Source organism: Nocardioides mangrovi (genome assembly GCF_020073815.1).
GTDB lineage: Bacteria > Actinomycetota > Actinomycetes > Propionibacteriales > Nocardioidaceae > Nocardioides > Nocardioides mangrovi.
In genome coordinates, this window is sequence record NZ_JAIQZJ010000009.1 from 166,963 (window position 1) to 221,394 (window position 54,432).

Consider the following 54,432-nt stretch of genomic DNA (forward strand, 5'->3'; position numbering starts at 1 on the left):
CCAGTGTTTGACCGCTTTTGATGATGAGGGCGCGTACGACGCGTCGATACGTTCCGCACGTCGACGACGCTTCTCGGACGGCGCCGCAACCCACGCACCACCGTCTCTCCAGGGGATCCCCATGCACGTCCCACGTCGTCTCGCCGTCCTCCTCGCCCTCCTGCTGGCCGCGGTCCTGCTCCCGGCTCTCACGGGCGGGGTCAAGGCCACCGCCGCCGATGCGCCGCGCCTCGGCGCGACCGCCGAGACCGCGGCCGGCTCGTGCTGGGAGATCAAGCAGGCGCAGGCGTCCTCGACCGACGGTGCCTACTGGCTGCTGACCCCGGCGATGGCCGAGCCGCAGCAGTTCTACTGCGACATGACCACCGACGGCGGCGGGTGGGTGCTCGTCGGACAGGGTCGCGAGGGCTGGACCATCGACTACGACGGCAAGGGCGACGCGTCGGCGCTGCTGACGCCGAGCACGCTCCCGCTCACCACCACCGTCCAGCTGCCCAGCGGCACGGTCCGCGCGCTGATGGGCGGTGCCCGGGTCGACGCGCTCGCCGACGGCGTGCGCATCCGGCGCGCTGCCAACGCGACCGGGAGCAGCTGGCAGGAGGTGCGGGTCAAGTACTCCAAGTGGCCGCAGTGGACCTGGACCTTCGGCGCCGAGAACCCGGTCGCCAGCTGGACGATCGGCTCCAGCTCCGGCACGGGTGGCACGTCGGCGTCCTTCGGCTCCGGCAACGGCACCAGCCTCGTCTACAACACGACCGTCCAGGCGAACACCTACAAGCGTGGCTTCGGCTACGGGTCCTCGACCGCCGGCACCGCCAGCGACACGACGTACCTCTGGTCGGCGACCAACGCGGGCTACGCCCTGCCCGAGGCGCAGGTCTGGATCCGCCCGAAGGTGCTCTCCAACTCCGGCTTCACCGCGATCCCCGACGGCGGCCTGTCGGGCTACGCCCAGCAGAGCCTGCCGAGCTCGAAGGCCCTCGCCTCGCCGTGGGGCGTCTCCGGGCTGGCTGCCGACAGCAGCACCGAGGGCAACGTCGAGGTGCAGGCGTTCACCCAGTCCGGCAACACCATGTTCGTCGGCGGCAACTTCCAGTACGTCCAGCAGGACGCCGCCGGCACCGGCCAGGTCAACCAGCCGTTCCTCGCCGCCTTCGACGTGAGCACGGGCCAGTGGATCTCGACCTTCCGGCCCACCCTCAACCAGCAGGTCCACGACCTGGCCACGCTCCCGAACGGCGACGTCGTCGCCGGCGGCGAGTTCACCCAGGTCAACGGGCAGGCGGTGACGGGCCTCGTCGCGCTCAACCCCAGCACCGGCGCGATCGACACCTCCTGGAACGTCACCGTGCAGGACCGCCTGGCCAACGACACGTTCCGCGTCAACGGGCTCGACGTCGCCGACGGCTACCTCTACGTCGCCGGCGCGGTCACCCACTTCGCGGGGGGCAGCAAGCCCAACGCGTTCATCTACTCCCGCGGCCTGGCCCGCGTGTCGACGACCGACGGCACGCCCGACTCGACCTGGAAGCCGACCCTCAACGGCACCGCCACCGACGTCTCGATCTCGCCCGACAACGCCACGGCGTACGTCAGCGGCTACTTCACGACCTCGAACGGCGTCGCCTCCCTCAAGGCCGCCGCGCTGTCGACGGCGGCCGGGGCGACCGCGCGGGCCTGGAGCCCGTCGTGGAGCAACAGCAACAACAACTACCAGCGCACCGTCGACGCGGTCGGCAGCAAGGTGTGGGTCGGCGGCTCGGAGCACTCGCTCTTCCAGTTCGACCCCACGACGCTGAACCGCACGATGGGCGACATCGCCAAGCCGCACGGTGACATCCAGGCCATCGGCCACCTCGGCAACGCGGTCTTCGCCGGCTGCCACTGCGACGACTGGGAGTACGCCAACGCCTACACCTGGTCGAACCTCGGCTCGACGTGGACCGGCGCCAACGCCCTGCGCTGGCTGGGCGCCTGGGACGCGACCACGGGCGAGCGGCTCCCGTCGTTCACGCCCAACCTCGAGATGCGCCAGGGCACCGGCATCTGGGCGATCCAGCCCGACAGCACGGGCGTCCTCTGGGCCGGGGGCGACGTCGTCGCCGCCGCCACGAACTCGCAGGCGGCGGCCTTCGCAGGCGGCTTCGTCCGCTTCCCGCAGAACGACTCGACGGCGCCCACCCAGCCGTCCAACCTGACACTGACCAGCTCGACGTCGTCGACCGCCACGCTGTCGTGGTCCGGGTCGTCCGACGCCGGCGGCGGCGTCCGGTACGTCGTGCTGCGCGACGACCGGCCGATCGCCGCGACCACCGGCAACCTCACCTCGATCACCGTGCCGCTCGGGGGCTCCAACCGCTTCTTCGTCCGCGCGATCGACAAGGCGGGCAACTACTCGGCGACCACGTCGGTGCTCGCCGTGGCCGGGGCCCACCTGCCCCCGACCGCGTCGTTCACGAACACGACGTCCTACTCCACCGTCCAGGTCGACGGCTCCGCGTCGACGGCCACGGACGGGACGATCACCGACTACCTCTGGGACTTCGGTGACAGCTCGGGTGCTCGCGGCGCGATCGCCGAGCACACGTACGCCGCGGCCGGGACCTACATCGTCAAGCTGACGGTCACCGACTCGACCGGCGCGACCGGCACGACCTCGCAGACGGTCACCGTCGCGAGCGCGGCCGCGCCCTCGCCGACCGATCCCTACGGCAAGCTCGTCTACTCGCTGTCCCCGTCGGTCTACTACCGGCTCGGCGAGACCAGCGGGAGCACCGCCAAGGACTCCGGCCCCGAGGGCCGCACCGGCACCTACGTCGGCAACGTCACGAAGGGCGTGGCCGGCGTGCTCGCCGGCTCGACCGACACCGCCGTGAGCACCACCAACGCGACCGGGTTCGTGACGTCGCCGAAGCTGACAGCCGCCCCGTCGACCTTCTCGCTGGCGGTGTGGTTCAAGTCGACCTCGACCTCGGGTGGTCGCCTGATCGGCTACAGCAGCTCCAACACCGGCTCGTCGAGCAACTACGACCGGCATCTCTTCCTGCGCAACGACGGGACCGTCGTCTTCGGCGCCTACACCGGCGTCGAGAACCGGGTCACGAGCACCACCGCCATCAACAACGGGCAGTGGCACCTGGCCGTCGGCACCCTCTCGCCGACCGACGGGATGAAGCTCTACATCGACGGTGCGCTGGCCGGTACCAACCCCAACACCTCGGCCCAGAACTTCGTCGGCTACTGGCGCGTGGGCGGCGACAACGTCTGGTCGGGCGCCAGCACCGGCAACCTCACCGGGACGCTCGACGAGGCCGCCGTCTTCCCGACGGTCCTCACCGCCGCCCAGGTGGCCTCGCTCTACTCGACCCGCTCGACGGTGGCGCCGGCGAACGCCGCTCCGACGGCCGCCTTCAGCTCGTCGGTCTCCAACCTGACCGCCCAGCTCGACGGCTCGGGCTCGACCGACAGCGACGGCCAGGTGAAGACCTGGAGCTGGGACTTCGGCGACGGCACCACGGGCTCGGGCCAGCTGGTCAACCACACCTACACCCAGGCAAAGACCTACACGGTGAAGCTGACCGTCACCGACGACGGCGGCGCGACCTCGACGATCTCGCACGACATCACGACGACCTCACCGCCGGTCGACAGCACGGTGATCGCCAGCAAGTCGGTCTGGAGCTACAAGTACGACGCGACCGCGCCGCCGACCGACTGGGCGGCGAAGGACTTCGACGCCTCCGCGTGGAGCACCGGCGCCGGTGTCCTGGGCTTCGGCTCCACCCCGCTCGGCACCAACCTCGACACCTTCGCCACGACCTCCGACCGACCGCTCGCGGCCTACTTCCGTCGTGACTTCCAGGTGTCGGACCGCACCAAGGTCACCAGGCTCGTGCTCACGACGGTCGCCGACGACGGGGTCGTGGTCTACGTCAACGGCACCGAGGTCGGCCGCTCGAACATGCCGACCGGCACGGTCACGAACAAGACGTACGCGTCCTCGGCCCGGCGCACGTCGGTGGCCAACAGCGCACCGTTCGTCATCGAGGTCCCGACGAGCCTGCTCGTCGACGGCCGCAACGTGGTGGCGGCCGAGACCCACCTCAACTACCGGGGCACCGCGGATGCCAGCTTCGACCTCTCGGCGGTGCTGACCGCTTCCCCCTGACTCACCCTTTCGGGGGATATTCGTCCTGATACGTGTGACTCCGTGCACAGGTGGGTAGACATGCTGTGACAGGGGGATCGACTCGGCGTGACCCATCCGCACTCCGGTGCGCCCGTGGCACCCATGGGGATGTCGTGCCCGGTCGCGCCTGCTCACCGTTCGGGGGAACGGCGTGTCACAGTCACGCATCACGATCATGGACCGTCACGGACTCTTCGTGGAGGTCGTCGGCCACGTACTCGAACGCCGGGGCTATCGCGCCCGGGCGATCGCGGTCGGGGCCAGGAGCGCAGCGGCGCAGGTGCGCCGCGTGGAGGAGACCCGACCCGACGTCGTCGTGCTCGGCGTCGACTTCGGGATCGGCAGTGAGGACGGCGACGCGGTCCTCAGCGAGCTCGTCGACCGCGGCCATCCGGTGATCGCCGTCATCGACGGCGACGACCCGGTCGAGCAGGGCGCCGCGTTCGCGGCCGGCGCCCACGCCGTGGTGTCGAAGTCGCGGCCGCTGGCCGACCTGCTGGAGGTCGTCGACGCCGCCGCCGCCGAGGAGCCCGAGCAGCTGTCCTGCTCGGAGCGCGCGCGGCTGGTCGCGATCTACCGGGACGCGCGCGACCGGCACCACGCCGCCCACCGCCGGTTCGCGAGCCTGTCCCGCAAGGAGCAGGAGATCCTGCGGCAGCTGATGGCCGGCCGCACGGTCCGCGAGATCGCCTCTCGGTCGGTGGTCTCCGAGCACACCGTGCGCACCCAGGTGAAGTCGCTGCTCGGCAAGCTCGACGTCAGCAGCCAGATCCAGGCGGTCGCCCTCGCGCGGCGCAGCGGCTGGGGAGCGTCCCCCCGCCACCGGGCGGGCTAGCGGGGGCGTGTCCCGAGTCGGGGTCAGGCGCCGTCGATCTCCAGGAACGGCCGGGCCAGGTCGCCGTTCAGCTGGTCGGTCGCCGACTTGATCACCTCTCCGGTCTGCGAGACCTTGCCGCCCACCGACAGCGGGATGCTGGGCTCGACCGGTGTGACGTCACCGGTCGGCCCGACGCCGATCCGGGTCGTGCGGTCGTTGGGGTCGTCGAGGGGCCACGAGGTCACCGTCACCTCGGCGCCGTCCCGGCGGCACTCCATGTGGTACCAGATACCCGGGATGACGGCGGTGGACGAGCGGATCGTCACGATCCCGTCGACCCCCTGGACGACGCACGCGGGTCGGCCGAGGTCGAGCTCCGCCTTGTAGAGCGTCGGCTCGCTGTAGATCCCTCGCTGGACGAGGTTGTCGCCGTTGTCCTCCGTGCGGCCCTCCGAGCGGGCGTCGATCTTGAAGTCGGTGCCCCACGTGAAGGCCGCCGTGCCGGGGTTGAGCTCGTCGTCGTCCCCCTTGTTGGTCACCACCACCACCGCGCGTGGGTAGGTCCCGGTCGCGCGGTACGGCGGGAAGGCGATCGCGCGTGCGCCGTCCGGTCCCGCGGACGCGGCGACCGAGCCGCCGTCCAGCGCGGCCACCCGGACCTCGACCGCCGCGGTGCCCGCCTGCGCAGGCCGGCCGTGGTCGTCCTCGAGCAGGACGGTCCGGCCGGTGTGCGGCCTCGCGCTGGGCGACGCCGTCACCGGGGTCGAGGCGGCGTGCGTGTCCTCGTCGTCGCTGAGGTCGCAGCCGGCCAGCAGCAGGACGGCCACGGAGAGGCCGGCGAGCGTCGGCACGCCCACCGCCCGGCGTGCGCGCGTGCGCGCACGGCTGAGACCAGTTCCCCCGATCATGAGGCGACCGTAGTGACGGCTCCCGCGCCGTGGCCGGGACCCCGCCCCATATACCGCTTCTAGGGCATGCCGCGCGTCCGAGCGTCGTGCGACCGTCTCAACACGAGGAGAACCGCGGCCCGGCAGGGTGCGCCGGGCCGCGGCTCCTTCCTCCCTCGGTAGAGGAACGACCTACTGCTGGACCTCGGCGCGGAACGCCGCGAGCGACTTGGGCTGGCTCCCGTCGGTGATCACGAAGTCGTTGGTCGTGTCGTTGCCGTCGACCCGGTTGAAGTAGACGGCGAACGACGCGCCCTGCTGGCGGAGGTAGTCCATCGCGTTGGTGATGAAGGTGGCGTTCGCGGAGTCGCCCAGCGAGGCGTCCGTGCCCCACTCGGTCAGGCCCCAGGGCTTGAGCGACCCATCGGCGTTCTTCATCCAGGACTTGGACTTCAGCGACGAGATCTTCGACCCCCACAGGCTCTGCGGGGTGTCGCTGGCGGAGTCGTGCCGCCACCGGTAGGGGTCGAAGGTCGCCATCTGGATCAGCGACGGCTCGAGGAGGCTCGCATAGGTGTCCTCGTTCGCGCCGGATCCGCCGTACCAGTACGTGCGCACGACGTCGGGGGCCGCCGTGCGCACGTAGCCCATCACCTTGTTCCAGGCGGCCGCCGAGTCCTGCGTCGTCGGCTTCTGGCTGGAGCCGTACGCCGAGTAGGCGTACTTGTCCTGGTTGATCTTGATCTGCGCCTCGTGCTCGTCCGCGAAGTAGACGTGGGTGCCGTTGTCGGCCTTCGCGGCGTAGTCGCTCAGCGTCTTCAGGCCCGCGACGAACTCCTTGAAGTAGGCCTGCACGTCCGAGCCCCACGCGGCGATCTGGGCGCGCGTGAACGGGCCGTTCTTGTAGCCCAGGGTGATCACGGGGCTGATGCCGTGGTCGATCTGCGCCTCGTGCCGGCTGATGTTCGGCGTCGTCACCTGGTCGGCGTTGAGGTACGTCGTCTCCACGGCCGGGTAGGTCGCGAAGTCGGACTTGAACGACTCGTAGGAGAAGGACCCGCTGTACATGCCGATGCCCATCGTGCCGCTCGGGGTCGGCTGGGTCGTCTGGGTCGGCGACGTCGTCGGTGTCGGGGTGCGCGTCGGCGTCGGCGTCGGGGTCGGCGTCGGGGTGCGGGTCGGCGTCGGGGTGGGCGACGTCGTCGGCGCCGTGCTGCTCGGGATCGGCAGGGTCGGCAGGGTGACGCCCGGGATCGTCGGCCAGTCGTCCGGCGCGAGCGGGATGCGGTAGATCGCACGGTTCCGGCTGCTGCTCACCAGCAGCGTGCGTCCCCGGCGGTCGACGCTGACGCCGGTCGGGTCGGCCTCGTCCGGCAGGGCGCGCGAGCTGGGGTCGGCCCCGGGTGCGGCGTAGAGATAGGTGGTGTCGTCGTCGACGAGCACCAGCCCGTCGCCGCGGGTGCCGAAGGTCCCGCCGGAGATGCCGGCCGGGATCTTGGCGACCTTCTCGACCCGGTTGACGGTCGTGCTCGACAGCTTCTCCGGAGCCACGTAGAGCTTGCCGTGGTGGTCGCGGTCGGTCGCGAGGTACACGCGGCCCGACCTCGGCTGGACGAGGAGCGACTGGACACCCTTCTCGCGACTCGGGATCCGCAGCTTGTAGCGGGTCGCCCGTGCGGAGGTCTGCGCGAGATCGCTGGGCTCGGAGATCGAGAAGACGGGCACGACGGTCGCGTGCTTCCAGACCCGGGCCACCCCGGCGATCCAGAGCGTGTGCCCCGGCCCGGCGGAGATGTCCTGCCACCCGCCGGTGACGTCGCCGGTGATGTCGACGTGGGCGACGGTCGCGCCGCTGGTGTCGACCGCGAGGATCGCGCCGCCGTCGGCGGCGTTGGCCGCCGACGTGCCGACGGTCCACATCGCGTCGCGGTCGTAGGTGCTGCGGGCGACGCCGGCCAGCACGGAGATCCGGTTGTCCTTGACGACGGTGCTCGCCCAGGCGCGGTCACCGGAGCCGCCGAGGTGGACGGCGCCGACGACGATGCCGGTGACGACCAGGGTGACGGCGAGGACGGCGGGCAGGCCGCGGCTGCGGAGGGTGGGCCGCGGAGCGCGCTCGGCGCGGCGGTGGCCGGCGTGCGCGCCGGGGGCTGCGGGGCCGGGGTCCCCGGCCCGGTGCTGGGGGGTGCTCATCGCATCGCCTTTCGCCAGACGCGGATCTCCGGGTTCTCCCGGAGCTCGAAGTCGCCGTTGCGGGTCGACTGGTAGTAGGTCACGAACACGGCGTGGTGCTGGCGGGCGTAGGTGTGCACCTTGTCGAGCCAGCGCGCCCGGCCGGAGCCGTCGGTGTCGCCGGGGACCCGGACCGACCCGGTCTCCGCGATCGCGAACGGGCGATGGGACTTCTTCGACGCCCGGACGACCGGGGAGAAGAGGTGGCGCGGCGCGACGTACTCACGCGCGTCGCCGAGCGCACCGTTGTAGGGGTCCCAGGCGTAGACGGAGACGAAGCGGCGTCCGGGGTCGACCTGCTGCCACGTCGGCGTGGCGGCGCTGTTGGCGGTCCAGCCCATGAGGACCAGCGTCGGGTAGAGGTTGTCGCGGCAGAAGGAGCCCGCGATCCGGGCGACGTGCCGCCAGGCGCGGACGTACTGCCGCTCGGTGAACTGGCCGGCGCGGATCTCGTCCTCGGGCTCGTGCCAGTAGTTCCAGAAGATGGGGGTACGGCGCGGCGCGGTGCGGAAGTACTGCCGGAGGTCGCGGTCGTAGCGGCCGCTGAGCACGTCCTGCGGCGTGACCCGGATCGAGGTGACGACCCACCGGCTGCCGTACCACCGCTTCTTCTCCGACCACGGGGTGCGGGTCGGCATCGTGTCGTCCCAGGTGCGGACGACCGGCACCCGGGTGCCGAAGCGTCGCTCCTCGGTGGTGAGGTCGTCCTTCATGGAGCCGCCGCCGTTGCTGCCGAGGCTGACGCCGAAGCGGGTGGCGGTGCGGTGCCAGCGCGGCGCGATCGGGCAGCCGGCGGCCCGGTCGGCGGTGCGGCCGGAGGTGCGGCTGGAGGTGGGGTCGGAGGTGCGGTCGGTGACCGCTCGGGTCGGGCTGGGCGCCGAGGCCGCGTGGCCCCCGGAGGTGAGTCCGAGGAGACCGACCGGCAACAGGGCAGCCAGGAGCAGGGCGGTGGTGCGCATGCTGGAGGAGTCCTTTCGGGGGTATCGACCGACAGCGGACCCCCGAACGCTCATCGGCCTGGCAAACTCAGGGCGTTTATGCGCCATCGGCCGGGTCGCAAACCTGATTTCGGACGGAACTGAGACACCCAGGCACGGTTTTCCCCAGTTTTGACGAGGTTGGGCGCGGTTCGGGGTGTTATCTGGACGCGGCGCCCGGGCCGGGGTGTCGGCGGGCGTCCGTAGACTGGCCGACCTCACCCCCCGTCACCTGTTGACCGGGGGCGTTCGTGCTGTCCAGACCCCTCGGAGCCACCCGTGCACCTCTCCGGCCTCGCCGCCGCCGTCCTCGCCGACCCCACCCTCGACGAGGCGATGGCCGACGCCCGTGGCGGCCGGCTGCCGGCGCTCGACCTCACCGGTCCCGAGGCGCTGCGGCCCTACGTCGTCGCCGGCCTCGTCGGCGCGGGCCGGACCGTGCTCGCAGTGACCGCCACCTCCCGTGAGGCCGAGGACCTGGTCGCCGCGCTCGGCGACGTCCTCGACCCGGCCGGGATCGCCTACTACCCGAGCTGGGAGACGCTGCCCCACGAGCGGCTGAGCCCCCGCAGCGACACGGTCGGCCGCCGCCTCGCGGTGCTGCGCCGGCTGCGCCACCCCGGCGACGACGTGTCCAACGGCCCGCTCCAGGTGGTCGTCGCGCCGGTCCGCTCCGTGCTCCAGCCCCAGGTGCAGGGCCTGGCCGACCTCGAGCCGGTCGAGCTCGCGCCCGGCGACACCGCGCCGCTCGAGGACGTCGTACGCCGGCTCAGCGGCGCGGCCTACTCCCGGGTCGACCTGGTCGAGAAGCGCGGCGAGTTCGCGGTCCGGGGCGGCATCGTCGACGTCTTCCCGCCGACCGAGGAGCACCCCCTGCGCGTGGAGTTCTGGGGTGACGACGTCGAGGAGATCCGCTCCTTCTCCGTCGCCGACCAGCGCACCCTGGAGAAGGTCGAGCGCCTCTGGGCGCCGCCCTGCCGCGAGCTGCTGCTCACCGACGAGGTCCGCGAGCGGGCCGCCGAGCTCGGTCGGCAGCACCCGCAGCTGCTCGAGCTCACCGACAAGATCGCCGCCGGCATCGCCGTGGAGGGCATGGAGTCGCTCTCGCCGGTGCTCGTCGACGAGATGGAGCTGCTCGTCGACCTGATGCCCGACGACACCCACGTCCTCGTGCTCGACCCCGAGCGGGCGCGCACCCGCGCCCACGACCTGGTCGCGACCAGCGAGGAGTTCCTGGGCGCCAGCTGGGCGGCGGCCGCGGGCGGCGGCACGGCGCCGATCGACCTCGGCGCGGCCTCCTACCGCGAGATCGCGGACGTCCGGGCGCACGCCCTCGCCCAGGGCAAGCCCTGGTGGACGGTCAGCCCCTTCGGCATCGAGTCCGACGACGTGACCGACGTCGACGCCGTGCGCAGTCGAGCCCTACCCGCCCATCCGGCCGACGCCTACCGGGGTGAGATGGAGCGCGCGATCGCCGACATCGCCCGCTGGCGTGGCGACGGCTACCGCGTCGTCGTCATCCACGCCGGCCACGGCCCGGCCGAGCGGATGCGCGAGGTGCTGGCCGAGCACGACGTGCCCGCCCGCGTCGCCGAGGACCTCCAGGAGGTCTCCGACCTCTCCACCGACGTCGTCACCATCACCTGCGGCGCCGCCGCCCAGGGGTTCGTCGACGACGCCAACCGACTGGCGGTGCTCACCGGCGAGGACCTCTCCGGCCAGCGGGCCTCCACCCGCGACATGCGGCGGATGCCGGCCCGCCGCAAGAAGCAGATCGACCCCCTCGAGCTGAGCGCCGGCGACTACGTCGTCCACGAGCAGCACGGCGTCGGCCGCTTCGTGGAGATGAAGCAGCGCGAGGTCGGGGGAGCGGTGCGCGAGTACCTCGTCCTCGAGTACGGCGCCTCCAAGCGCGGCGGTCCGCCGGACCGGCTCTACGTCCCGGCCGACGCGCTCGACCAGGTGACCCGCTACGTCGGCGGCGAGCAGCCCAGCCTCGACCGGCTCGGTGGCTCCGACTGGACCAAGCGCAAGGCGAAGGCCCGCAAGGCGGTCCGCGAGATCGCCGCCGAGCTGATCAAGCTCTACGCCGCGCGGCAGGCCACGCAGGGCTACGCCTTCGGCCCGGACACCCCCTGGCAGCGCGAGCTCGAGGACGCCTTCCCCTTCCAGGAGACCCCCGACCAGCTGAGCACGGTCGACGAGGTCAAGGGCGACATGATGCGCACCGTGCCGATGGACCGGCTGGTCTGCGGCGACGTCGGCTACGGCAAGACCGAGATCGCGGTGCGCGCGGCGTTCAAGGCGGTCCAGGACGGCAAGCAGGTCGCCGTCCTGGTGCCGACCACGCTGCTGGTCACCCAGCACCTCAGCACGTTCTCCGAGCGGATGAGCGGCTTCCCGGTCGTGCTCAAGGGGCTCAGCCGCTTCCAGACCGACGCCGAGGCCCGTGAGGTGATGGCGGGCATGGCCGACGGGTCCATCGACATCGTCGTCGGCACCCACCGGCTGCTCAACCCCGACGTCCGGTTCAAGGACCTCGGGCTGATCATCGTCGACGAGGAGCAGCGCTTCGGCGTCGAGCACAAGGAGCAGATGAAGCGGCTGCGCACCAGCGTCGACGTGCTGTCGATGAGCGCGACCCCGATCCCGCGCACGCTCGAGATGGCGATCACCGGCATCCGCGAGATGTCCACGATCACCACCCCGCCGGAGGAGCGCCACCCGGTGCTCACCTACGTCGGCGGCTACGAGGACCGCCAAGTGATCGCCGCGGTACGCCGCGAGCTGCTGCGCGAGGGCCAGGTCTTCTACATCCACAACCGGGTCAACTCGATCGAGAAGGCCGCGCAGCGGATCCAGGAGCTGGTGCCCGAGGCACGGGTCGCGACCGCGCACGGCCAGATGAACGAGCGCCAGCTCGAGCAGGTGATGCTCGACTTCTGGGAGAAGCGCTTCGACGTGCTGGTCTGCACGACCCTGGTCGAGTCGGGCCTCGACGTGTCCAACGCCAACACGATGATCATCGAGCGCGCCGACACCCTCGGGCTCTCGCAGCTCCACCAGCTCCGCGGCCGGGTGGGCCGCTCGCGCGAGCGGGCCTACGCCTACTTCCTCTACCCCTCGGAGAAGCCGCTGACCGAGACGGCGCACGAGCGGCTCGCGACGCTGGCCCAGCACTCCGACCTCGGGGGTGGCATGGCGATCGCGATGAAGGACCTCGAGATCCGCGGTGCCGGCAACCTGCTCGGCGGCGAGCAGTCGGGCCACATCGCCGACGTGGGCTTCGACCTCTACGTGCGGCTGGTCGGCGAGGCCGTGCACGAGTTCAAGGGCGAGGGCGAGCCGGAGCTCAACGAGGTGCGCATCGAGCTCCCCGTCGACGCCCACCTGCCGCACGGCTACATCCCGAGCGAGCGGCTCCGGCTGGAGATGTACAAGCGGCTCGCCGAGGTCCGCTCCGACGACGACGTCGACCTGATCAACGAGGAGCTCCTCGACCGCTACGGCGAGCCGCCGGTCGAGGTCGTCTCGCTGCTGCTGGTCGCGCGGTTCCGGGCCCGGGCCCGCCAGGCCGGCATCGGCGAGGTCACGATCGCGGGCAAGAACGTCCGCTTCGCGCCGGTCGACCTGCCCGACTCGCGGGTGGTCCGGCTCAACCGGCTCTACCCCAAGTCCATCGTCAAGGCGCCCGTCAGCACCATCCTGGTGCCGCGCCCGCAGACCGCGGTCATCGGAGGTCGCCCGCTCGATGGGATCGCCCTGCTTGAATGGGCGCGGCAGGTGATCGACTCCGTCATCGACCCCCAGGAGAGCAAGTGACGCGCGTACCCGCATCGATCGGCCTCGCCGTGGCCGCCCTCGTGCTGCTGACCGGCTGCGGCTCGGTGCCCGACTTCAGCCCGGGCGTCGCCGCCCGGGTCGGGGACCAGACCGTGTCCGACGCGCAGGTGCGCGACGTCGCGTCCGTCTACTGCCCCGCGGTCGCGCCGCAGCTCCAGGGGCAGCCGGTGCCGCTCAGCCAGGTCAACGCGCGCGTCGCCGGCAGTCTGACCCTCCGGTCGGCGGCCGAGCAGTTCGCCGACGACGAGGGCGTGACCGCCGATGCGTCGTACCAGAAGACGATCGACCAGGCCGACAAGGGCGGGCAGTTCAAGGGCCTGACCGACGACCAGAAGGACGCCGTGATCGAGGTCGGCGGGGCCGAGCTCTACGCCGCCGCGGTCGCGAAGTCGGTCGGCTCGGACGGCGAGAAGCTCTTCGACCAGTGGCTCACCGACCACGACGTCGAGATCAACCCGCGCTACGGCGTCGCGCTCGGCGACGGCAAGGCCTCGCTCACCGACACCAGCCTGTCCTACGCGGTCAGCGACACCGCGACCAAGGCCGGCGCCGACAGCCCCGACGCCACCTACGTCGGGGCCCTGCCGGCGACACAGCGCTGCGGCTGATCCGCGACCGATGACGACCCCGGCCTCGGGTGAGCCCCTGCTCGAGTTCCTCGAGGTGATGCGCCGGCTGCGCGCCGAGTGCAGCTGGAAGGCCGGCCAGACCCACCGCTCGCTGGCCCGCTACCTCCTCGAGGAGACCCACGAGACCCTCGAGGCGATCGACACCGGCGACGGCGAGCTGCTGCGCGAGGAGCTCGGCGACCTGCTGCTCCAGGTCTACTTCCACGCCGTGATCGCGGAGGAGGCCGGCGAGTTCACGCTCGACGACGTCGCCGCCGACATCACCGCCAAGATGCACCGCCGCAACCCGCACGTCTTCGCCCCGGAGGGTGGGCAGCGAGCCGAGGCCGGCACGCCCGCCGAGATCAACGAGGTCTGGGAGTCGATCAAGGCGCAGGAGAAGCGACGTACCTCCGTCACCGAGGGGCTGCCGGACACGCTGCCCGCGCTGCTCTACGCCGACAAGGTCGTCGACCGGCTGGAGCGCGCGGGCGCGGACGTGGAGCCCGACGACTCGCTGGGGGGCCGGCTGCTGGCGCTGGTACGCGAGGCCCGCGCCGAGGGCGTCGACCCGGAGCAAACGCTCCGCGATGCGGTACGTCGCCTCCACAGGGAGGCCGAGGGCGATTAGGGTCGCCGCGTGGCTCGGGTATTGATCGTCGAGGACGACGCCGACGTACGTGACTGGATCGCGCACTGCATGCTCACCGACGGGCACGAGCTGCGGGGAGTGCAGTCCGCCGCTGCGCTCCGCGCGCTGCGCGCCGACGAGCCGGACTACCGGCCCGACGTGGTGCTCATGGACTACGCGCTCCCCGACACCGACGGCGTCGACCTCTACGGCGAGATCTCCGAGGTGTGGCCGGGCCTGCCCGCCGTCTTCGTGACCGTCCAGTGGACCGGCGAGGTGATCGAGCGGATCGAGCGCACCGGCGCCGAGCGCGTCGCCAAGCCCTTCGACCCCGACGACCTGCGGGCCGCCGCCCGGCGGGCCCTCGGCGCCTGAGGAGGCGGCCGGTGACTCGGGTCCGGCTGCTCGACCAGGCGGGGTTCGCCGCGTTCTTCGTCCTCGCCGCGGTGCTCGGGCGGCAGACCGTCCCCGGCGACGGCGGCCTCGCTCTCGCCTGGCCCGCCGCCGGCGTCGCGGCCGCGTGGTTCGCGGCGACCGGCTGGCAGCGGCTGCTGGTCGCCGACGCCCTGGTGATGTTCGTCTGCGCCTGGGCGGTCAACGACCTGACCGGTGCTCCCAGCCGACTCGCCCTCGGGCTGGCGGTGGGGACGGTCGTGCAGGTCGTCGTGTTCGGGGTGCTGCTGAGCCGGTGGTGCCCCGCCATGTGGGGGTTCGGGGACGAGCCGCCGCCGGGCGTCCAGGGACAGCGCGACCTGGGGCTGTTGATGGCGGCGTCGCTCCTGTCCGCGGTCGCGGCCGCGCTGACCGGTCCGACCACGATCCTGTTCCTGACCGACGGCAGCTGGGTCGCGCTCGTGACCTGGGTGCTGCGCAACGCCGTCGCCGTGCTCGCGATCTTCCCGTTGTCCCTCCTCGCCCGCAACGCTGCGCGGGCGCGCGAGGCGGAGGGCCTGGCCGGGATCGGCCGCGGCGGGTTCATCGAGGCGGGCTTCCTCGGCCTGGTGACGATCGTGGCGGCGTGGCTGGTCTTCGTCGTGAACGACGAGCTGCCCGTGCCCTTCCTGCTGCTCGGCACCTGCGTGTGGGCGGGCGCCCGCTTCAGCTCGTGGGTCGCCGACATCCACGCGCTGCTCGTGGCGGCGGCCGTCGTGCTCTTCACGCTGCTCGGTGAGGGGCCTTTCTCGACGATCGACGACGTCGACACCCGCCAGATCGTCGTGCAGTCCTACATCGTGGTCGTGGTGAGCATCAACCTGGTCCTGTCCGTGGCACGGCGGGAGGGTCTACGGCTCAACCGGCGGATCGCCCGCGCCGAGGTCGAGCAGCGCAACCAGGCCACGATGCTGCGCACCATCCTCGACACCATGGCCGACGGCGTCAGCGTCCTCGGCGCCGACGGCCGGCTCGTGCTCCGCAACCCCGCCGCCGCCCACCTGGTCGGCGAGACGCGCACCGACGACCAGGGCCGGGTCGAGAGCTCGTCGTACGGCATCTTCCACGTCGACGGCCGTGAGATCGCGCCCGGCGAGGGTCCGATCGCACGAGCGATGACGGGCGAGGTCGGGGAGCCGCTCGACGTCTTCGTCCGCAACGCTGCCGCTCCCGACGGCCGGGTCCTCGCGGTCACCGCCCGGCCGGTGCCGGACAGCGACCCGCCGCTGGTGGTGTCGGTCTACCACGACGTCACGTCCGACCGTCGTGAGCGCGACGAGCTGGCCTCCTTCGCCGGCGTGGTCGCCCACGACCTCCTCAACCCGCTGACGGTCGTCGAGGGCTGGTCGGAGGCGCTGCTGGAGGAGGCCCGGGCCGGCGTCGCCGTACCCCCCGACATGCAGGCCGACCAGCTCGAGCGGATCGTGCGTGCCGCCCAGCGCATGCAGCACCTCATCAGCGACCTGCTCGCCTACACGACCGCCCGCGACCTCAGGATCAACCCCGTCCGCGTCGACCTGCGCGCCGTCGCCGCGGACGTCGCCCGCGCCCGGGTGGACGCCGCCCGCGTCCAGGACGCCGAGCCGCCGCAGATCGTCGTCCCGCCCGCCCTGCCGGCCGTCCTCGCCGAGCCGGTGCTGCTGCGCCAGGTGATCGACAACCTGGTCGGCAACGCGGTCAAGTACGTCGCGCCCGGAACCGTCCCGGAGATCGTCGTCGCCGCGACGGTGCTGGCCGAGGGCAACGGGCAGCCGATGGTGCTGATCGAGGTCAGCGACAACGGCATCGGCATTCCCGAGGACCAGCAGTCCCGGGTCTTCGACACCTTCCACCGCGCGCACGCCGACAGCGGCTACCGCGGCACCGGCCTCGGTCTCTCCATCGTCAAGCGGATCGCCGAGCGCCACGAGGGCACCGCCTGGGCCGCCACCAACGCGGCCACCGGCGGCACCACCATGAGCGTCACCTTCCCGGCTGCCGACCGGGACTGATCGTGGGCCGCCGGTCGCACTAGGCTGCTGGCATGGCATCCATCGAAGCTGTCGGCGCCCGCGAGATCCTCGACTCGCGCGGCAACCCCACTGTCGAGGTCGAGGTGCTCCTCGACGACGGCGCGTTCGCCCGGGCCATGGTGCCCAGCGGCGCCTCCACCGGTGCGTTCGAGGCCGTGGAGCTGCGCGACGGCGGCGACCGCTACGGCGGCAAGGGCGTCGAGAAGGCCGTCCAGGGCGTCATCGAGAAGATCGCGCCGGCGGTCGAGGGCATCGACGCCGACGACCAGCGGCTCGTCGACCAGGTGATGCTCGACCTCGACGGCACCCCCAACAAGGCCGAGCTCGGCGCCAACGCGATCCTCGGCGTCTCGCTCGCCGTCGCGCGCGCGGCCGCCGACTCCGCCGGCCTCCCGCTCTACCGCTACGTCGGCGGACCCAACGCCCACCTGCTGCCGGTGCCGATGATGAACATCCTCAACGGCGGCGCCCACGCCGACTCCAACGTCGACGTCCAGGAGTTCATGATCGCGCCGATCGGCGCCCCGACCTTCCGCGAGGCGCTGCGCTCGGGCGCGGAGGTCTACCACGCGCTCAAGTCCGTGCTGAAGAAGAAGGGCCTCTCGACCGGCCTCGGTGACGAGGGTGGCTTCGCCCCCGACCTCGAGAGCAACCGCGCCGCGCTCGACCTCATCGCCGAGGCCGTCTCCGCCGCCGGCCTCACCCTCGGCAAGGACATCGCGCTGGCGATGGACGTCGCCGCGTCGGAGTTCTTCACCGACGGCGCCTACCGCTTCGAGGGCGGCACCAAGTCGGCCGAGGAGATGACCGCCTACTACGCCGACCTGGTCGCGTCGTACCCCATCGTCTCGATCGAGGACCCGCTCGACGAGGACGACTGGGACGGCTGGAAGGCCATCACCGACCAGCTCGGCACCAAGACCCAGCTCGTCGGCGACGACCTCTTCGTCACCAACGTCGAGCGGCTCCAGCGCGGCATCACCGGCGGCCAGGCCAACGCGCTGCTGGTGAAGGTCAACCAGATCGGCTCGCTGACCGAGACCCTCGACTCCGTCGAGCTCGCGCACCGCAACGGCTTCCGCTGCATGATGAGCCACCGCTCGGGCGAGACCGAGGACACCACGATCGCCGACCTGGCCGTCGCCACCAACTGCGGCCAGATCAAGACCGGTGCCCCGGCCCGCTCCGACCGGGTCGCGAAGTACAACCAGCTGCTGCGGATCGAGGACGAGCTCGGAGATGCGGCGCGCTACTCCGGCGCGTCGGCGTTCCCTCGCTACGGTGCCTGAGCGACCCTAGGAGGCATGCCCGCCGAGCCCCGTCGTACCCCGTCGCGCGGGCCGCGACCCCGCGGCCGCTCCGGACCCCGGCGGGAGTCGTCCACGTCATCGTCGGCCCGGTTGCCGCGGATCACCGCGGCGCCGGGCGGCGGGGCGGCCGCTGTCCCGCGGCGGTCGCGGGTCACCGGCCGCGCGGTGGTGCTCGTCCTCGTGCTGGCGCTGCTGACGATCTCCTACGCGTCGTCGATGAAGGCCTACCTCCAGCAGCGGGCGCACATCACCGACCTCCAGGACCAGATCGCCCTGCGCGAGGCGAAGATCAGCGACCTCGAGCGGGAGAAGCGGCGCTGGCAGGACCCGGCGTACGTCCGGGCCCAGGCGCGCGAGCTCAACTACGTGATGCCGGGGGAGACGTCGTACGTCGTGCTCGACGAGGACGGCAAGGCCCTCGACCAGCAGAGCACCCTGAGCGACCCCGACACGGTGATCGCGCCGAAGCAGCCGACCGCCTGGTGGAGCACCGCGTGGAAGTCGGTCGAGCTGGCCGGCAACCCGCCCAAGCCGGACCCGGAACCGGCCACCAAGCTCGACAAGATCGGCAACTGAGATGATCGGCGGGTGATCGAGCCCGCCGACGTCTCCGCCATCGAGGCCCAGCTCGGCCGCGAGCCGCGCGCGATCCACGAGATCGGGCACCGCTGCCCGTGCGGCAACCCCGACGTGGTCACGACCGAGCCGCGGCTGCCCAACGGCACGCCCTTCCCGACCACCTTCTACCTGACCTGCCCGCGGGCGGCGTCCCGGATCGGCACCCTCGAGGGCTCCGGCCTGATGAAGGAGATGCAGGACCGGCTGGCGGACGACCCGGAGCTGGCCGCGGCCTACCGGCGCGCGCACGAGCGCTACCTGGCCTACCGCGCCGGCCTCGGCCACGTCGAGGAGATCGAGGGCATCTCCGCCGGCGGCATGCCCGACCGGGTCAAGTGCCTGCACGTCCTCGCCGGCCAGTCGCTGGCGATGGGTCGCGGGGTCAACCCGCTCGGCGACGAGGTGCTCGACCTGCTCGGGTCCTGGTGGGAGTCCGGGCCCTGCGTATGACCTCGCGTGTAGCCGCGATCGACTGCGGCACCAACACGATCAAGCTGCTGATCGGGGCGCTGCCGGACGTGGACGTCCGGGAGATGCGGATGGTCCGGCTCGGCCAGGACCTCGACCGCACCGGGCGGATCGCCGACGAGGCGATGACGCGAGCGTTCGCCGCGATCGACGAGTACGCCGAGCTGATCCGGTCCTACGGGGTCCCGCCCGAGCGGGTGCGCTTCGTCGCGACGTCCGCGACCCGCGACGCGGCCAACGCCGACGTCTTCGTCGCCGGGGTCCGTGAGCGCCTGGGTGTCGAGCCCGAGGTCGTCGCCGGCGCCGTCGAGGCGGCGCTGTCCTTCGACGGGGCGGTGCGGGGGCTGCGCACCCCGCCGGCGACGCCGGTGCTGGTGATCGACATCGGTGGCGGCTCCACCGAGCTGATCCTCGGCTCGACCGCCCCCGAGTCCGCCGACTCCATGGACATCGGGTCGGTCCGGATGACCGAGCGTCACCTGCACTCCGACCCGCCCACGGCGGCCGAGGTCGCGGCCTGCGTCGCCGACATCGATGCCCACCTCGACGCCTGCCCGGTCGACCCCGCCCGTGCGGCCACGGTGGTCGGCGTCGCCGGCACGGTCACCCAGCTGGCCGCCGTCGCGCTCGACCTGCCGGCCTACTCCCGCGAGGCCGTCGACCAGCTCGAGCTCCCGGTCGCCGAGGTGCTCGCGACCGTCGACCGCCTCGTCGCGATGACCGTCGCCGAGCGCCGTGCGCTGCCGTCGATGCACCCGGGGCGCGCGGACGTGATCGCCGCCGGGGTGCTGATCCTGGCGCAGGTGCTGCGCCGGTCCGGGGCCGCGACGATGGTCGTCTCCGAGGCCGACATCCTCGACGGGGCGGCCTGGTCGGTCTCGGCCGGCTGGACCCCAGGCACGTGACCCGTCCGGTCGCGCGCTCCGCGGCGCAGGTACGCCGTCTCGCCGGCGGCGTCGACCTCGACGAGCTCGACGCGCGGATCTGCGAGTGCCGCGCCTGCCCGCGTCTCGTGCGCTGGCGCGAGGACGTCGCCCGGACCAAGCGCGCGGCGTACGCCGACGAGACCTACTGGGGCCGTCCCGTCCCCGGTTGGGGAGCGGCCGCTCCGCGGATCCTGGTCGTGGGGCTCGCCCCGGCCGCCCACGGGGCCAACCGCACCGGCCGGGTCTTCACCGGCGACCGCAGCGGCGACTGGCTCTTCGCGTCGATGCACCGGGTCGGCCTCGCCAACCAGCCGACCAGCACCCACCTCGGCGACGGCCTCGAGCTCCCCGAGACCCGCATCGTCGCCGCGGTCCGCTGCGCCCCGCCCGCCAACAAGCCGACGGTCGCCGAGCGCGACACCTGCGCGCCCTGGCTGGAGCGCGAGCTCGTGCTGGTCCAGGACTCGCTGCGCGTCGTGGTCGCGCTCGGCCGCTTCGGCTGGGACGCGACCCTGCGGACCTGGGCGCATCTGGGTTGGTCGAACGTCCGTTCAACCGCCGGATTCGGTCACGGCGCCGAGACCACCCTGCCCACCCCGTCCGGCGAGGTGACGCTCCTCGGCTCCTTCCACCCCAGCCAGCAGAACACCTTCACCGGCCGACTCACCGAGCAGATGACGGACGACGTCCTCGCCCGCGCCGCCGCGCTTGGAAGAATGCCCTGAGCGATCGATGCGGCCCCCGTATCCCAATCGGCAGAGGAAGCCGTCTTAAAAGCGGCTCAGTCTGGGTTCGAATCCCAGCGGGGGCACCACATCGGCACCCCGCTGACCAGCGGAAACGCACGGCTCGTCCGTAGGGAAGCGTCCGGCTGCAGCCGTTCGGCGCTACTCGGGCGCTACGTCAACGGGTGCAACCCCGACCGGGCTACCTCGGGCTACCCCGGGTTACTGTGATCCCAGCGCCAACGCGGTGTCGGTGGACGGTGATGAACTTCGCCGTACGACGCGCGGCGGGCCTTCCCCAACCTGGCTAGTGCGCGGGTTGTAGTGTGCGTCTGACGTCCAGACGTCTAACGAGGGAGAGGGTCATGGCCAATCGACCGGGCGAGGTACGCGACGCCATCATCGAGTTCATGACGGGGCATCGCGGGGATGCGCACGTCCAAGACATCACCGAAGCCGTTAACAAGAAGTTGGGGCGCGACGTGCCAGGCTCGTCGGTGCGCTCCTACCTGAACCTCAACACTCCTGGCACCTTTGCCCGCACCGCACGCGGTCGCTACAAGCTTGCATCGAAGCGATGAGCAAGGCTCCACCCAAGCCCGCCTTCACTCACGGCAATGCATCACTGTTCAAGGGCAACTGTCTGGACTGGCTGATGGCGCAGCCGGAGAAGAGCATCCACGGCGTGGTGACAGACCCACCGTATGGCCTGCTGGAATACACCAAGGAGCAGCAAGTCAAGCTCCGCAACGGCAAGGGCGGCGTCTGGCGCATCCCGCCGTCGTACGACGGTCATAAGCGCGCACCGCTGCCCCGCTTCACGACACTGACACATGCGCAGGTAGAGGAACTCAGCGTCTTCTTCGGCCTGTGGGCACGTGCTCTGCACCCGGCACTCGTGCCCGGCGCGCACGTGCTGATTGCATGCAACCCTCTTCTGTCGTATCTGATCGCGGGCGCGGTGGCCGAAGAAGGGTTTGAGCGCCGAGGCGAGATCGCTCGGTTGGTCATGACAATGCGTGGCGGCGACCGTCCCAAGAACGCTCACGACGAGTTTCCCGACGTGTCCGTCATGCCGCGCTCGCAGTGGGAGCCGTGGCTCCTGTTCCGCAAGCCGCTGGAAGGCCGGGTGCAGGACAACCTGCGCAAGTGGGGCACAGGTGGCCTCCGGAGGCCGTCCGACGAGCAGCCGTTTGGCGACGTGATCAAGTCCGCCCCCACCCGTCCCAACGAGCGAGCGCTGGCGAACCACCCGAGCCTCAAGCCACAGGCGTTCCTGCGAAAGGTTGTGCGCGCGATCCTGCCGCTGGGGGAGGGGGTCGTGCTGGATCCGTTCGCCGGGTCGGGCTCGACGCTTGCAGCGGCCGAGGCGGTCGGCTACCGCAGCGTTGGGGTAGAACTCGATCCTGAGTACATCAAGATCGCTAAGGCGGGCATCCCCAAGCTTGCGTCACTGACCGTCAAGGAGTGAGTTGGAAGACTCCGGGCTTCACTCTCTCGACCTGCCCAGTCTTGACCAGGTTAGTGATGCCAGTACCGACCCGCCCCTTGATGTCGTCGGATTCAAGGCCGTGCTCAGCGGCCAGCCAGTCGATCACGTCTTGCTTCTTGACCTCGTCGTCCGGATGGGTCGTGAAGTAGGCGAGGACCGCCTCATCCCGAGACTCCGCCCAGGATTCGAGCTTGGCCCTGCTCAATAGCCGCTGGTGTTCATCTTCATAGTCGGGATCAACCCATACAGCACCGGCCCGCAACTTGTAGCGACCGGTGACCTTGACACTCGCCGTGCCCGAGCGAATGCGGTCCTCCTTGGCCGGCTGCCACGACCAGTCGTCCTTCGTGAGTTCCGCGATCATCACTGCGCGGATGCGCGTCGGCTCACGATCCTTGAGCGCCTTGTCCTCGTCATCGTCGATCTCGAACTGGACCACGCAGAACCATCCCGCTCGCGGGCCGTGCGACTGCCAGGACCCGTCGTATCGGCTGGCCTTGACTTCCAACCCGCCTCTGTCGCCGTGCTGGGCCTTGTTCTGCGGGTAGACACCGTGAGGCACGAGGTCCGGGTAGCCGTTGTGGTACTCATTGCGGTCAAGCGCACGAGACTGCCGGTGGATGTTGTCCACGACCGCCCGGCTCATCAAGCCAGAGAAGCCCGCCGGGTCCAGCAACTCCTCCAAGCGCTCGTAGCCCTTGTCATCCAGTTGCGTATTCAGGTCGTGGAGCAACTGGTGCAGGTCCTCGACGCACCGCAAGATGTCACGCGGTGCCAGGTGATAGGGCAACTCCACCGGGAGGTCGGCGGGATCCCGCGTCCCAGCGGCGTCGGTCTGCACAAGTTCGATGAAGCGAGGCACGGTGGGCAGGTTATGACAGACGGGCTCAACTGCGCGGCACAACGGCCCTGCGCGCCTCGACCTGCACAACTTTCCATCGCCATGCGGCTGGCGTAGCGTCGCGACATTTGGTTGCATTCAGCAACCATCGACTGATGGAGGCTCCCATGCCCGCGACTGCCAACACCCGCCACGCCGTGTCCCGCTCGACCGGGGCAACCACCTGGACCCGCAAGGAGGGCGAGGTCTGGACGACCGATTGCCTCAACCACGGGGCGACGACGACCGCGCCGAATCGGGGCGCGGCCTGGAAGAACGGCTCGACCCCGGCGCAGTTCTGCCCGAAGTGCAAGGCCATCGCGGCGGGCAAGGCCGACAAGCTTGCAGACGGTCTGCTCGACCTGCCCACCCCCACCGTGAAGAAGGCCGCGCCGAAGCGCACCGCCAAGAAGGCGTCGTGACCGAGGCTTACCCTGCCGGCATGGGCGAGTACCGGTTCAGCATCAACGTTGGCATCGACAACATGCCCGACCCCGAGTCAGCCATCGAGTGGTTCATGCAGCACCTGAGCGTTTCGACCCAGGCCGGGGAACTGGTCGTCCGCTGCACCGGCCCCGAGGGCGAGGGCTACCTGTGGCGACCGCAGCCCGGCAAGCCGCCCGCTGAGTGGCTGGAGCGTTCCTGGCCGGCTGGCACCGAAGCCTGACCGACCGACCCCTGCCTACTACCTGGGCGGGGGTCGGATCACATCTACCTGACGCGCGCTCGGTGCACCAATGCCCGCGCTGTGGCGTATGCGCTGAACGCATCTGCCTCCGCGATGCCCTCTGTGGCTGCGTAAGCGTCGGGGTGGCCGGAGTCCATTGCGCGGCTGAACAGGGAGCCGTTATGTAGTGGCGGCTTGAAGTGCGCCGACACCTTGCGTGCTTCATTCAGGCTCGACAGAGGCTCGTGCAAGTCGTCCGGGAGCATGTCGCGATCCTTCGCCGCGTCGAGGAGGGTTCCTAACCCCCACTGCCGCCACCGGGGTGGCAGCGACTCCTCATGGAAGAGGAGCAGTCCCGCCAGGTGACGCTCGCACGCCGCGTGACTGCAGAGCAAGGAGGACAGCCAGAGTCCGTTGACAATGGCGTGGGCGGACTCGTCCAGTAGCCACATCGTCTCCATGCCGCCATGCACGAGTGCGCCCCACTCATGGGTGCAAGCTTCATAGATCTCGGTCACGCGTACCCAGCGCTCCGCTCGCTGCGCACGGGTCGCGTCATCGGCCAGATAGAGCCTTGCTGAGAACGCGTCGCGATCCCGTGCACCCTCAGGGGCAGTCGTTAGCCAATGTTCGATGCGCTGGACGGCCGTTAGGGGCTCCACTCCCTCGATGGGGAGTTCCGGTTGCCCGAAGACAGCAGAAGGCTCCTCTGGTCGCTGTGCCATGTTGTCCTCCGCCTGTCGATGGCTCGCCTCGCCCGCAGGGTAGGGCACGGCGGCGACAGCAAACGGACCGTAGGCGGATTGACGCCACGCGACGGCCCTCGGGCCCAGTCGAACCCTGTGCGTGGCGGCATTCTGTGTTTGCGGACGCCTCGTGTGGCATCCCGGCCCCGGCGTAGCCTCGCCTCCCGCCCGGAGGGTGTCCCGACCCGTCTCGACGGGCGGGAAGCGGGCTCAGACCCCGAGCCGAGCAGGGACGGGCTACCCGGCTCGGGGTGACTCAGTAGCCCGAGGGCATCGCCAGGACGTTGTCAATGGGGTCGGTCATCGTCTCGTAGTTGGCGGTCGTGAAGGTCGCGCCGATCAGACCGGCCTCCTTAGCGGTGATCGCCTGCATCGCAAACGTGATGCCGTTGAGGATGGGGCTCGCACCGTCCTTGCTCTGCGTCAGGAACCGCGCGGCGAGCGCAAGCTTGACGTTGAGTGGCATCCGGAACTGGTACTGCTTCTGTGCGGCCGACATGCTCGCCTCTTCTAGGCCCGCGCCAGCCACACTTTGAAGGTTTCCGTAGGCCGCGAGGATCGCCGTCTTGTTGGCGGTGTACTGATCACCGATGGCATTGATCTGGCCGGCTGTCATCAGTCCGGCGAGCAGGTCGATGATCGCCGCGACCTTGCGAGTGCTGCCCTCATCGCCGGAGATCAGTTGACGGAGGGTGCCCACCCCCACCGACGAGCCGGGCCAGGTCACCGTCTGGAAGCCGTGGAAGCCCCGCCCGTCGTTGACGACCGACGCGCCCGTCACCGGGACGATGGTGATCTCGTCTTGGGCGATGTCCCACGTCAGGTCGTACTCGTGCGTGTCTTGGAAGTAGGCCGCCAGCCGCTCGGCGAGCAACCAGCCGTGGTTGTACACCTGAAGGGCGAGCGGGTTGGCGGAGTCGTCGGTGAAGATGCTCGGATCACGGACCGCGCGGAACACGGACCGCTGGAAGCCGCTCGGGGGCACCATCGTCTGACGGTCAGGCGTACTGAACAGGGTGTTGTCGTCCTTCCACAGCGACCAGACCCCGCTGAGGTCTGCAGGGACACCCGTGACGCTGGGCGCGACCGCAGGCACCAGCCACGCGTCATCGAAGTAGTGCTGCTCACCAGCCGCTGCACCCACCACCAGCAGGTCAACGCCGACCTTTGTGGTGCCGCTCGGGACGGTCACGAAGTCGGCGTGCGTCGTCCACTGGCCAGCGACCTCCGAGCCAAGCGGGTAGTCCGTCGTGCTGAGCAGGGTGTCGCTCGCGTCGTACGCATACACCGTCGCCTTCACGCTTCGTGCGGTCGAGACGGGCCGGGCGCTGAACCAGAGCGCAAGGTCAGTCACCGCGACTGAGACAGCACTGCCGGGCGTGCTGAGCACCGGGCCCATGTCCGTTCCGACGCTGCTCTTGGTGAGCAGAACCGAGTAGTCACCGGCAGCCGCCTGAGCGTTAGTACGGGCGAACGTCGAAACGTTCCGGTATGACCATCCGCTGGTGTTGGGCTCCCACGACGGGTTCGGCAGCAGATTGGTCCGGAACGGGGTTCGGCGCTTGTCTGCAACGGCGGTCGTCGCCGGTCCCGCGCCGCGCGCAAGCGGCAGGTAGCCGGGGGCGGCGAGGTCCTCGCCACCCTTGGTCACCATGAAGTAGTTGACCGTCATCACGCACCGCCAGGGGCGTTCAGTTCAGGCGGCACGATGCGCCCGGTCGCCGGGTCGGTCACGATGCCGTCGTCCAGCAGGTCGCCGTACATGCCCGCGCGCACGATGGCCGCGTTCGCCTCGCTCGGTGTCATCGGGTGGGGCGGGGGCTGGATCAACCCGTCCGCACCGCCGTACTCAGCAGGGGGCGTGTAGTGCAGCGGCTCCTCACCCAGGAACTCAATCGGTCCGTTCGGCATGGTCAGCCGACCGGCGTCTTCTGGGCGACGGCGTTGAATGTGCCAGCCTGCCCGGCGCCCGCCTGGCGCTCGCGGCAGAAGTACGGCGTTGTGCCGTCCACGAACACCAGCAGGTCGTGCAGGTTGCTGTCGCCGTTGACCGGGTTCCGCACCACCATCGCGGGGTACTCCTCGCCAGCCGCGAGCGGGAGCAGACCCACACGCCGCCCCGCGCCGATCTGCGCGAGGAGATTGACGTCGGCCTGCGCGAGCACGTAGAAGACCAGTCCCTTTGCCATCTCAGTTCACCTCTCTCGGGGGATTGCCTGACCCTTCGAGGCTAGGTGTCTGACGGAGCCAGAACCCCTGCGGTTGAGAGGTTTTGAGCGTCAGGCGGGCTTGTGCAGGGGCACGACGTTGTCGTCGGTGACGGGCGTCATGAGTGCGTTCACGGCGTCGACCTTGGCCTGCCGGCGGTCACGCGGAGAGTGGGCATAGCGCGAGAGCAACAGCGCAGGGGAGTGGCCCAAGCGCTCGGCTACCTCCGTGAGCGTCATAGCGCCGGGTTGACCGAGCATGCCGACGAGCAGAGACGCGTGCATGTGCCGGAGGTCGTAGAACCGGACGGCCTCGGGCACACCCGCTGCCTTGCGCGCAGCGTCCCAATGCCGCATGTAGAACCAGCCGTGCTTGAGCAAGCGGGAGTAGTCGAGCCAATCGACGTCAGTGCCGTTCTTCCGCTGACGCTGCCCACGCTTGAAGGCCCCCACCCCGACGAACAGCGGCAAGGCTTCACCGGGGTGCTTGTGCTCGGGGTTGGCGGCGAACCAGGCCGTGGCGCGGGCGCGGTGTCGCTCGATGTAGTCCTCGAGAAGCTTGGCAGTCTCATCGTCCAACTCGACGGTGCGGTGGCTGTCGGAGGTCTTGGCGACGTTCTCGATCATCGGCTGACCCTTGTGGATCACGACGACGCGGCGCACGGTCAAGGTCTGATCGCCGGGCTTGTAGTCGCTCAGGTGGAGCCCGCCGAGTTCCTCCGGGCGCATGCCAGTTGCCGCCGCCAGCCGTACGTACATGTCCCACGGCTCGGGAACGGCGGCTGCAAGCTTGAGCGCTTCGGCGAGCGTCAGCGGGTAGCGGTCCGCCTCCTCGTCCTTCATCTTCCGCGGCTCGGGCAGCGCGATGCCCTGAGTCGGGTCACGCCGGATGATGCCGTTCGCCTGGGCGTACTTCATGACCAAGCGCAGCGTGTAGAAGTAGTGCCGCACGGTGTTAGGTGCGCGGTCGAGACTGTTGACCCACAGTGCGACTTGCGCTGGGGTGATGTCTCCAATGCGCGTCTCGCCGAACTTGTTCATGAGCAGCGACCCCTTGCCGGTGATGATCTGCTCGTGCTGCCGCTGGCCGCGGACCTTGCCGCGCTTGGGGACGTACGTCGGCAGCCACTGGGTGGCAACGTCACGGAATAGCGCGTCGCCTCGCGCCGGGTCCACCCACTCGCCGCGCCGTGCGTCCTGGGTGAAGTCGGCGCTCCACTCCTCGGCAGCGGCCTTGCTCGCGAATCCGCCCTTGGTGCGGCGCTTGTAGCCGTTGTTCGGGTCCTCGTAGACGACCTCCCAGCGACGCTTGGACGCCGGGAGGTCCTTCGTCTTGTGGCTGACGCGCACCCAAGCGCGCGGGCCAGTCTTGCGTCGTGCCATCAGGGGTTCTCCTTGATCATCTGGTCGAGCCAGGCCTCTGCTTGCTCGGGCGTGTCATGCGTCTTCTGGTAGCGCCGACCGTGCAGATTGACGACGGCGAGCCACCGGCCATTGCGGAGTGGCCTAGGTTGCGGCCAGCGCACTCGGCCAGGCCGCTTGGAGCGGTTCGCCTTGTAGGTTTCTGACCGTTCGGGGCTGACGGTGCGCTTGGGCTTCGGCGTCAGTGGCTCAGACGGCGGCGCTGCTGGCTCCGGCGCGTCCGCCGAGCCGGGTTGTTCGGCGGGGCGAGCGCGCGTCCTGAGTCGAGGTCGTCCACCCATGGGCCCGATGGCCGGCAGTTCGCCGACGTACCGCGCCACCGCCTCATCGAGCCTCTTGCGGTCGTCGGCAGTCAGCCCCCACGGCGACCTCGGACCGGTCCTCTCTGCACGCTCGCGCTTCCGGGACTCCCTGACCTCGCGGTCGAGCGCGTCGGAATCGTCAGACGTCCAGAGGGTCATGACGCCTCGCGGTTGCAGATGCGTCGAACGGTGGAGGACTGCCAGCGAGCCCCACCCCCAGGTGTCGGGGTGCCTTGCGCGTCAAGCTTGCGTGCAATCGCGTTGAACGACTCGCCCTGTTCGCGCTGCTTGACGATCTGCTGGACGGTCTTGGGGTCCACCTGAGCCTGGAAGCCGAATACCTTGCCGCTGGCTCGTGCCTCGGCCATTCCGTCACGGACGCGCTCGCCGTTGACCTCGGACTCCCACTCGGCGACTGCAGCGAGCACGCGCACCATGAACCGCCCGTTGGCCGTGGTCGTGTCGAGGTCCACGTCCAACGCGACCATCGACCACTTCTGCTTCTTGCAGAGCGCGATGTACTCGCACAGGTGCTGGGTCGAGCGGGCCAGTCGGTCGAGCCTCGCCACCACGACCGCTCGCGCCTGTCGCTTCTTGAGCATCGTCAGCGCCCGTTGCAGGCCAGGCCGCTCATCGTTGGTGCCCGAGTAGCCCGCGTCCTCGATGACCTCCACGAGATCCCAACCGCGTCGCGCACACTCGGCCTCGATGTCCTTGCGCTGCTGCGCAAGCGTCCAGCCGTCCTTCGCCTGCTCCGCGGTCGACACTCGCGTGTAGCCGATGACCTTCATCGCTTATCTCCCTTCGCCAGATAGTTGCCTAGGTCAACTAACGGCCGCGACCCTACCCTGAGGCGCGTAGCCCGCTACGGGCCTCACTCGGCTCGGCGGTACGGCGGAATGCCGCCCCGTTCGCAGCGGGGGCGGGGCCGAGCCGCCCCGAACGCCTACGCACACGCCGTAGGCCCACCCGCGCCCCGCTCGCGGCCCACCTACCGGCGACCGCGCCCGTAGTCGGGCGGATCGTTGTTGACGACCTCGCCCCGGACGACCGGTCCGGGCTGGTCAAGCAGCGTGCGGTACGGCTTGCTGTCCTCGTCGTCGTACTCGCGCCACGCCTCGGACTGGGCGTCGCGCTGCGCCTGGTCCAAGTCCTCCCAGTGGTCGTCCGCCCCCACCCCACGACCGAGGGCCGGGCGGTCGTCTGGACCATCCAACTCGTCGCGCTGCACACCGCCCTTGGGGTAGCGCACGACCGGCTTGCCATCGACCATGTCCACGCCGTACACGTCGATCATCACCTGTTCGAACCTCGTCAGTTCGCCGCTGACTTCAAGCTTGGAACCGGGGCCGTGCCCGGTTCGGTCGAGCACCATCTGGATCGCGCGCAACTTGTCGGCGTCTGAGGTGTCCTCGCGAGCAAGGATCTTGTTCAGTTCGACCAGCGCGGGCTCGACCATCTCTTGGAGGCGCTCGGCTGCCTTCTTCCTGACCTGGGGCAGTGCGCCACCGTGCATCCGGCAGACGTTGCCGCCCTTGATCGCTGGCGCCTTGCATCGCTCGCCCGTGCGGTTCGCCGTTGCAGTGCAGCGACGCGCGTCGTTCTTGGAGCCCGGCACGCCGTGAAGTCCCTTCTTAGGCACGGCCCCCTTTGAACGCTCGGCAGCATTTTCGCGCTCGCCGCTGCCTCGTCGCCCCTGGTTCTTTGTGGAAGCAGCACTTGCTGAAGCACGCTGCTCCCGCTTCTTGCTGGCCTTGGTCATCACTCACTCCTTCACTCGACCGGACCGACCGGTTCGGTTCGGTTCGGCCCCTACGGGGCGGCGAACCGGCGAACCGGTTCGGGCTACCGGTTCGCGAACGGTTCGGCGAACCGGTTTCGAACCGGCGAACCGGTTGTGTTCACTCATGACTTCGCACCACCCGGGACCACGCGTAGCGCCGTGAAGTCCTTGGCGACGACGTACTTGCCGCGCTGCCCGGTGCTCTGGTTCGCGACGTAGCCCTCACTGACCAACGCCTCCACCGCCGACGCGATGCGCTCGGCACTGCCGACCGTGTTGTCGCGGATCGACCGCAACGAGCATCCGGCGTTCTTGCTGATGTACTCGTGGACCTTCTGCATCAACAGGCGGAAGTCGGGCTGCTGGGTGAGCGGAACCTCCGGCGTGTCATCGACCGCCTCAACGTTCGGCGACTCGATCCACGCGTTTACGTCGCCGCCGAGGTCAACCGCGTCGCAGTGCAGGTCGCCCACGTACCGCCTGCGGTCCTTGCCGTACCCGACCCACTCGACGCCGCCGGGGCTGTCCTTGGCGAGGAACAGGCGGGACCGCCCGTGCTTGCCCTTACCGAACTGGCTGACGGACTCGACGATGTACATCGCGCCCTTGATGCCGGCCTTCTTGTGCTGGGTGCCGAGCGTCCAGTTGCCGCGTCCGTCGCGGTCCTTGACGACGTGATCGAGTTCAACGATGGCTGGACCGGCGTAGTCCTCGGTCGGCTTGACCTGGCACTTCCTGGAGAACATCTGGAACCAGGCCGCAGCGTCCTCGGCGGCGTTGATGCTGAGCCCTTGGAGCGAGTACGCCTCCGTCACACCGTCCAGCACGACCAAGCTTGGCTGCTGGCGCTTGATCGACCCGCGTAGTGCGTTCTGGTCGCCCTGGGTCATGGGCTCGTCTGGCCGGAAGTAGTGGAACAGCCGACGGATCTGCACCTTGCTCGCGCCGAGCCGCCGCAACCGGTCCACGATGGAGCGGTCGTTGGCCTCCATGTCGACGTAGAACACGTGCTTGCCCTGGTCGATCTCTTGGACAGCCGCCAGCAGCAAGAGCCACGACTTCATCGACTCCGGCTCACCGCCGACGCTGTGGACCTCGTTTGGATAGAACAGTGCGCGAGCGACGGTCTTGCCCTCAACGTCGGCGGTCCACCGCCCGACCGTTGGCGACGGGGGTGGGGCACCCTTCAACGCCTCGGTCAGAGGGACAGGCTTTGTCCAACTGGTGCGCTTCGCCTGGTTGGCCATCAGGACCACCGCCCGGTTGTCCGAGCAGCAACGGCAGAAGGCGTCTCAGTCGTACGCTTCATAGCGAATCTCCATTCCAGACGAGCCACGTAGACCCGAGCACCTACGTGGCTCGTCGCACGTCTCAGGCCGTACCGGCGAACGTGTAGCGGGCTGCGCGCTCGGCCCCGTAGCGCTCTGCGCCGAGCCGAGCGCGCCGAGGGGACACCGGGCGGAAGGCAGACCGCGACAGCCCGTCGAGCGCCACGTCCGTGAGGTCCTTGTGGCGGGTCGCCCGGGGCCGGAGCATCGTGATCCGACTCGGGGCCACCCCCACCCCGACGAGCAGGCTGTACCGCTGCCACGCGGCGAAGTGCCCGGCATCGTCACGGTCGAGGAAGATCGTGATGTCCGATCGTCCACCGCCCCACAGGAACCACTCGGCCTGCTCGCGGGTGAACTTGCCAGCGCCCTGCCAGTTGGTCGTGACGGGAAGCTTCTGCAGGCTCGAGAACGCCTCGGCGTCTCGCTCGCCCTCGGTCATGTAGACCGGCTCACCAGCCTGGAGCGCGGCGAGCAAGACGGGCAGGTTGAACAGCGCCTTCTCGGCCCACTCGGGCTGCCACCGCTGGACGCCGGTCTTCCAGTAGAGCCGATCACCCTTGTAGCGGGCCGCGTACATGCGGAACCCCTTGGGCTCGCGCCGGATCTTGCGAATCACAGGACGGCCATGATGGTCGGTGTACAGGTAGTCCGCGACGATGCTCATGGCAGGTCCTCCCTGCACGGGCACACGACCGGCTTGTCCTTCAGGTGACGGACGAACGTGATCGAGGTCCACGGGATGATGACGTCCCAGTTCAGGCACGGGTCGCCGTCTGTCTCCAGACTGCCCACCGTCGCGTGCACCTTCACTCGGAGCCGGCTCTCGGCGCAGGCGACGACGAACCCTTGAACGCCCGCTGACGCGAACGGGTTGAACCTGACCTCGATGGGGTCGCCGGGCTTGAGTGCCTTGATGGTTAGCGCAGACCGGTCGTTGGGCTCGATCATCGGGTCTCACCCCGCAGCACATCGGCGGTCAGCGACCGCACCCCATAGCGCCACTGGACGATGGCCGAGTCACTCCCGGGAGCGGTCTGGCGGACCTGGAACCGACGCTGCATGTCGCGCATGCGATCGACCGGTTCGGCGTCCGACGCCTCATCCCACCGTTCGATGCCGCCGGTGATCGCGTCGAGCACCTTCATGTGCGACTCCCGGTTGCGCTGCAACTGAGCCAGTCGCTTGAGCGCGTCCTTGACGGCGATCCGTCCGCGCTTGAGGTCTTCCGGGATCTGCGCCGCCTCGCGGCAGTCGGCTTCCAGCGACTCGACCAGCGACGTGTACTCCTTGCCGATGGTCGCGCTGAGGTTGTTCAGGTGGTCGACCTGGCCCTGACCGAGTTCCGACTCCCAGCCCTTGATCCACGCGTCCACGCGACGCCGTTGAGCCGGGGTCAGGTCCGCGTTCTCGTCCGCCCACTCGCGGGCGGCCTCTGGGTCCGGGAAGTCGATGGTCTGGAACTCGGTGAAGTTCGGGGTGCTCATCGCTGGCCTCCCTTGATCGACGGGAAACGCCTTGGGTCGGCCTGGCCCTCGTTCGCTCGCTGGACGACCTGCTCGCGGGCGTCGGCCTCGCGGATCGCGTCGGCCACGTCGCCCAGCAGTTCCCCCAGGGTGTCGAGGTTCGCCTGCGCCTTGTCGGTGGTGGGGGGCCTGGTGACCGGCCCGCCCTTGGTCTGCTTGACCTTCTTCGCCATCTTCTTTCTCCATCCCTGCTCGGTACGCGCGTCCTGCTCGCGCAGGGCGCGGTCATCTGCGTCCATCTGTCGTTGCCGGGCGTCACGGGAACCGCCCGCTAGTCCGTAGCGCAGGCTGCGGTCGCTCATCGCTTGGCCCGCTTCTTGCTCTCGCGGTCGAGCCGCTGCTGGATCGCCTCGCGGACCCATCCCTCGCGGGCCACCCCCTCGGATGCGGCCGCGAGCCGTACCTCCGTAGCCATGTCACGCGTGATCCGCAGCGGCCAGTTGACCGGGTAGATCAGCCTCGGTGCGGCCATCAGAACCCTCCTTGTCTCGGTCCGACGTCGGGCTCGACGTCGGACTAAGCCTCGTTCTCCGCGTTCGTCGAACACCGAGAATCTCCACGCCCGCTTGGTTTTTGAGGTTCTGTGCAAGTGCCCCGGACTTCGCCGCGACGTGGGCGCGACCAGGGCAAATCCGGTTTGGGCGTGGTGCCGCTATGGAGTTGTCAAGGAACGTGCGCATGTGCGCGATAGGTAGGACTAGCGCCCGGCCTTCTGGCCGGGCGGGATGGTGGATTCCGCGATGAGCGCGTCGAGTTCGGCGCGGTACAGATACACAGCGCCGGTCGGGCCCATGGGGTAGACGCGAGATAGCCGGTGCTCCTCGCAGAGACGGCGGATCAACCGAGCGTCCAGGCCGTAGACGGCGGGGACGTCGGTGCGTCGAATCAGAAGGGATGGCGGAGAGTCGCCCATGGTCGTTCCTCGGGTCCGTTGAGTCAGAACCCGGCGACCTGCTGGTTGGGCTGCGGGGGTGCTGTAACCACCCGCGTCGCTCGGTGACTGGTTGTAGGACCAGCCGACCTTCTCCGCTTGATACCGAGTCGCCACGCCGTGCGGTCGGTAGGGCTCAACTGTATGCGAAACACTCGCTTGCGTTTGCTCCGGATGCAGTGGGCGTGTCGGGCCGAGCCCGGCGCTACTCCGGCGCTACGGCACGTCCGTAACCTGTCTGCCGGTCCGATCTACGCGGGGATCGGACGCGACGGCGCTACTTGCAGGCGTGACCAGCGGAAACGGCTGCAAGCGTTCGTGGCCCGAGGTAGCCCGCCGTGACCTGTGGATCGGCTAGTGAGCCCGCTTAAACACGGCGCAGTCTGGGTTCGAGTCCCAGCGGGGGCACCGGCACGGGTGGTCGGACGGGTGATCGGACGGGTGGTCCTAGTACCTCGGTACAGGTAGAGAGTGTCCGAGGGTGCAGTGATCGGGCAGAACACCTTCATTCGGCGTACGCGCTCCCGATCTGGCACTACGTTCACCTCGCTGGTCCGCTCAGCGGCCGGACCGGTGGAGTGCAACACGTGGTGCAAGACAGCAACAGATGCAACGCAGCGGCAGTGCGCCCTGGGTTCGTCCGCCTCACTCAGCGGGCCTACCCAGGGCGTGCACTCATTTCGGGGCGGCTGCGGCCGCCTCGCGGTGCCGGTAGGCGTAGACCGGCTGGTAGCGGTCGTGCAGGGTCGTCACGAGGCTGATCAGGCACAGGAAGAAGAAGGTGTCCCAGCCGGCGGCGCTCCGGCCGAGGAACAGGTCCGCGGCGAAGACGAGCGCGACGTTCGTGGCGATGCGGGCCAGCACGGCGTACGACGCGGACTCGATGGTCCAGCGCCGCCGTGAGGCGAGGAGCGTGATGCCGGCGTTGACGACGACGAGCACGCCGACGGCGACGAAGAGCTCGAGGTTGTCCTGGGTCATGCCGGGCAGGAACTGTCCGTAGATCTCGGAGACCAGGCCGACCAGGACCACCTTCTCCACGGTCATCCACGACCACACCCACCCGCCGCCGACGCGCAGGGCGGCCAGGTCGGTGACGGTGTCGACGGCCGCGGGGACCGGGCCGGCGCCGAGCAGGACCGGGTGGTCGGGTCGCGGCAGCCGGGGCCGGACGACGTACCAGAGGATCGCCAGACCACCGACGATCGCGATCGCCAGGGCCCACCGGGTCCACGGGTAGTCGCGCAGGGTGTCGGTGACGTCGAGCTCGGCGACGTGCAGCCAGTACTCCTGCGGCAGCTTGACGAAGACCCAGATCGCGGCGGCGGTGAGGATCCAGGCCCGCTGGGAGATCGGGCGGGTGCGCCACCGGGTGCGGACGAGCTCGTAGGCGATGAAGAAGTACTCGAAGGTGTTGGGGAAGGCCAGCAGCAGCCACCGCTCGTGGGTGAGCTCGAAGAGGAACGCGCCGGCCAGCCGGTAGTAGAAGAGGAAGCGCGCGACGGCGAAGGCGCCGAGGTTGTCCCAGTTGCGCATCGCCGCGAGGTAGGCGATGGACAGGTAGAAGATGTCCATCGCCTTGTCGTAGGACTGGTAGCCCGGCGGGTCGTAGCCGAAGAGCTGGAAGATCGTCTGGTCGACGCCGTCGAGGACGAGGCAGGCGATGATCGCCGGCAGCGGGTAGCGGGGGATGAGCAGGGGCAGCACGAAGCGGCCGCCCACCACGAGCAGGAACACCACCTGGTCCACGGCCCGATTCTGGCGGACCGCGAGGCCGAGGTGTGGGAACTCCGGGGCATCGCGGCACGTTGGACCCGGTGAACCCACCTAGACTGGGTTCACCGGTGACCCGTCAGGTAGACGTCCACCCCAGGCCTCGAGGAGAGACCATGCAGAGCAACAACCCGGTCTTCCGGCGTTCGGAGGAGTTCCAGTCCACCAACGCCTACGGCAACGCCACGTACGCCGGCAACGGCACGCCCCACCAGGGCTACGGCCAGACCGGCTACACCGACCCCAGCACCTGGAGCACGGGCACGCCCGGTCAGGGCGGCACCGGCGGCTACGCCCCGGCGCCGGCCGACACCCGGCCGATGACCATCGACTCCGTCGTGCAGAAGACCGGCATCGCGCTCGGCGTCGTCATCGTCGCCGCGCTCGCGACGTGGGTCCTGACCCCGACCATCGAGACCGACCAGACGCTGGGCGAGGTCTCGGGCATCGGCACCCTCTACGCCCTGATGACGATCGGCTCGCTCGGCGCCTTCGCGCTGTCGATGGTCAACTCCTTCAAGCGCATCGTCAGCCCCGCCCTGGTGCTGGCCTTCTGCGTCTTCGAGGGCATGGCGCTCGGCGGCCTGAGCAAGTTCTTCGACGCCCTCTACGGCGGCGGTCTCGTCTCCGGCGCCGTGATCGGCACCTTCGCGGCCTTCGCCGGCACGCTCGCGGCGTACAAGGTCTTCAACATCAAGGTCGGCACCAAGTTCCGGATGTTCGTGATGGCCGCCGTGTTCGGCATGGTCGGCCTGAGCGTGATGGAGCTGGTGCTCAGCCTCTTCAACGCCGAGCTCGGCCTCTTCGGCCTCGGCTCGCTGGGGCTGCTGACCGCGATCATCGGCCTCGCGCTCGGTGTCTTCATGCTGGTGCTCGACTTCGACTTCGTCGAGCAGGGCATCGCCAACGGCATCCCGGAGCGCGAGTCCTGGACCGCCGCGTTCGCGCTCACCGTCAGCCTGGTCTGGATCTACACCAACCTGCTGCGCCTGCTCGCGATCTTCAGCGACAACTGAGTCGCGGCACCGCTGACCCGTCAGAGAGTCTCTGACGGGTCAGCGGTCATTTCGGCGTCCTCCGGTGCCTCGCCGTCGGTGTCCGGGTGCCGCCGGCGGTGCCGCAGCTCCACCCAGCGGCCGCGTACGCCGCGCCGGGAGCCGGCGACCTCGGTGCCGTCGAGCTCGGTGCCGGCGATGTTGACCGCCTGGATCGCGGCGGCGGTGATCGGCAGCACGCCCTCGCCGCGGTAGGTCTCCGGCTCGGCCTCGTCGTCGGGGATCAGCCCGAGCGCGGCGAGCGTCGAGGGCAGCAGCACCTGCGCCAGCGAGCGGTAGCCGTGGGCGGAGGGGTGGAACTGGTCGGGGCCGAAGAGCAGCGCAGGAGCGGCCGCGAACTCCGGGCCGAGGATCGAGGCGAGGGAGACGGTCCGCCCGCCCTCCTCGACGACCGCGATGGTCTGCGCGGCGGCGATCCGTCGGGACCAGTGCCGGGCGACCTGCTTGAGCGGCGGCATGATCGGCTTGATGGTGCCGAGGTCCGGGCAGGTGCCGACCAGCACCGCGCAGCCCGCCTCGCGGAGCCGACGCACGGACTCGACGAGGTGCCGCACCGAGGCGGCGGGCAGCACCGTGTGGGTCACGTCGTTGGCGCCGACCAGGATCACGGCGACGTCGGGACGCTGCGGCAGCGCGCGGTCGACCTGGTCGGCGAGATCGGCCGACTGGGCGCCCACGACGGCGTACGCGCGGAGGTGGACGCGGCGGTCGGCCCGCTCGGCGACACCGCTGGCCAGCAGCGCGCCCGGGGTCTCCTCGACCCGGTCGACGCCGTAGCCCGCGGCACTCGAGTCGCCGAGCACCGCGATCGTGATCGCCGGGCCGGGGCGTCCGCGGCCGTACCAGCCGGTCGGGTCCGGCGGGTCGCCCTCGGCGTTGCCGATGGTCCGGCGGGCGACGTGGGCCTCGACCCGGAGCAGCCCGTAGAGGCTGGCGCCGAGCAGCGAGAGGCCGCCCCCGCCGTACGCAGCGGCGGAGGCCAGCTTCCGTGCAGCACCCGCGGTCCCCACGCCCCTCACCCTACGGACCGCTACCAGGGGGTAGGCAGCGGGTTTCCGCAGAAGTGACGACCGCCTCTAGGTTGTGGGCATGCAGTACGTGAACTCGCTCCTCGAGCTGATCGGCAACACCCCGCTGCTCCGGCTCTCGAAGTCCACGGGCTCCCTCGACGGCGCCAAGGGACCGATCGTCCTCGCCAAGGTGGAGTACCTCAACCCCGGCGGCTCCGTGAAGGACCGCATCGCCAGCCGGATGATCGAGGCCGCCGAGGCCTCGGGCGAGCTCCAGCCCGGCGGCACCATCGTCGAGCCGACGTCGGGCAACACCGGTGTCGGGCTGGCGATGGTCGCCCAGCAGAAGGGCTACCGCTGCGTCTTCGTCTGCCCCGACAAGGTCAGCGAGGACAAGCGCAACGTCCTCAAGGCGTACGGCGCCGAGGTGGTCGTCTGCCCGACCGCGGTCGAGCCCGAGCACCCCGACTCCTACTACAACGTCTCCGACCGGCTCGCCTCGCAGCCGGGCGCGTGGAAGCCGGACCAGTACTCCAACCCGCACAACCCGCGCTCGCACTACGAGACCACGGGTCCCGAGATCTGGGCGCAGACCGAGGGCAAGGTGACGCACTTCGTCGCCGGCGTCGGCACCGGCGGCACGATCAGCGGCACCGGCCGCTACCTCAAGGAGCAGAACCCCGGCGTCCAGGTGGTCGGCGCCGACCCCGCGGGCTCGGTCTACTCCGGCGGCGACGGCCGCCCCTACCTGGTCGAGGGCGTCGGCGAGGACTTCTGGCCCGACGCCTACGACCGCGACGTCGCGGACCGGATCATCGAGGTCTCGGACGCCGACTCCTTCGCGATGACGCGCCGGCTGGCCCGCGAGGAGGCGCTGCTCGTCGGCGGCTCGTCCGGCATGGCCGTGCACGCCGCGATCCAGCTCGCGCACGAGCTCGAGGGCACCCCCGAGGGCGAGGACGCCGTGATCGTCGTGCTGCTGCCGGACTCGGGCCGCGGCTACCTCACCAAGGTCTTCAACGACGACTGGCTCGGCCAGTACGGCTTCCCGGTCGACGGTGCCGAGCGCGTCGAGCGCAGCGTCGGCGAGGTGCTGCGCGGCAAGGACGGGCGGCTGCCCGACCTCGTGCACACCCACCCGGGCGAGACGATCGCCGAGGCGGTCGCGATCCTCCAGGAGTACGCCGTCTCGCAGATGCCCGTCGTCCGCGCCGAGCCGCCCGTGGTGGCCGCCGAGGTCGTCGGCTCCGTCGGCGAGCGGGCCCTGCTCGACCTGCTCTTCACCGGCACTGCCCGCCTGACCGACAGCGTCAGCCAGCACATGTCGCCCCCGCTGCCGACGATCGGCTCGACGGAGGCTGCCTCCGACGCGGTGGCCGCGCTCGAGGGCGCCGACGCGCTGCTGGTGCACGAGGACGGCAAGCCGGTCGGGGTCGTCACCCGTCACGACCTCCTGGGGTACCTCGCCCGCGGGTGATGCGCCTAGGATGAGAACACGTTCTACTTTCGGAGCCAGTTCTCAGGAGGGCTGATGACCGCGACCCCGGCGATCGACGGGTGGTTCACCACCGGGCCGGACCCGGCCCTGCTCGGGTCGCGGTGCACCATGTGCGGGACGGTCTTCTTCCCGCAGAAGGTGGGCTTCTGCGCCAACCCCGCCTGCGCGGGGGAGGAGTTCGAGGAGACCGAGCTGTCCCGCCGCGGCACGGTCTGGTCCTACACGGACGCGCAGTACCAGCCGCCCGCGCCGTACGTCGCGCCCGAGCCGTTCGTCCCGTTCGCGCTGGCCGCCGTCGAGCTCCCCGAGGGCCTCGTCGTGCTCGGCCAGGTCGCCCAGGGGTACGGCGTGGCCGACCTGCACGTCGGCGCGGAGGTCGAGCTCGTGGTCGAGCCGGAGCACGCGTCCGAGCAGCTGATCTGGCGTTGGAAGCCCGTCGTCGAGATGGGCGAGGAGGCCGACCAGTGAGCCGTCACGACGTCGCCGTTGCCGGGGTGGGCATGCACCCCTGGGGCAAGTGGGGCAAGAACTTCGTCGAGTACGGCGTCCACGCCGCCCGCGCGGCGCTCGCCGACTCCAGCATCGCCTGGCAGGACGTCGACCTCGTCGTCGGCGGCGAGACGGTGCGCAACGGCTATGCCGGCTACGTCGCCGGCTCCACCTTCGCCTCGGCGCTCGGGTGGAACGGCGCGCGGATCGCCACGTCGTACGCCGCCTGCGCGACCGGCGCCCAGGCGCTCGACACCGCCCGCGCCCGGATCCTCGCCGGCATGTCCGAGGTCGCGCTCGTCGTGGGTGCCGACACCACCCCGAAGGGCTTCCTCGCGCCCAACGCCGGCGAGCGCTGGGAGGACCCGGACTGGCTGCGCTTCCGGCTGCTCGGGATGACCAACCCGGCGTACTTCGCGCTCTACGCCCGCCGCCGGATGGACCTCTACGGTGCGACACCCGAGGACTTCGCGGCGGTCAAGGTCAAGAACGCCCGGCACGGACTGGAGAACCCCAACGCCCGCTACCGCAAGGAGGTCTCCGTCGAGGACGTGCTGACCTCGGCCGTGGTGTCGGACCCCCTGCACCTGCTGGACATCTGCGCCACCTCCGACGGCGCGGCGGCCGTCGTGCTCTGCTCGACGGAGTACGCCGCGAAGCACGGGATCGGCGGCGGCGTGCGGATCAACGCGATCTCCACAGTCACGCCGACCTTCCCCAACACCGTCATCGACATGCCGCTGCTCTCGACCGACTCCGCCAACGCGGTCGGCGCGCCCGAGCAGACCTTCAAGGAGGCGATCGGGCAGGCGGCGTACGACGAGGCCGGCATCGACCCCGCCGACGTCTCGGTCGCCGAGGTCTACGACCTCTCCACGGCCCTCGAGCTCGACTGGATCGAGGACCTCCAGCTCTGCAAGCGCGGCGAGGCCGAGGCTCTCCTGCGCGCCGGCGACACCACGATCGGTGGCCGCATCCCGGTCAACCCGTCCGGCGGCCTGGCCTGCTTCGGCGAGGCCGTGCCCGCCCAGGCGCTCGCCCAGGTCTGCGAGATCGCCTGGCAGCTCCGCGGCCGGGCCACCGGCCGCCAGGTCGAGGGCGCCCGCGTCGGCATCACCGCCAACCAGGGCCTCTTCGGCCACGGCTCCTCGGTGATCCTCAGCGTCTGAGGCCTGAGGGTCGTAGTCCCGTACGTTTTCGCGGTTCTGCGAGCCGAAAACCGCGAAAACGTGCGGGACTACGACCCTCCATGCTCAGACGGCGCGGCCGAGCAACGCGACGAGGCGGGCCATCGCGGGGGCGTCGTCGGGGACGGGCTGGGGCGGGCCGAAGGGGGTGCGGTCCGGGGGCAGCCGGTCCATCAGAGCCAGGCTGTGCGCGATCGCGCGCTCGGCGACGGCTTCGTCGACCTCGAGGGCGCGGCCGGTGCCGCGGGCGACGTCCCAGCCGTGGACGAGCGACTCGATGGTGCGCAGCTCGGCGATCGCCGCCGGCGGCATCGGGCCGATCCCGGTCGGGTAGGCCGTGCCGGGCTCGGCCGTGGTCAGCGCCTCGTGCAGCGCGACCGCGCCCGCGTCGTACGCCGCCGGCAGCTCGCCGAGCGGGATCGCGTCGACCTGGAGCGCGATCGCGGGCAGGTCGTACGCCGTGCCGCCCAGTGAGGTCACGAAGGCCCGGTCGCCGGTGACCAGGTGCCGCACCACCGTGCCGACCTCCCAGCCCTCGCAGGGGGAGGGCAGGTGCCAGTCCGACGCGGCGAGGTCCGCGAGCACCGCGGCCATCGCCTCCTGAGCGTGCGCGAGGTCGTCCATGCCGCTCACGATGTCACGCGGGTCACGTTCGCGGGGCCCTTCGGCACCCCCGGTGACGGGGTCCGGAGAGCCGCGCGCAGACTTTGAGAAAGTTTTCACAAGCGTGTGGACGACGGGACCTTTGGCCCGATCCGGGGGACCCTCGGCAGCAGTCCCAGGGGCATCGTCGTCCATAGCGTGACCGTCGTAGTCCTGACCCTGGGATCGAGGAGCTCCGTGGACATCCTGGACATCGCCCGCTGGCAGTTCGGCATCACGACCGTCTACCACTTCCTGTTCGTGCCGATCACGATCGGGCTGACCGCCCTGATCGCGGTGATGGAGACGATGTGGCTGCGGACCAACAACCCGGAGTGGCTCCGGCTCACGAAGTTCTTCGGGAAGCTGTTCCTGATCAACTTCGCGATCGGTGTGGTCACCGGCATCGTGCAGGAGTTCCAGTTCGGCATGAACTGGTCGGACTACTCCCGCTTCGTCGGCGACATCTTCGGTGCCCCGCTGGCCGTCGAGGCGCTGCTCGCGTTCTTCCTCGAGTCGACCTTCCTCGGCCTGTGGATCTTCGGCTGGGACAAGCTCCCGCGCGGCCTGCACGCCGGCTGCATGTGGCTGGTCCACCTCGGCACGCTGGCCAGCAGCTGGTTCATCCTGGCCGCCAACTCCTGGATGCAGCACCCGGTCGGCTACACGTACAACCCCGACACCGGCCGGGCCGAGCTCACCGACTTCTGGGCGGTGATGTTCAACAAGGTCCAGCTGGTCACCTTTCCCCACGTCGTGCTCGCGGCGTACATGACCGCCGGCGCCTTCATCGTCGGCGTCGCCGCCTGGCTCTACTACAAGGGCGCGGAGGGCAAGACCGCCGACGAGGCCGTCGCCGAGCGGCCGATGTACCGCCGCGGCATCCGGCTCGGCGCCTGGGTGATGATCGTCGCCGGCCTCGGCGTCACGATCACCGGTGACTTCCAGGGCAAGATCATGACCGAGGTCCAGCCGATGAAGATGGCGGCCGCCGAGGCGCTCTACGACACCGAGGCGCCCGCGTCGTTCTCGATCTTCACGATCGGTACGCCGGACGGGAAGTCGGAGAAGTTCTCGATCAAGATCCCCAATCTGCTGTCCTTCCTCGCCACCGGAACCTGGGACGGCGAGGTGCAGGGCATCAACGACCTGCGCGAGCAGTACCGCCAGGAGTACGGCCAGGACCCGGGTGCCCGCTACTACGACCCGTCCGGCGACTACACCCCGATCATCCCGGTCACCTACTGGTCCTTCCGCTACATGATCGGGCTCGGCATGCTCGGCGCCTTCCTCGGCGCGGTGATCCTCTTCCTGACCCGCAGGGGCCGCGCGCCGACCATGAGGTGGTTCCCGCGGATCGCGATCGCCACCCCGCTGCTGGTGCTGCTCGCCAACTCCGCCGGCTGGATCTTCACCGAGATGGGCCGCCAGCCCTGGGTCGTCTTCGGCCTGATGAACGTCGGCCGCGGCGTCTCGCCCGGTGTCAGCACCACCGAGGCGTGGATCTCGGTCATCACGCTCACCCTGCTGTACGGCGTCCTCGCGGTCGTCGAGGTCGGCCTGATCCTGCGCTTCGTCAAGCGCGGCGCCGACCCGTTCGTGGAGCCACCGGACCCGACGCTGCGGGGCAGCGACGCCGACGACGACGCGCCGCTGGCGTTCGCCTACTGACGAGGGAGAGAGAAGGACATGGAGCTCACCACCGTCTGGTTCATCCTGATCGCCGTCCTCTGGATCGGCTACTTCACCCTCGAGGGGTTCGACTTCGGCGTCGGCATGCTGCTGCCGGTGCTCGCCCGTGACGACCGCGAGCGCCGGGTCATGATCAACACGATCGGCCCGGTCTGGGACGGCAACGAGGTCTGGCTGCTGACCGCCGGCGGCGCGACCTTCGCGGCGTTCCCGGAGTGGTACGCCACGCTCTTCAGCGGCTTCTACTTGCCGCTGCTGCTGATCCTGGTCGCGCTCATCGTCCGCGGGCTCGCGTTCGAGTACCGGCACCAGCGGCCCGAGGCCGCCTGGCACTCCTGGTGGGACCGCGCCATCATCGTCGGCTCCTACGTCCCGGCGTTCCTGTGGGGCGTGGCCTTCGCCAACATCGTCCGCGGCGTGCCGATCGACGAGACCAAGGACTTCACCGGCACGATCTTCACGCTGCTCAACCCGGTTGGCCTGCTCGGCGGCCTGGTGACGCTCCTCCTCTTCCTCACCCACGGCGCGGTCTTCCTGGCGCTCAAGACCGACGGCGACATCCGGCACCGCGCCCGGGCGCTGGCGATCCGGCTCGGGCTGGTCGCGGCCGTGGTCGCGGTCGTCTTCCTGGTCTGGGCGCAGGTGCACACCGGCAACGCCGGCTCGGCGGTCCTCTTCGTCGTGGCCGCGCTCGCGCTGGTCGGCGCGCTGGCCGCGTCGTACGCCGGCCGTGAGGGCTGGGGCTTCATCGGGACGTTCGTGTGCATCGCGCTCGCGGTGGCCGGTCTCTTCGTCGCGCTCTTCCCCGACGTGATGCCGTCCTCGACCGACGCGGCCTTCTCGCTGACCACCACCAACGCGTCGGCGACGGACTACACGCTCAAGGTGATGACGGTGGTCGCGGCGGTCTTCACCCCGATCGTGCTCTGCTACCAGGCCTGGACCTACTGGGTCTTCCGCAAGCGCATCTCGGTGACGCACATCCCGGACGCCGAGCTCGAGCACGCATGAGGCCGAACGACCCGCGGGTACGTCGCCAGCTCGCGCCGGCCCACCGCCCGCTCGCGGTGGTGCTGGTGGCGGGCGTGGTCGGCAGCCTGCTGCTCGTCGCCCAGGCGTGGGCGGTCACCGAGCTCGTGCTCGCCGTGCTCCACGACGGAGCGGTCGGCGGCTGGGCGGCGGCCACGGTCGCGGTCTTCGCCGCCCGCAGCCTGACCGGCTGGACGACCGACACGATGGCCGCCCGGGCCGCCGCGATCGTCGGCGGCGACGTACGTCGGCGGGTCGTCGCAGCCATCCTCCGGCCGGGCGGGGCCGGCCGTCCGACCGGCGAGCTCGCCACCCTCGCCACCCGGGGCGCGAGCGCGGCGGAGCCCTACCTCACCCGCTACGTGCCGGCGCTGGTGCTGGCGGGCGTGCTGCCCTGCGTCACGCTGGTCGCGATCGCGACCCAGGACCCGATGAGCGCGCTCATCGTGCTCTGCACGCTGCCGCTGATCCCCGTCTTCGGCATCCTCGTCGGGCTCGCCACCCGCGACCGCGCGGAGTCGCAGTGGCGGTCGTTGGCCTCGCTCTCGGGGCACTTCCTCGACGTGATGCGCGGGCTGCCCACGCTGGTCGCCTTCCGTCGCGCGGAGGCGCAGTCGGCGACGATCCGCGCGGTGACCGACCGCTACCGGCGGGCGACGCTCGACACGCTGCGGATCGCCTTCGCCTCCTCCGCCGTCCTCGAGCTGGTCGCCACCCTGTCGGTCGCGCTGGTCGCGGTCACCGTCGGCATCCGGCTCGCCAGCGGCAGCCTCGACCTCGAGACCGCGCTGGTCGTGCTGCTGCTCGCGCCGGAGGCCTACTGGCCGCTGCGCCGGGTCGGCGCCGAGTTCCACGCCGCGGCCGAGGGCGTCGCGACCTTCGAGGCCGCGAGCGAGCTCGTCGAGCCGGGCGCGCCCACGACGGCCCGGCGACCTGGTTCCCTGCGGCTCGACCGGGTGAGCGTCATCCGGACCGGCCGGTCGGTGCCGGCGCTCGACGAGATCTCCCTGGAGGTCCCCGACCGCGGGATCACGGCCATCACCGGGCCCTCCGGGTGCGGCAAGTCCACCCTGCTCGCGGTCCTCGCGGGGCTGCTCGAGCCGACCTCCGGGACCGTCACCGGCCCCGGTCTCGACCGCATCGCGGTGCTCGCGCAGCGGCCGGTCTTCGTCGCCGGCACCGTCGCCGACAACCTGCGCCTGGCCGCCCCCGACGCCCACGACGAGCAGCTGCGCGACGCGCTGCGGCAGGTCGCGCTCCCCGTCGCGCTCGACACGCCGCTCGGGGAGGACGGCGTCACCCTCTCCGCGGGCGAGCGTGCCCGCCTCGCCCTCGCCCGCGTGGTGGTCGCCGACCGCCCGTGGGTGCTGCTGGACGAGCCCACCGCGCACCTCGACGCCGACACCGAGCGGATCGTCGCGGACACGGTGGCCGAGCTCGGCCGGAGCCGGTCGGTCGTCGTGGTCGCGCACCGGCCGGCCCTGGTCGCCCTGGCCGACGAGATCGTCGCCCTGCCCACACCGGAAGCGACAGCTCCGGTGGTGGAGGTGCGACGAGCGCCAGCGAGGAGCCTCGAAACCCCCGAAGCCACGGAGCCACGGCACGGCCTCGCCCTTCCGACGATCCTCGGCGGCCTGGCCTCCGCGTCCGGTGTGGCGCTGACGGCCACCGCCGGCTGGCTGATCGTGCGGGCGTCGTACGAGCCCCCGATCCTGACGCTGATGGTCGCGATCGTCGCGGTCCGGGCCTTCGGCCTCGCCCGCCCGGTCCTGCGCTACGTCGAGCGGCTGCGGTCCCACGACGTCGTGCTGGGACTGCTCGCCGACCGTCGGGTCGAGGTGTACGACGCCGTCGTGCCCCTCACGCCGGGCGCGCTGGGCCGCCGACGGGGCGACCTGCTCGCGTCCGTGGTCGACGACGTCGACAGCGTGCTCGACCGGCAGCTGCGGGTGCGGATGCCGGTGCGGGGCTTCGCGATCACGGCCGTGCTCGCCACGGTGGTGGCCGGGCTGGTCGCGCCGCTCGCCGCCGTGCCGGTCGCGCTCACTTGCGTCGTGGGCGGCGGCCTCGGCTACGCCCTCGCGCGGGCGGGCGCGGCGCGTGCCGAGTCCCGCTCGGTGGGCGCCCGCGCCCGAGTTTCCGAGCTGGTGGTCGAGGTCGCCCAGACCGCCGACGAGCTCGCCGTCTGGCAGGCCGAGGACCGCGCCATCTCGCGCGTCGACGCCGCCGGCGCCGCGCTCGCCGCGGCGACCGTCTCGGCCGCCCGCTGGCTCGCCTGGGCCCGTGCGTGCGTGCTGCTCACCGCCGGGCTCGGCGTCGCGGCGACGGCGTCGGTGGTCACCCCGCTGGTCGCCGACGGAGACGTGTCGGGCCCGATGGCCGCGCTGCTGGTGCTGCTGCCGCTCGCCCTCGGCGAGGTCGCGGGCTCGCTGGCCGACGCGGGGGCGCTCGCCGCCCGCACCCGCGCGGCCGAGGAGCGGCTCGCGAGCCTGGCCGCGCGCCGGCCGGCCGTCGCCGACCCTGCCGCGCCGGCCGACGCCGGCGTCGACGCCCACCTCGGGCTCCGGGACGTCGCGGCCGCGTGGGACGACCGGGTCGTCCTCGACGGGCTCGACCTCGACCTCTCCTGGGGGGAGCGGGTCGCGGTCGTGGGTCCGACCGGCTCCGGCAAGAGCACGCTGGCGGCGCTGCTGCTGCGCTTCGTCGACCCGGTGCGCGGGGAGGTGCGCCTGGGCGACCACGCGCTGCCCGAGCTCGCGCTCGACGACGTACGGCGCCGGGTCGGCCTGGTCGACGACGACCCGCACGTCTTCGCGACCACGCTGGCCGAGAACGTCCGCCTCGCCCGTCCCGGCGCCAGCGATGCCGACGTCGAGGCGGCCCTGCGCCGGGCCCGGCTCGGGCCGTGGCTGGACGGCCTGCCCGAGGGTCTCGGGAGCTGGCTCGGCGACGGGCACGCGGGGGTCTCCGGAGGAGAGCGTGCCCGGATCGCGATCGCGCGGTCGCTGCTGGCCGACCAGCCCGTCCTGGTGCTCGACGAGCCCGCCGCCCACCTCGACCGGGCCACGGCCGAGGACCTCGCGGCGGAGGTGCTGGACGCCGAGCACGGCCGCACGGTCGTCTGGATCACCCACGCCGACAGCAGTCTCGACCGCGTCGACCGCGTCGTCCGCCTCGGCTGAGCCCGCCGGGCGAGGTCAGGTCGGCAGCCAGCCGACGTGCCCGGCGAGCGCGGCGTAGCCGACGAACGCGCCGACGTCGAGGAGCGTGTGCGTGACGACGAGGGGGGTCAGCCGGCCCCACCGTCGGTAGAGCCAGCCGAAGAGCACGCCCATCGCGAGGTTGCCGAGGAAGCCGCCGAGCCCCTGGTAGAGGTGATAGCTGCCGCGCAGCACCGCGGCGACCCCGATCGCGACCGGCTCCCGCAGGCCGAGCTGGCGCAGCCGCACCAGCACGAAGCCGAGCACGACGTACTCCTCGACGAGCGCGTTGCCCAGTGCTGACAGCACCAGGACGGGCACCGCCCACCACACGTCGGGAAGGGCACTGGCGACGACGGTGGCGTCGACGCCGAGGGCGTGGGTCAGCAGGTAGAACGCGATCCCCACGCTCCCGACCCCGGCCGCCAGGAGTGCGCCGCGAAGCAGGTCGCGGCCCTCGAGCACCCGGCCGCCGCCGTACCACCGCTGGCGCAGGGAGTCGCCGGAGCGGACGAGGAGGTACGCCGCCAGCCCGATCGGCGCGAGGGAGAAGGCGATCGCCAGCAGCTGGTAGGTCAGGTCGAGCCAGGGCCGGCCGGGGGCGCGGCTGGCGTTCATGACGGCGTGCTGCGACGACAGGCCGCCGGCGGCGGTGGCCGCGGCGGCCAGGCTGACGACGGCGTAGACCGCGGAGCGGCCGAGGCCCACCGCCAGGACGAGGACGATCTCGACGACGGCGAACCGCCGGGCGAGCGGGGCGCTCGCGCCGGCGGTCGTCGGGGCCGCGACGTCGGCGGTCACGTCGTCGTCTGGTCGGTGCCGAGGGTGACCGCGACGTGGTGCGTCTGGCCGTCCCGGACGTAGGTCAGGGTGACGTGGTCGTCGGGCGCCTGGGTGCGGATGGCCGCGACGAGGGCGTCGGCGTCGGGGATGACCTGGTCGCCGACGCGGGTGATCACGTCGCCGCTCTGCAGGCCGGCCCGGTCGGCGGCGGATCCGGCCGAGACGTCGCCGACCCGCGCACCGGCGGGGTTCGTGGAGTCGCTGACGGTGACCCCGAGCTGGGCATGGCTGACGGGGTTGCCGGCCTCGATCTCGTGCGCGACGCGCATCGCCTCGTCGATCGGGATGGCGAAGCCCACGCCGATCGAGCCGGACTGCGAGCCCTCGCTGGCGCCCAGGCTGGCGATCGCGGAGTCGATGCCGATCACCCGGCCCTGCGCGTCGACCAGCGGGCCACCGGAGTTGCCGGGGTTGATCGCGGCGTCGGTCTGGATCGCGTCGGTCACCGACGCCTGTCCGCCGTCGCTGGTCGTCACCGGGCGGTCGAGCGCGCTGACGATGCCGGTGGTCACGGTGCCCTGCAGGCCGAGCGGGGCGCCGATCGCGACGACGGGCTGGCCGACCTCGAGCGAGCCGGAGTCGCCGATGGCCGCGGGGGTGAGGCCGCTCGCGTCCTTGGCCCGGACCACGGCGAGGTCGGTGACCGGGTCGCGGCCGACGATGGTGCCGGCGTACGTCGTGCCGTCCTGCAGCACGACCTTGATCGAGCCGCCGTCCGCGGCCGCGGCGACGACGTGGTTGTTGGTGAGGATCTCGCCGTCGGCGGAGAGCACGACGCCGCTGCCCTCGTCGGACTCGCCGCCGCCCTGCACCTGGAGCAGGACGACGCTCGGGGTGACGGCCTTGGCGACGGCCTCGACATCGCTGCCGCTGCTGCCCTTGCGCGCAGCGGCGGAGACGACGGTGGCGGCGGTGCCGCCGCCCGTCGCGGAGGAGGTGCCGGTCGTGGCGACGACCGCCGCTGCCGCGCCACCGCCGCCGATCAGGCCGGCGACGAGGCCGACGGTGGCGACGGTGGCGAGGGAGCGCCGGGGCCGCGGGCGGCGCTCGGTGCTCTCGTGGTGGTGCTGCTGTTGCTCGGGTTCGGGGTCCAGGGGACCCTCGTGCGAGGTGGTCATGCCACCGAGCGTGTGCCGGGTTGCTGAGCCGTGGCTGAGCCCGGGGTGACGCCACGAGAAGAAGCGCGGACCGGCCCAACGGCGACGACCTCGGGACGTAGGTCCCGGTCGTCGAGGTCCCGGGACTGGTAGAAGTGGGACATGGCCGAGAAGATCCGTGTCTACCTGCTCGACGACCACGAGGTCGTCCGCGAGGGCCTGCGGGCCCTGCTGGAGTCGCACGAGGACATCGAGGTGGTCGGCGACTCGGGCTCCGCGATCGACGCCGCCCACCGGATCCCGGCCCTGCGCCCGGACGTCGCCGTCCTCGACGCGCGCCTGCCCGACGGCTCCGGGATCGAGGTCTGCCGCACCGTCCGCGCGGTCGACCCCGACATCCGCGGCCTGATCCTCACGTCGTACGACGACGACGAGGCGCTCTTCGCCGCCATCATGGCGGGCGCGTCCGGCTACGTGCTCAAGCAGATCCGCGGCGCCGACCTGGTCGACGCCGTGCGCCAGGTCGCGGCCGGCAACTCGCTGATCGACCCGACGATGACCGCGCGCGTGCTCGAGCGGGTCCGCCACCCGCAGACCCGGCCCGCCGAGCTGGCCGACCTCACCGAGCAGGAGCTCAAGCTGCTCGGACTGATCGCCGAGGGGCTGACCAACCGGCAGATCGGCGAGCGGATGTTCCTGGCCGAGAAGACCGTCAAGAACTACGTCTCCAGCATCCTCGCCAAGCTCGGTCTAGAACGGCGCACCCAGGCCGCGGTGCTGGCCAGCCGGCTGCTGGGGAAGCAGTAGGGGACCTTCGACCCCTCAGGTCGCGACCTTCGGCCCTTCGATTTGACCGGCCCGGTCGGACATCCTGGTGGTGGAGGGATGCGTGCCCAACCCCGTGGCCGGGGAGACGCCCCTCCCGCCGCCCGCCGCGAGCCCGGCGGACGACGTCCACGTCTCGTCCACGTCTCGTCGTCCGTCTGTGGCGGGCACTCGACCGCCCAGGTGCGGGGGGCAGCCCGGGGTGGTCACCTTCGCGGTCAGGGCAGCGGCACGCGCCAGACGAAGGACGTGCCCCGCGGGGTCCGCGGGCCGACCTCGAGGACGCCGCCGAGGGCCGTCGCGCGACGCCGCGCGTTGCGTAGCCCGCTCTCGGCCCGTCCGGGGGAGAGTCCGACCCCGTCGTCGATCACGGTCAGCCACAGCTCGTCGTCGTCGACGCTGACGTCGACCTCGCCGTGGTCGGCCGCGGCGTGCCGGGCCAGGTTGGAGAGTGCCTCGCGGAGCACGGAGAGCAGCTGGTCCCGGACCTCCCGCGGGACCGCGGTGTCGACCGGCCCGCTGGTCCGCACGACGGGGTCGAACTTCAGGAGCGGTGCGTACTCGCGCACCAGCGCGCGTACGTCGGCGCGCAGCGACGGTCCGGAGCCATGCTGCTGGAGCTCGAAGATCGTGCCCCGGATGTCGCGGATCGTCTGGTCCAGCGAGTCGACCGCGCGCCGCACGATCTCGGCCACGTCGGGGCCGACCGCCCCGGCCTCGGCGCGCTGGAGCTGCAGGCCGGTCGCGAAGAGTCGCTGGATGACCAGGTCGTGCAGGTCGCGGGCGATCCGCTCGCGATCGGAGGTGACCGCCAGCTCGGCCCGGTCGTCGACCCCCTGGGCGCGGTCGAGCGAGAGCGCGGCGTGCTCGGCGAAGGACACGAAGAGCTCGCGGTCCTCGACCGGGAGGGGGCGGGTGCCGGGGGCGAACAGCCCGACCATGGTGCCGCCGCCGACCAGGTGGGTGCGCAGCGGAGCGACGAAGACGTCGTACGCACCGACCGTCGTCTCGATCGGGTCGATCGCGGGCACGATCGCCGGGTCCGCGAGCACCGCGTCGACCACCGCGGTCGCGGCGTCGGTCTCGGCGGGGTCGGCGACCGCGAGGCCGTACGGCGTCGCCTGGCCGCGGACCGAGACCGCCACGACGCGCGCCCGGGCGACGGTGCGGGCCGCGCGGGCCACCTCGCGCAGCGCGCGAGCCGGCTCGACCGGCGGCTGGAGGGCGTCGTCGAGGTCGGCCGCGGCCTCCAGCCACTGGCGGCGCCGCTCGCTGAGGCCGTAGGCGCGGGCGTTGTCGATGACGTAGCCGGCGGCGTTCGCCAGCGCCTCGACCATCTGCTGGTCCTCGGCGGTGAAGGACTGCGTGCCGGCCTTCTCGGTGAGGTAGAGGTTGCCGAAGACCGTGCCGCGGATCCGCACCGGGACGCCGAGGAAGCTCTGCATCGGCGGGTGGTGCGGCGGGAAGCCGGTCGCGTCCGGGTGCTGGGTGAGGTCGTCGAGCCGGATCGGCTCGGGGTGCCGGATGAGCAGGCCGAGGATGCCGCGCCCGTGGGGCAGGTCGCCGATCGCGGCGCGCTCGTCGTCGCCGAGTCCGGTCGTCACGAACTCGACGAGCGCGTCGTGCGAGCCGATCACGCCCAGCGCGCCGTACCGCGCCCCGGTGAGGCGGGTGGCGGCCTCGACGATCCGGGACAGGACGCTGCGCAGGTCGAGGTCCGAGGAGATCGCGGCGACGGCGTCGAGCAGCGCCTGGGTGGAGTCGGAGACGGGATCGGGGTCCGGCGGCACGACGCCAGTCTGCCCCAGGCCGCTCACACCGCGCGGCGTACCGGCAGGCTGGCCACCGGGTCCCACCCGGTGCCGATCTGGCGACCGGTCAGCTCCGACCACCGCAGGCGCAGGTACATGCTGCGGTTGCCGGCGGCCCAGGGATGCGGCTCCCACGTGGTGCGGATCCGCTCGAGCTCGAGCGGGTCGGTGACGACGTCGGACCGCCCGCGGGCGACGACGCTCCAGCCGCGCCAGCGGTCGTGGTCGAACTGGTCGACCTCGAAGGCGAGCATGCTGCCGCGGCCGTAGGTGCCGAGCACGCTGTACGGCGACGTGCGGATGACGATGGCCGGACCGACGACGGAGTAGTTGACGGGCGCGATGTGCGGGCCGTCGGGGGAGGAGAGAGCGACGCGTCCGGCGACGCCGGCACGCAGCAGCCGCTCGCACTGGTCCGGGCTCAGGTCGATCGCTTCGTGCACGACGGGCTCCTCTCTCCTGGGTGTCCGTCCATCGTGCGGCGTGGTGAGGGCCCTGCGGAGGGCCGTTGGTCCTGACATCGGGGGCCTTGGGCGCTAGTGACGGCCGCCCGCCGGGAGCAGCGTGGAGTCATGGAGAACAGCCTCATTCCGCCGGGGACCATCGTGGTCGGCGTGGACGGCTCGCCGTCCTCCGACCGGGCCCTGGACTGGGCGATCGGACAAGCCGTGCGCGAGCACCGGCAGCTGACCCTGGCGCACGGCGTCGCCGACCCGGTCATCGTCGAGGTGGCTCGCGACGACGCCGTCGAGCTCCTCGACCGCACTCGCGCGTACGTCGCCGAGCGGGCGCCGGACCTGGCCGTCCACGAGACGACCTGGATCGCCGACCCGCGGGTGACCCTGCTCCGGCTCGCCGAGGACGCCGCGCTCGTCGTCGTCGGCTCGCGGGGCCGCGGCCCGGTGCGCAGCCTGCTCCTCGGGTCCGTGAGCTCGGCGGTCAGCCGGCACGCGCCCTGCCCGGTCGTCGTCGTCCGTCCCGGCCACCCGGGCCTGGTCCGGCACGGTGTCGTGGTCGGTGCCGACGGGACCTCGGGGTCGACCGCGACCGTCGAGGCGGCCTACCGCCAGGCATCCCTGCGGCACCTGCCGCTGACGGTGCTGCACTGCGCGTGGGACCGGACGCCGGACGACACCAAGGACGACCTGCGGATCCGCGCGGTCGAGCCGTTGAGCGGCCTGGCCGAGAAGTTCCCGGACGTGCGGGCGCGCATCGAGATCGCCTACGACGAGCCGGCCAGCGAGCTGATCGAGGCCTCGGAGCGGATGGACCTGGTCGTCGTCGGTGCGCACCACGGCGGTCGGTTCTCGACGCTGGTGCAGGGCTCGATCGCGCAGTCGGTCGTCGAGCACGCGGCCTGCCCGGTGCTCGTCATCCCCACGGAGTGAGAACGTGTTCTAGTCTGCGGCCCATGCCGTACGTGCTGGTCGACCGCCCCGACCCGGCCGTCGCCGTGGTCACCCTCAACCGCCCCGAGCGGATGAACGCCATGGCGTACGACGTGATGGTGCCCTTCCGCGAGGCGCTGGCCGCGCTCGGTGACGACAACACGGTGCGGGCCGTGGTCGTCACCGGCGCCGGGTCGGGCTTCTGCTCCGGCGCCGACCAGGAGGCGGCCGGCGTCCCGCCCGGCGTGGCCGGGGTGACCCGCCCGACGTACGCCCTGCGCGCGATGGAGGCGCTCGAGGAGGTCGTGCTGACGATCCGGCGGCTGCACCAGCCGGTGATCGCCGCGGTCAACGGTGCCGCGATCGGCGGCGGCCTCTGCCTCGCTCTCGCGTGCGACCTGCGGCTGGCGGCGCCGTCGGCGTACTTCCGCGCCGCGGGGATCAACAACGGCCTCACCGCCAGCGAGCTCGGCCTGTCCTACCTGCTGCCGCGCGCGGTCGGGTCGACGCGCGCCGCGGACATCATGCTCACCGGCCGCGACGTCGGCGCCGAGGAGGCCGAGCGGATCGGCCTGGTGTCGTCGGTGGCGGCCGACGTCGTGGCCGCCGCGGTGTCGACGGGGCAGCGGATCGCGGGCTTCTCCCAGCCCGGCGTCGAGCTGACGAAGAAGTCGCTCCACGCCGGCATCGCCGCGACGTCGCTCGAGACCTACCTGCCGTCCGAGGGCATCGGCCAGCTCTACCTCCGCCTGCTCACCTCGAACTTCGAGGAGGCGACGGTCGCCCGCCGTGAGGGGCGGGCACCGCGGTTCACCGACGATCGCTGACGACCGCATGCAGGGATCCCCGGTCGACCGGGGATCCCGTCGGGGGGGGGGGGGGGGGACCGGGGGGCCACCCCCCCCCGCCCGGGCCCGGCGGGGGCCCCCCGGCG

At 71.1% G+C, this 54,432-nt stretch carries 52 protein-coding genes and 1 tRNA gene; 27 read left to right on the top strand and 26 right to left on the bottom strand.

Going from position 1 to position 54,432, the window contains the following annotated elements:
* Positions 1-121 precede the first annotated feature (121 nt).
* A complete protein-coding gene (locus tag K8U61_RS16335) occupies positions 122-4,168 on the top strand; it encodes a PKD domain-containing protein (protein ID WP_224124104.1) in 4,047 nt (1,348 codons plus the stop codon).
* A 196-nt stretch (positions 4,169-4,364) separates the two neighbouring features.
* Positions 4,365-5,024: a helix-turn-helix transcriptional regulator gene (locus K8U61_RS16340; RefSeq protein WP_224124105.1), complete on the top strand. Its 660-nt coding sequence runs from the start codon at positions 4,365-4,367 to the stop codon at positions 5,022-5,024.
* A gap of 23 nt (positions 5,025-5,047) precedes the next feature.
* Here the strand turns inward: K8U61_RS16340 and K8U61_RS16345 are convergent, their stop codons facing one another.
* The 3 genes from K8U61_RS16345 to K8U61_RS16355 all read right to left on the bottom strand — a co-directional run bounded on the left by K8U61_RS16345 (position 5,048) and on the right by K8U61_RS16355 (position 9,084).
* The gene (locus tag K8U61_RS16345; RefSeq protein WP_224124106.1) at positions 5,048-5,914 is read right to left on the bottom strand and encodes a hypothetical protein; all 867 of its coding nucleotides are present in this window, start codon (positions 5,912-5,914) and stop codon (positions 5,048-5,050) included.
* Positions 5,915-6,085: 171 nt separating this feature from the next.
* Positions 6,086-8,086 (bottom strand): hypothetical protein, encoded by a 2,001-nt coding sequence (locus K8U61_RS16350; RefSeq protein WP_224124107.1) that lies wholly within the window; start codon positions 8,084-8,086, stop codon positions 6,086-6,088.
* Positions 8,083-9,084 carry a hypothetical protein gene (locus K8U61_RS16355; protein WP_224124108.1) on the bottom strand — a complete coding sequence of 334 codons (1,002 nt, stop codon included), beginning with the start codon at positions 9,082-9,084 and terminating at the stop codon, positions 8,083-8,085. Before K8U61_RS16355 ends, K8U61_RS16350 begins: the two co-directional genes overlap by 4 nt.
* A 297-nt stretch (positions 9,085-9,381) precedes the next feature.
* On the opposite strand from K8U61_RS16355, the gene mfd reads away from it, so the two are divergent.
* The 13 genes from mfd to K8U61_RS16420 all read left to right on the top strand — a co-directional run bounded on the left by mfd (position 9,382) and on the right by K8U61_RS16420 (position 22,146).
* Positions 9,382-12,924, top strand: a complete 3,543-nt coding sequence (mfd, locus tag K8U61_RS16360) for a transcription-repair coupling factor (protein WP_224124109.1) — start codon at positions 9,382-9,384, stop codon at positions 12,922-12,924.
* Complete coding sequence (locus K8U61_RS16365) at positions 12,921-13,553, top strand: SurA N-terminal domain-containing protein (protein ID WP_224124110.1); 633 nt, start codon at positions 12,921-12,923, stop codon at positions 13,551-13,553. The genes mfd and K8U61_RS16365 overlap by 4 nt, the downstream gene beginning before the upstream one ends.
* Before the next feature lie 10 nt (positions 13,554-13,563).
* Positions 13,564-14,184, top strand: a complete 621-nt coding sequence (locus K8U61_RS16370) for a nucleoside triphosphate pyrophosphohydrolase (protein ID WP_224124111.1) — start codon at positions 13,564-13,566, stop codon at positions 14,182-14,184.
* 9 nt (positions 14,185-14,193) lie between these two features.
* A complete protein-coding gene (locus tag K8U61_RS16375) occupies positions 14,194-14,559 on the top strand; it encodes a response regulator (protein ID WP_224124112.1) in 366 nt (121 codons plus the stop codon).
* 11 nt (positions 14,560-14,570) lie between these two features.
* Positions 14,571-16,607, top strand: coding sequence for a sensor histidine kinase (locus K8U61_RS16380; protein WP_224124113.1), 2,037 nt, complete (start codon positions 14,571-14,573; stop codon positions 16,605-16,607).
* A gap of 32 nt (positions 16,608-16,639) precedes the next feature.
* Positions 16,640-17,917, top strand: a complete 1,278-nt coding sequence (gene eno / locus K8U61_RS16385; protein ID WP_224124114.1) for a phosphopyruvate hydratase — start codon at positions 16,640-16,642, stop codon at positions 17,915-17,917.
* A 15-nt stretch (positions 17,918-17,932) separates the two neighbouring features.
* Complete coding sequence (locus K8U61_RS16390) at positions 17,933-18,514, top strand: FtsB family cell division protein (protein ID WP_224124115.1); 582 nt, start codon at positions 17,933-17,935, stop codon at positions 18,512-18,514.
* A 12-nt stretch (positions 18,515-18,526) separates the two neighbouring features.
* Entirely contained in the window at positions 18,527-19,006 is a 480-nt protein-coding gene (locus tag K8U61_RS16395; RefSeq protein WP_224124116.1) for a DUF501 domain-containing protein, read from the top strand.
* Positions 19,003-19,929 carry a Ppx/GppA phosphatase family protein gene (locus tag K8U61_RS16400; protein WP_224124117.1) on the top strand — a complete coding sequence of 309 codons (927 nt, stop codon included), beginning with the start codon at positions 19,003-19,005 and terminating at the stop codon, positions 19,927-19,929. Before K8U61_RS16395 ends, K8U61_RS16400 begins: the two co-directional genes overlap by 4 nt.
* Complete coding sequence (locus K8U61_RS16405; protein WP_308043189.1) at positions 19,926-20,675, top strand: uracil-DNA glycosylase; 750 nt, start codon at positions 19,926-19,928, stop codon at positions 20,673-20,675. Before K8U61_RS16400 ends, K8U61_RS16405 begins: the two co-directional genes overlap by 4 nt.
* Before the next feature lie 12 nt (positions 20,676-20,687).
* Positions 20,688-20,764 (top strand) — tRNA-Leu (locus K8U61_RS16410).
* A 276-nt stretch (positions 20,765-21,040) separates the two neighbouring features.
* Positions 21,041-21,256, top strand: a complete 216-nt coding sequence (locus K8U61_RS16415) for a hypothetical protein (protein WP_224124118.1) — start codon at positions 21,041-21,043, stop codon at positions 21,254-21,256.
* Positions 21,253-22,146 carry a DNA-methyltransferase gene (locus K8U61_RS16420; RefSeq protein ID WP_224124119.1) on the top strand — a complete coding sequence of 298 codons (894 nt, stop codon included), beginning with the start codon at positions 21,253-21,255 and terminating at the stop codon, positions 22,144-22,146. The genes K8U61_RS16415 and K8U61_RS16420 overlap by 4 nt, the downstream gene beginning before the upstream one ends.
* Here the strand turns inward: K8U61_RS16420 and K8U61_RS16425 are convergent.
* Positions 22,136-23,029, bottom strand: coding sequence for a hypothetical protein (locus K8U61_RS16425; protein WP_224124120.1), 894 nt, complete (start codon positions 23,027-23,029; stop codon positions 22,136-22,138). The two genes, K8U61_RS16420 and K8U61_RS16425, sit on opposite strands and share 11 nt — an antisense overlap.
* A 146-nt stretch (positions 23,030-23,175) precedes the next feature.
* On the opposite strand from K8U61_RS16425, the gene K8U61_RS16430 reads away from it, so the two are divergent.
* A complete protein-coding gene (locus K8U61_RS16430; protein ID WP_224124121.1) occupies positions 23,176-23,469 on the top strand; it encodes a hypothetical protein in 294 nt (97 codons plus the stop codon).
* A gap of 20 nt (positions 23,470-23,489) precedes the next feature.
* A complete protein-coding gene (locus tag K8U61_RS16435; RefSeq protein ID WP_224124122.1) occupies positions 23,490-23,714 on the top strand; it encodes a hypothetical protein in 225 nt (74 codons plus the stop codon).
* 44 nt (positions 23,715-23,758) lie between these two features.
* Here the strand turns inward: K8U61_RS16435 and K8U61_RS16440 are convergent, their stop codons facing one another.
* The 16 genes from K8U61_RS16440 to K8U61_RS16515 form a co-directional block, all read right to left on the bottom strand.
* Positions 23,759-24,232, bottom strand: a complete 474-nt coding sequence (locus K8U61_RS16440; protein WP_224124123.1) for a hypothetical protein — start codon at positions 24,230-24,232, stop codon at positions 23,759-23,761.
* Positions 24,233-24,716: 484 nt separating this feature from the next.
* Positions 24,717-26,132 (bottom strand): hypothetical protein, encoded by a 1,416-nt coding sequence (locus K8U61_RS16445; RefSeq protein ID WP_224124124.1) that lies wholly within the window; start codon positions 26,130-26,132, stop codon positions 24,717-24,719.
* Positions 26,132-26,371 (bottom strand): hypothetical protein, encoded by a 240-nt coding sequence (locus K8U61_RS16450; RefSeq protein WP_224124125.1) that lies wholly within the window; start codon positions 26,369-26,371, stop codon positions 26,132-26,134. The genes K8U61_RS16445 and K8U61_RS16450 overlap by 1 nt, the downstream gene beginning before the upstream one ends.
* A 2-nt stretch (positions 26,372-26,373) precedes the next feature.
* Complete coding sequence (locus tag K8U61_RS16455) at positions 26,374-26,649, bottom strand: hypothetical protein (RefSeq protein WP_224124126.1); 276 nt, start codon at positions 26,647-26,649, stop codon at positions 26,374-26,376.
* A gap of 90 nt (positions 26,650-26,739) precedes the next feature.
* Positions 26,740-28,050 carry a site-specific integrase gene (locus K8U61_RS16460; protein ID WP_224124127.1) on the bottom strand — a complete coding sequence of 437 codons (1,311 nt, stop codon included), beginning with the start codon at positions 28,048-28,050 and terminating at the stop codon, positions 26,740-26,742.
* Entirely contained in the window at positions 28,050-28,550 is a 501-nt protein-coding gene (locus tag K8U61_RS16465) for a hypothetical protein (RefSeq protein ID WP_224124128.1), read from the bottom strand. Before K8U61_RS16465 ends, K8U61_RS16460 begins: the two co-directional genes overlap by 1 nt.
* Positions 28,547-29,182, bottom strand: coding sequence for a recombinase family protein (locus K8U61_RS16470; protein WP_224124129.1), 636 nt, complete (start codon positions 29,180-29,182; stop codon positions 28,547-28,549). The genes K8U61_RS16465 and K8U61_RS16470 overlap by 4 nt, the downstream gene beginning before the upstream one ends.
* A 200-nt stretch (positions 29,183-29,382) precedes the next feature.
* Entirely contained in the window at positions 29,383-30,153 is a 771-nt protein-coding gene (locus K8U61_RS16475) for a hypothetical protein (protein ID WP_224124130.1), read from the bottom strand.
* A 143-nt stretch (positions 30,154-30,296) separates the two neighbouring features.
* Positions 30,297-31,421, bottom strand: a complete 1,125-nt coding sequence (locus K8U61_RS16480) for an AAA family ATPase (RefSeq protein ID WP_224124131.1) — start codon at positions 31,419-31,421, stop codon at positions 30,297-30,299.
* 124 nt (positions 31,422-31,545) lie between these two features.
* Complete coding sequence (locus K8U61_RS16485; protein WP_224124132.1) at positions 31,546-32,169, bottom strand: toprim domain-containing protein; 624 nt, start codon at positions 32,167-32,169, stop codon at positions 31,546-31,548.
* Positions 32,166-32,453 carry a hypothetical protein gene (locus K8U61_RS16490; RefSeq protein WP_224124133.1) on the bottom strand — a complete coding sequence of 96 codons (288 nt, stop codon included), beginning with the start codon at positions 32,451-32,453 and terminating at the stop codon, positions 32,166-32,168. The genes K8U61_RS16485 and K8U61_RS16490 overlap by 4 nt, the downstream gene beginning before the upstream one ends.
* Positions 32,450-32,989, bottom strand: a complete 540-nt coding sequence (locus K8U61_RS16495; RefSeq protein WP_224124134.1) for a hypothetical protein — start codon at positions 32,987-32,989, stop codon at positions 32,450-32,452. Before K8U61_RS16495 ends, K8U61_RS16490 begins: the two co-directional genes overlap by 4 nt.
* Positions 32,986-33,330 carry a hypothetical protein gene (locus K8U61_RS16500; RefSeq protein WP_224124135.1) on the bottom strand — a complete coding sequence of 115 codons (345 nt, stop codon included), beginning with the start codon at positions 33,328-33,330 and terminating at the stop codon, positions 32,986-32,988. Before K8U61_RS16500 ends, K8U61_RS16495 begins: the two co-directional genes overlap by 4 nt.
* Entirely contained in the window at positions 33,327-33,500 is a 174-nt protein-coding gene (locus K8U61_RS16505; RefSeq protein WP_224124136.1) for a hypothetical protein, read from the bottom strand. The genes K8U61_RS16500 and K8U61_RS16505 overlap by 4 nt, the downstream gene beginning before the upstream one ends.
* A 225-nt stretch (positions 33,501-33,725) precedes the next feature.
* Entirely contained in the window at positions 33,726-33,941 is a 216-nt protein-coding gene (locus K8U61_RS16510) for a hypothetical protein (RefSeq protein ID WP_224124137.1), read from the bottom strand.
* Between the two features lie 693 nt (positions 33,942-34,634).
* Positions 34,635-35,708, bottom strand: a complete 1,074-nt coding sequence (locus K8U61_RS16515) for a hypothetical protein (protein WP_224124138.1) — start codon at positions 35,706-35,708, stop codon at positions 34,635-34,637.
* A 140-nt stretch (positions 35,709-35,848) separates the two neighbouring features.
* Between K8U61_RS16515 and K8U61_RS16520 the strand changes: the two genes are divergently transcribed.
* Positions 35,849-36,748 carry a Bax inhibitor-1/YccA family protein gene (locus tag K8U61_RS16520; RefSeq protein WP_224124139.1) on the top strand — a complete coding sequence of 300 codons (900 nt, stop codon included), beginning with the start codon at positions 35,849-35,851 and terminating at the stop codon, positions 36,746-36,748.
* Positions 36,749-36,768: 20 nt separating this feature from the next.
* On the opposite strand, the gene K8U61_RS16525 is transcribed toward K8U61_RS16520, so the two are convergent.
* The gene (locus K8U61_RS16525; protein ID WP_224124140.1) at positions 36,769-37,797 is read right to left on the bottom strand and encodes an SGNH/GDSL hydrolase family protein; all 1,029 of its coding nucleotides are present in this window, start codon (positions 37,795-37,797) and stop codon (positions 36,769-36,771) included.
* A gap of 79 nt (positions 37,798-37,876) precedes the next feature.
* Here K8U61_RS16525 and K8U61_RS16530 point away from each other — a divergent pair, with 79 nt between their 5' ends.
* The 3 genes from K8U61_RS16530 to K8U61_RS16540 are packed head-to-tail and all read left to right on the top strand — an operon-like array spanning position 37,877 to position 40,953.
* The gene (locus K8U61_RS16530; protein WP_224124141.1) at positions 37,877-39,274 is read left to right on the top strand and encodes a cystathionine beta-synthase; all 1,398 of its coding nucleotides are present in this window, start codon (positions 37,877-37,879) and stop codon (positions 39,272-39,274) included.
* A gap of 54 nt (positions 39,275-39,328) precedes the next feature.
* Positions 39,329-39,763: a Zn-ribbon domain-containing OB-fold protein gene (locus K8U61_RS16535; protein WP_224124142.1), complete on the top strand. Its 435-nt coding sequence runs from the start codon at positions 39,329-39,331 to the stop codon at positions 39,761-39,763.
* Entirely contained in the window at positions 39,760-40,953 is a 1,194-nt protein-coding gene (locus tag K8U61_RS16540; RefSeq protein ID WP_224124143.1) for a lipid-transfer protein, read from the top strand. The genes K8U61_RS16535 and K8U61_RS16540 overlap by 4 nt, the downstream gene beginning before the upstream one ends.
* An 84-nt stretch (positions 40,954-41,037) precedes the next feature.
* Here the strand turns inward: K8U61_RS16540 and K8U61_RS16545 are convergent, their stop codons facing one another.
* The gene (locus K8U61_RS16545; RefSeq protein ID WP_224124144.1) at positions 41,038-41,595 is read right to left on the bottom strand and encodes a TIGR03086 family metal-binding protein; all 558 of its coding nucleotides are present in this window, start codon (positions 41,593-41,595) and stop codon (positions 41,038-41,040) included.
* Between the two features lie 216 nt (positions 41,596-41,811).
* Between K8U61_RS16545 and K8U61_RS16550 the strand changes: the two genes are divergently transcribed.
* Genes K8U61_RS16550 through cydD form a run of 3 tightly spaced genes read left to right on the top strand, consistent with a single transcriptional unit; the run spans position 41,812 to position 47,516 of the window.
* The gene (locus K8U61_RS16550; protein ID WP_224124145.1) at positions 41,812-43,284 is read left to right on the top strand and encodes a cytochrome ubiquinol oxidase subunit I; all 1,473 of its coding nucleotides are present in this window, start codon (positions 41,812-41,814) and stop codon (positions 43,282-43,284) included.
* An 18-nt stretch (positions 43,285-43,302) separates the two neighbouring features.
* On the top strand, positions 43,303-44,316 hold the full coding sequence (cydB, locus tag K8U61_RS16555; RefSeq protein WP_224124146.1) for a cytochrome d ubiquinol oxidase subunit II: 1,014 nt from the start codon (positions 43,303-43,305) through the stop codon (positions 44,314-44,316).
* A complete protein-coding gene (cydD, locus tag K8U61_RS16560) occupies positions 44,313-47,516 on the top strand; it encodes a thiol reductant ABC exporter subunit CydD (RefSeq protein ID WP_224124147.1) in 3,204 nt (1,067 codons plus the stop codon). Before cydB ends, cydD begins: the two co-directional genes overlap by 4 nt.
* A 15-nt stretch (positions 47,517-47,531) precedes the next feature.
* Here the strand turns inward: cydD and K8U61_RS16565 are convergent, their stop codons facing one another.
* Both K8U61_RS16565 and K8U61_RS16570 read right to left on the bottom strand, forming a co-directional pair.
* Positions 47,532-48,335, bottom strand: coding sequence for a CPBP family intramembrane glutamic endopeptidase (locus K8U61_RS16565; RefSeq protein ID WP_224124148.1), 804 nt, complete (start codon positions 48,333-48,335; stop codon positions 47,532-47,534).
* Positions 48,332-49,495, bottom strand: coding sequence for a S1C family serine protease (locus tag K8U61_RS16570; protein WP_224124149.1), 1,164 nt, complete (start codon positions 49,493-49,495; stop codon positions 48,332-48,334). The genes K8U61_RS16565 and K8U61_RS16570 overlap by 4 nt, the downstream gene beginning before the upstream one ends.
* A gap of 141 nt (positions 49,496-49,636) precedes the next feature.
* On the opposite strand from K8U61_RS16570, the gene K8U61_RS16575 reads away from it, so the two are divergent.
* Positions 49,637-50,281 (top strand): response regulator, encoded by a 645-nt coding sequence (locus tag K8U61_RS16575; RefSeq protein ID WP_224124150.1) that lies wholly within the window; start codon positions 49,637-49,639, stop codon positions 50,279-50,281.
* 236 nt (positions 50,282-50,517) lie between these two features.
* On the opposite strand, the gene K8U61_RS16580 is transcribed toward K8U61_RS16575, so the two are convergent.
* Together K8U61_RS16580 and K8U61_RS16585 are read right to left on the bottom strand one after the other, a co-directional pair.
* On the bottom strand, positions 50,518-52,089 hold the full coding sequence (locus K8U61_RS16580) for a GAF domain-containing sensor histidine kinase (RefSeq protein WP_224124151.1): 1,572 nt from the start codon (positions 52,087-52,089) through the stop codon (positions 50,518-50,520).
* 23 nt (positions 52,090-52,112) lie between these two features.
* On the bottom strand, positions 52,113-52,553 hold the full coding sequence (locus K8U61_RS16585; RefSeq protein ID WP_224124152.1) for a pyridoxamine 5'-phosphate oxidase family protein: 441 nt from the start codon (positions 52,551-52,553) through the stop codon (positions 52,113-52,115).
* A gap of 129 nt (positions 52,554-52,682) precedes the next feature.
* Between K8U61_RS16585 and K8U61_RS16590 the strand changes: the two genes are divergently transcribed.
* Both K8U61_RS16590 and K8U61_RS16595 read left to right on the top strand, forming a co-directional pair.
* Complete coding sequence (locus K8U61_RS16590; protein ID WP_224124153.1) at positions 52,683-53,498, top strand: universal stress protein; 816 nt, start codon at positions 52,683-52,685, stop codon at positions 53,496-53,498.
* A gap of 23 nt (positions 53,499-53,521) precedes the next feature.
* Positions 53,522-54,325, top strand: a complete 804-nt coding sequence (locus K8U61_RS16595) for an enoyl-CoA hydratase (protein WP_224124154.1) — start codon at positions 53,522-53,524, stop codon at positions 54,323-54,325.
* Positions 54,326-54,432: the final 107 nt, after the last annotated feature.

Coding starts and splice junctions, on each gene's coding strand:
- K8U61_RS16335 (WP_224124104.1), top strand. CDS start 122: ATGCACGTCCCACGTCGTCTCGCCGTCCTCCTCGCCCTCCTGCTGGCC.
- K8U61_RS16340 (WP_224124105.1), top strand. CDS start 4,365: ATGGACCGTCACGGACTCTTCGTGGAGGTCGTCGGCCACGTACTCGAA.
- K8U61_RS16345 (WP_224124106.1), bottom strand. CDS start 5,914: ATGATCGGGGGAACTGGTCTCAGCCGTGCGCGCACGCGCGCACGCCGG.
- K8U61_RS16350 (WP_224124107.1), bottom strand. CDS start 8,086: ATGAGCACCCCCCAGCACCGGGCCGGGGACCCCGGCCCCGCAGCCCCC.
- K8U61_RS16355 (WP_224124108.1), bottom strand. CDS start 9,084: ATGCGCACCACCGCCCTGCTCCTGGCTGCCCTGTTGCCGGTCGGTCTC.
- K8U61_RS16370 (WP_224124111.1), top strand. CDS start 13,564: ATGACGACCCCGGCCTCGGGTGAGCCCCTGCTCGAGTTCCTCGAGGTG.
- eno (WP_224124114.1), top strand. CDS start 16,640: ATGGCATCCATCGAAGCTGTCGGCGCCCGCGAGATCCTCGACTCGCGC.
- K8U61_RS16390 (WP_224124115.1), top strand. CDS start 17,933: ATGCCCGCCGAGCCCCGTCGTACCCCGTCGCGCGGGCCGCGACCCCGC.
- K8U61_RS16400 (WP_224124117.1), top strand. CDS start 19,003: ATGACCTCGCGTGTAGCCGCGATCGACTGCGGCACCAACACGATCAAG.
- K8U61_RS16415 (WP_224124118.1), top strand. CDS start 21,041: ATGGCCAATCGACCGGGCGAGGTACGCGACGCCATCATCGAGTTCATG.
- K8U61_RS16420 (WP_224124119.1), top strand. CDS start 21,253: ATGAGCAAGGCTCCACCCAAGCCCGCCTTCACTCACGGCAATGCATCA.
- K8U61_RS16430 (WP_224124121.1), top strand. CDS start 23,176: ATGCCCGCGACTGCCAACACCCGCCACGCCGTGTCCCGCTCGACCGGG.
- K8U61_RS16435 (WP_224124122.1), top strand. CDS start 23,490: ATGGGCGAGTACCGGTTCAGCATCAACGTTGGCATCGACAACATGCCC.
- K8U61_RS16445 (WP_224124124.1), bottom strand. CDS start 26,132: ATGACGGTCAACTACTTCATGGTGACCAAGGGTGGCGAGGACCTCGCC.
- K8U61_RS16450 (WP_224124125.1), bottom strand. CDS start 26,371: ATGCCGAACGGACCGATTGAGTTCCTGGGTGAGGAGCCGCTGCACTAC.
- K8U61_RS16455 (WP_224124126.1), bottom strand. CDS start 26,649: ATGGCAAAGGGACTGGTCTTCTACGTGCTCGCGCAGGCCGACGTCAAT.
- K8U61_RS16460 (WP_224124127.1), bottom strand. CDS start 28,050: ATGGCACGACGCAAGACTGGCCCGCGCGCTTGGGTGCGCGTCAGCCAC.
- K8U61_RS16465 (WP_224124128.1), bottom strand. CDS start 28,550: ATGACCCTCTGGACGTCTGACGATTCCGACGCGCTCGACCGCGAGGTC.
- K8U61_RS16470 (WP_224124129.1), bottom strand. CDS start 29,182: ATGAAGGTCATCGGCTACACGCGAGTGTCGACCGCGGAGCAGGCGAAG.
- K8U61_RS16475 (WP_224124130.1), bottom strand. CDS start 30,153: ATGACCAAGGCCAGCAAGAAGCGGGAGCAGCGTGCTTCAGCAAGTGCT.
- K8U61_RS16480 (WP_224124131.1), bottom strand. CDS start 31,421: ATGGCCAACCAGGCGAAGCGCACCAGTTGGACAAAGCCTGTCCCTCTG.
- K8U61_RS16485 (WP_224124132.1), bottom strand. CDS start 32,169: ATGAGCATCGTCGCGGACTACCTGTACACCGACCATCATGGCCGTCCT.
- K8U61_RS16490 (WP_224124133.1), bottom strand. CDS start 32,453: ATGATCGAGCCCAACGACCGGTCTGCGCTAACCATCAAGGCACTCAAG.
- K8U61_RS16495 (WP_224124134.1), bottom strand. CDS start 32,989: ATGAGCACCCCGAACTTCACCGAGTTCCAGACCATCGACTTCCCGGAC.
- K8U61_RS16500 (WP_224124135.1), bottom strand. CDS start 33,330: ATGAGCGACCGCAGCCTGCGCTACGGACTAGCGGGCGGTTCCCGTGAC.
- K8U61_RS16505 (WP_224124136.1), bottom strand. CDS start 33,500: ATGGCCGCACCGAGGCTGATCTACCCGGTCAACTGGCCGCTGCGGATC.
- K8U61_RS16510 (WP_224124137.1), bottom strand. CDS start 33,941: ATGGGCGACTCTCCGCCATCCCTTCTGATTCGACGCACCGACGTCCCC.
- K8U61_RS16520 (WP_224124139.1), top strand. CDS start 35,849: ATGCAGAGCAACAACCCGGTCTTCCGGCGTTCGGAGGAGTTCCAGTCC.
- K8U61_RS16530 (WP_224124141.1), top strand. CDS start 37,877: ATGCAGTACGTGAACTCGCTCCTCGAGCTGATCGGCAACACCCCGCTG.
- K8U61_RS16535 (WP_224124142.1), top strand. CDS start 39,329: ATGACCGCGACCCCGGCGATCGACGGGTGGTTCACCACCGGGCCGGAC.
- K8U61_RS16545 (WP_224124144.1), bottom strand. CDS start 41,595: ATGGACGACCTCGCGCACGCTCAGGAGGCGATGGCCGCGGTGCTCGCG.
- cydB (WP_224124146.1), top strand. CDS start 43,303: ATGGAGCTCACCACCGTCTGGTTCATCCTGATCGCCGTCCTCTGGATC.
- cydD (WP_224124147.1), top strand. CDS start 44,313: ATGAGGCCGAACGACCCGCGGGTACGTCGCCAGCTCGCGCCGGCCCAC.
- K8U61_RS16570 (WP_224124149.1), bottom strand. CDS start 49,495: ATGACCACCTCGCACGAGGGTCCCCTGGACCCCGAACCCGAGCAACAG.
- K8U61_RS16575 (WP_224124150.1), top strand. CDS start 49,637: ATGGCCGAGAAGATCCGTGTCTACCTGCTCGACGACCACGAGGTCGTC.
- K8U61_RS16590 (WP_224124153.1), top strand. CDS start 52,683: ATGGAGAACAGCCTCATTCCGCCGGGGACCATCGTGGTCGGCGTGGAC.
- K8U61_RS16595 (WP_224124154.1), top strand. CDS start 53,522: ATGCCGTACGTGCTGGTCGACCGCCCCGACCCGGCCGTCGCCGTGGTC.